Source organism: Microbacterium sp. MMO-113, from assembly GCF_037148555.1.
In the GTDB taxonomy this organism is placed as follows: Bacteria; Actinomycetota; Actinomycetes; order Actinomycetales; family Microbacteriaceae; genus Microbacterium.
In genome coordinates this window covers 168,938-224,963 of sequence record NZ_JBBCTD010000001.1, presented here as the reverse complement: position 1 = coordinate 224,963, position 56,026 = coordinate 168,938, and the positions used below count along the sequence as shown (strand labels likewise).

Here is a 56,026-nt window from a genome sequence, read left to right as displayed (position 1 = left end):
GCGGCTCGGCGGGCATATCGTGCAGGGCCACGTCGACGGCACCGGTGTCGTGCTGGAGGTGCGCCCGGGCGCGCAGTGGAGCGTGCTCCGCATCAGCCTCCCGGACGACCTCGCGCCGCTCGTCGTCGACAAGGGCTCCATCTCGGTCGACGGCACCTCGCTGACCGTGAGCGCGGTGAGCCCTGCGACCCCTTCGACAGGCTCAGGGACCCGGGAGGGCTCAGGGACCCCGGACGGCTCAGGGACCCGGGGCGGGCACTGGTTCGAGGTGTCGCTCATCCCGGAGACGCTGGCGGCGACCACCCTCGGCACCCGCGCGGTCGGCGACCGCGTGAACCTGGAGACCGACATCCTCGCGCGGCACGTCGAGCGGCTGCTCGCGTTCCGCGCCGCACCGGAAGGGGGCTCGCGATGAGCCTGGCAACCATCCCCGAGGCCCTGGAGGCGCTGCGCGCCGGCCGGCCCGTGCTCGTGGCCGACGACGAGAACCGCGAGAACGAGGGCGACGTCGTCCTCTCCGCCGAGCTCGCCACCCCCGAGTGGGTGGCGTGGACGGTGCGCTGGTCGTCCGGCTTCCTCTGCGCGCCGATGCCCACCGACCTCGCGGACAGCCTCAACCTCCCGCCCATGGTCGCGGCGAGTGAAGACGCCCGCTCCACCGCCTACACCGTGAGCGTCGACGCCGCGGACGGGGTGACGACCGGGATCAGCGCGAGCGACCGCGCGCACACCCTCAACGTCCTGGCCGATCCGTCCTCGACCCCTGCGAGCCTCATCCGCCCCGGCCATGTGCTGCCGCTGCGGGCCGTCGACGGCGGCGTGCGCGAGCGGAGCGGCCACACCGAGGCCGCGGTCGAGCTCATGAAGCTCGCCGGGCTCCGGCCCGTCGGCGCGATCGCGGAGGTCGTCGCCGAGGACGGCAGCATGATGCGACTTCCCGGGCTCCTCGAACTGGGCGCCCGCGACGGCGTGCCGGTCATCACGATCGAGCAGCTCATCGCGCATCTCAACGAGATCGACCCGGACGGAGCGACACCGGCCGCCCAGCGCGGACGCCGCGTGAGCCTCCGTGCCGACGCCACCGTGCCCACCGACCACGGCACGTTCCGCTTCCTCGCCTACAAGGACCGCGTCACCGGCACCGACCACATCGCGGTCGTGTCCGGCGAGCCGACCGAGACCGCGCTCGTCCGCGTGCACTCCGAGTGCCTGACCGGCGAGGCATTCGGCTCCCAGAAGTGCGAGTGCGGGCCGCAGCTCGACGCCGCGCTGGACGCGATCGACCGCGAGGGCGGCATCGTCATCTACATGCGCGGGCACGAGGGTCGGGGCATCGGGCTCATCAACAAACTGCGCGCCTACAGCCTGCAGGAGGACGGCCTGGACACCGTCGACGCGAACCTGGCGCTGGGCCTCCCGGCGGACGCCCGCGACTACGCGGCAGCGGCCGGGATCCTCACCGACCTCGGCGTCTCGAAGGTCCGGCTGCTCACCAACAACACCGACAAGGTGAACAAGCTGCGCGAGCTCGGCCTCGACGTCGTCGAGCAGGTGCCGCTGATCGTGGGCGTGGGCCCGAACAACCATCAGTATCTGGAGACCAAGCGCGACCGCATGGGCCACATCATCGGCGAGGCAGAGCTCGCCGAGGCTCTCGCGGCAGGAAAGGACGAGGAATGAGCGGCGCCGGAGCACCGAAGACGGGGAACATCGACGGGCGGGGGCTGGAGGTCGTCGTGATCGCCGGCACCTGGCACGAGGTGATCTCGAACGGCCTGATCGCCGGTGCGCAGCGGGTACTCGACGAGGCGGGGGCGACGCATCGGCTCGTGCGGGTGCCCGGTTCGTTCGAGCTCGCCGTGGCCGCACAGGCCGCCTTCGCCGGCGGTGCGGACGCGGTGGTCGCCCTCGGGGTCATCATCCGTGGCGGCACGCCGCACTTCGAGTACGTCTCGGCGGCGGCGACGGACGGCCTCACCCGGGTCTCCCTCGATGCCGGTAAGCCGGTCGGGTTCGGGCTGCTCACGCTCGACGACGAGAAGCAGGGACTGGACCGCGCGGGCCTGGAGGGCTCGAAGGAGGACAAGGGCGCGGAGGCCGCGGACGCGGCGCTGCGCACCGCCCTCGTGATCCGCGAGCTGCGCGGCTGACTCCCTCCACCTCGCGCCCGATCGCGGGCGCGAGGTCAGGCGTGCCTTGGTGGCGCGGAACGCCGCACTCTCGTACGGTGAGGGCATGGAGACCCTGCGCCACATCGTGCTCTTCGTCCACCTCATCGGCTTCGCCGTGCTCTTCGGAGCTTGGGCGGCGCAGGCGTTCGGCGGCAAGCGGGTGTTCACGCGTCTGATGACCATCGGCATGACGATCGCCGCGGTCGCCGGCCTCGCCCTCGCCGCCCCGTGGGGCCTCCCCGAAGGCGTCGAGATGAACTACGCCAAGATCGGCACGAAGCTCGTCATCCTCCTCGCCATCGGCGCCCTGCTCGGGATCGGGACGGCGCGCCAGAAGCGCGACCAGGTGGTGCCGCCGGCGATCTTCTGGCTCGTGGGCATCCTCACCGCGGTCAACGCGGCCATCGCCGCGATCTGGCGCTGAGGCGCGGATCAGCGGACGCCGCGCTCCCAGAGTGCGGCTGACTGCTCCGCGGCCCCGGCCGTCCGGATGCGCTGGCCGTTGCGTCCGCCGCGGGCGAACGTGGCCGTGACGCCCGGCGGGACGTCGGCGGTTGCCACCGGGCGCGAGGACCAGGTGCAGTCGCGCACGTGCACGAGGTCTGCCGCCACCGCCGCCGGATCGTCGTCGTAGCGCCACGGCCCCGTCAGCGTCCCGAGCCAGAAGTACCCGTCGACGTCCCGCGTCCAGACGAGGGTTCCCGTCGGAAGCGCCGCGAACCGCTCCAGCCGCCGCGCCGCTCGCTCGCCATGACGGGCATCGACGGCCGCGAGCGCCGCGGTCAGGGAGCGGGGCTCGCGGTCGAGCCGCCCGCCCATGCCGCACACCCCGCCGGCGAGCGCCCGCTCGACCGCGACCCCCGGGGCGACGGCGTCGTCGCGCGAGCGCATCGGCGCCCGGTAGGCGATCGGCCCGTCGGCTCCGTCGTCCGTCATCGGAGCGGCACCAGGGTCGCCTCGACATCGCGCCCGTCGACCACGACGTGCATCATCGTGTGCACCGGCTGCCGTCGCCGGTCGGTGGGAGAGCCCGGGTTGAGCAGGCGCAGCCCGTTCGGCGTCACGGTGTCCCGGGGGATGTGCGAGTGCCCGAAGACCAGCAGGCCGGCGTCGGGGAAGGCCAGGTCCATCCGCTTCTCGCGCCCGGTCGCGGCGCCCGTCTCATGGACGACGGCGACGGCGGTGTCCTCCACGGTGAACCGCGCGATCTCCGGCAGCACCCGGCGGATCTCGGGGCCGTCGTTGTTGCCGTGCACGCCGTGGAGCACGCGCGCGCGGGCCTGGAGCAGCTCGACGGTGGCGAGATCGACCCAGTCCCCCGCGTGCACGACGACATCGGCCTCGTCGATCGCCTGGAGCACCGCGTCCGGCAGCCGCTTCGCCCGCTTCGGGACGTGCGTGTCGGCGAGGAGCAGCATCCGCGTGGTCATGGTCCCCCTCCGGCCGGTCTTCCCCGACTCTACGCGGCGGCACCGACGCGCTCGGCACCATCGCGTCATGAACGTCCAGCCAACTCTCAGGAAGGCGTAGACTCGCCCGAGTCCGCTGGTATACCGGCGGAGGATCGGAGACCCCTTGAGCACCGCCACCACACCCGCGAACCCCCGCTCGCGCGTCATCACCGCGAGCCTCGTCGGCACCACCATCGAGTTCTACGACTTCTACGTCTACGCGACGGCAGCCGTGCTCGTCTTCCCCACACTCTTCTTCCCGAGCACGAACGACACCGCGTCGCTGCTGTCGTCGTTCGCCGTCTTCGGCGCGGCGATGGTCGCCCGCCCGATCGGTGCCGTGATCTTCGGGCACTTCGGCGACAAGTTCGGGCGCAAGGCGACCCTCGTCGCATCGCTCCTCACCATGGGCATCGCGACCTTCGTGATCGGCCTCCTGCCCACCTTCCAGCAGATCGGCTGGGTCGCCCCGCTGCTCCTGCTGATCCTCCGTCTCGCCCAGGGCTTCGCGCTGGGCGGCGAGTGGTCGGGCGCGGCGCTGGTGGCCACCGAGAACGCCCCGAAGGGCAAGCGCGCCTGGTACGGCTCGTTCCCGCAGCTGGGCGCGCCGCTCGGCTTCATCATCGCGAACGGCATCTTCCTCGCCATCAACTTCGCGCTCCCCCACCCGGAGGACCCGGCGCTGAAGTCGGAGGCCTTCCTCTCCTGGGGCTGGCGCGTGCCGTTCCTGTTCTCCGCCGTCATGGTCATCATCGGCCTGTGGGTGCGGCTCCGGCTCGTCGAGTCGGACACGTTCAAGAAGGCGGAGAAGACCAGGGCCATCCGCAAGCTCCCGCTCGCGACCGTGTTCCGGCACCACTGGAAGCAGCTCATCCTCGGCACGTTCATCATGCTGGCGACCTACGTGCTGTTCTACCTGATGACGAACTTCACGCTCACCTACGGCACGAAGGCCGCCGACCTCGAGACCGCCTCGGCCGCCGCCCGTGCTGCGGCGGAAGCGACCGGAAAAGACTTCGACCCGAGCGCGTTCGCGGCGCAGTTCTATCCGGGCCTCGGCTTCGGCTACACGGACTTCGTGCTCATGCAGATCATCGGCGTCGTGTTCTTCGGCATCTTCACGCTGCTGTCCGGGCCGATCGCCGACGCGATCGGACGCCGCAAGCTGCTGCTGTGGGTCACCGGACTCATCGTCGTCTTCGGCCTGTCGTTCAACATCTTCCTGCTCCCGCAGGCGGACCCGAAGTTCACCGGGGCCCTCACCCAGGCCTTCCTCGTGTTCGGCTTCATGCTCATGGGCACGACGTTCGGGCCGATGGGGGCCCTCCTGCCGGAGCTCTTCCCGACGAACGTGCGCTACTCCGGCTCCGCGATCGCGTACAACGTGTCGTCGATCCTCGGTGCGGCCGTGGCGCCGTTCATCGCGGTGGCCCTGTGGGCGGCTGTCGGCGGCGAGCCGTGGCTCGTGGGACTGTACCTGTCGTCGATGGCGGTGCTGACGTTCATCGCGCTCATCTTCACCCCGGAGACGAAGGACCACGACTACGAGGACGACCTCGGTCTGGCCTCCGCGGTCGAGCTCTAGGCCGACCGAACGACGAAACGGCGCCCGTGTCCTCGGACACGGGCGCCGTTCGCTGTCCGGCTGGGCTCAGGCCCGGAGGAACTGCTCGATGGCGGCTATGGTCTGCGCGGTGCTCCGGTGAAGGATCGCCGACATCCCGATCTCATGGGCGCCGCGGACGGCCTCCACGTGGTCATCGATGAAGAGGACGTCCTCCGGGGCCGCATCCATCTGTTGGAGCGCGCTGCGGTACGCCCGGCCGTCGGGTTTCGCCACTCCCAGCTCGTGGCTGTAGCAGATGGGATCGAACACCGCAGAGAACCCATAGCGCCGTTCCTCCTCCTCGCGCGCGCCGTCCGCCGAGTTCGAGAGGATCGCCACCCTCGCCCGTCCCCGCAACGTCGCGGCGTGCGCGATCAGCTCCGAGTCGGCATGACCGCAGTACGAATCCCAGAAGTCCGCACGCATCTGCGCCTGGCGGTCACTGTCGAGACGCAGCACCGCCCCGAGCCCCTCCCAGAATGCCTCAGCCACTCCCGCTTCGAGGTCGATCCGCGGGAGCGCCGCAGCCGCCAGGCGCTCGTCCGCCTCCTGGCGCGTGACATCAGCCTCACGGCACCAGCGGGCCCACCACTGGTCCTGCCAGGCGTCATCGTCGACGACTTCGAGTACGCCACCGACGTCGAACAGGATCCACTTCTCCGGCATCCGCTCACCCTAGCGGTGGAGCGGATGGCATGTTATCGGCTCGCAGAGGCTCACAGCACCACGACGTCGCAGTACCGCCCCGCCGTCTTCGCCAGCCGGCGATCGGCCGTGAGCAGCGGGACGTCGAGGGCCTCCGCGAGCGCGACATAACCGGCGTCGTACGCGGAGACGTCCTCGCGCAGCGACCAGATCCGCGGGATGAGCCGGCGCAGCGGATGGCGGGTGATCTGCAGCGCCCCGAATGCATCGAGGGCCTCGCGGGCAGCGTGTGCCGGCATCGAGGACAGCATCGTGAGTCGGCGCAGCACGGACAGGACTTCGATGTCGAGACCCGTGTGTGCATGGAACTCCTCGCCGTGCGTCCAGACCTCCTCGCCGAGCAGTGCCTCGATCGCGGCCGAGGCATCGAGCACGACCGCCTCCGACGTCCCGCTCACTCGCGCTCGTCCCGTTCGCGATCACGGGCGGTGAGGATGCTCTCACGCGTCAGGGAGACGCCGGCGGCGCGCGCCCGTGCCCGGGACGCCTCGAGAACCTGCGCATTGCTGCGGTACCGGACGAGGTCTTCCAGCTCGCGCGCGACATAGTCAACGTGCTCGTCAACACTTCTTGACAGGGGCCCGCCGCGTCAACGAATATTGACGCGAAGGAGGTCCCCATGTCTCAACCGACCACCATCGCCGCGGCCGAGGGCGGCGAACCCCTCGCCGAGCTCCACCGCCTGGCCGCGCTGCGCAAGGAGCTCGCCCGCGCCGAAGAGGCCCAGGTCCGTCGCGCCCGCACGAGCGGCTACTCGTGGCAGGCGATCGCGAGCGCCCTCGGCGTCACGAAGCAGGCGGCACATCGGCGCTTCGGCCGCACCTGAGCCCATACAGCCGCCCCATAGGAAACGACCGTCCCCCGAGTACGGTCGATGTACCATCTCCAGATCGAGGTCCCCCATGTCCCGCACGGCGACAGCACGCCGACGCGGACGGGGCGCACCGGCCGACGGGCCCCGCGCCACCTTCCGCCAGCTCCTGCCCTTCCTCTTCGAGCACAAGCGCACCCTCGTCGTCGTCGCCGTCCTCAGCGTGTTCGGTGCCGCGACCTCGCTCGTGCAACCCCTCCTCGTCGGACAGGTCATCGAAGCCGTGCAATCGGACGGCACGATCGGCGTGCTCGTGTGGCTGCTCGTCGGCTTCGTGATCGTGTCGTCGATCATCTCCGGCTTCCAGCACTACCTCCTGCAGCGCACCGGCACCGCGGTCGTGTACTCCAGCCGCCGCAAGCTCATCGCCCGCATCCTGCACCTGCCGACGTCGGAGTTCGACGCACGGCGCACCGGCGACCTCGTCTCCCGCGTCGGCACCGACACGACGCTGCTCTACGCCGTCCTCACGCAGGGGCTCGCCGACGCGGTCGGCAACGTCGTGCTCTTCGCGGGGGCGCTCATCGCGATGCTGCTCATCGACCCCGTGCTGCTGCTGCTCATCGTCGTGGTGATCGGCGTGTCGGTCGTGGTCGTCGTCGCCCTCAGCGGCCGGATCCGCACGGCGTCCACCGCCCAGCAGGAGAAGGTCGGCGAGCTGGCCTCGGGTGTCGAGCGGGCCGTCGGCTCCATCCGCACCATCCGGGCCTCCGGCGCGACCGAGCGGGAGACCGCGGCGGTGACGGAGCGGGCCTCCGAGGCGTACGGCATCGGCGTGCGGATCGCGAAGATCTCCTCGCTCGTGGTGCCGGTCGCCGGCATCGCCCTCCAGCTCTCCCTCCTCGTCGTGCTCGGCGTGGGCGGCTTCCGCGTCGCCGCCGGAGCAATCTCGATCGCGGCCCTCATCTCGTTCGTGATGTTCCTCTTCCTGCTGGTGATGCCGCTCGCCTCGACCTTCGGCGCGATCACCTCCGTCAACCAGGCCCTCGGCGCGCTCGGCCGCATCCAGGAGGTCCTCGACCTGCCCACCGAGACCCAGGACGACGCGGCCACCGCCGCCGCTCTGCCCCGTGACGAGGAGCCCGGTGCGGACGCCCCCGCCCTGGAGTTCCGCGACGTGCGCTTCCGCTACCCGGAGAACGTCGTCGCCGCCCGCCGCGCCGCCGCGCGAGAGGCGCAGACCCTGCTCGCCGACGCACACCTGGACCAGGCCGAGGCCGCCCCCGACCCGCAGGACCACGAGGTGCTCCGCGGGGTCTCGTTCGCGGTCCCTCGGGGGGCACGGGTGGCGCTGGTCGGTCCGAGCGGAGCGGGGAAGAGCACCATCCTCTCCCTCATCGAGCGCTTCTACGACCCGACGGGCGGCTCCATCCGTCTGAAGGGACACGACACCCGCACCTACGCGCGGGACGAGCTCCGCGCCCACTTCGGCTACGTCGAGCAGGACGCCCCGACTCTCGCCGGCACCCTCGCCGAGAACCTGCGGCTCGCCTCCCCCGACGCCACCGATGCGGACTGCGAGCGCGTGCTCCGCGCCGTGAACCTCGGCGACGTGCTGGAGCGGAACCCCCTCGGGGTCGACGCCCCGGTCGGCGAGGACGGCGTGATGCTCTCCGGCGGCGAACGGCAGCGGCTCGCGATCGCCCGGGCACTCCTCACGGATGCCCCGATCCTCCTGCTGGACGAGTCGACCTCGTCGCTCGACGGCGTGAACGAGCAGCGCATGCGCGAGGCCATCGACGCGGTGGCCACGGATCGCACGCTCGTCGTGATCGCGCACCGTCTGTCCACCGTCGTCGACAGCGACCTCATCGTGGTGCTGCAGGACGGCGTGGTGGTCGGACAGGGCACCCACGCCGAGCTCGTGGAGTCGACCCCGCTCTACCGCGACCTCGCCCGCCACCAGCTCCTCGCCTGACTCCCCCCTCCCCCCTCCCCTCCCTCTGTCCACCGCCGAGACCCCGCGTTTCCGCCGAGACCCCGCCTTCCGCGCGTATGCGGGGCGGGGTCTCGACGCGAAACCGGGGTCTCGACGGGAGTGAGTGCCACGAAGGCGGGGCGTCGGAGACCACTCAGCCATGGGTTCGTCTCTGATGCCCCGTCTTCGCGGGTCTATCTCGACCCGGAGGCCGAGGGTGCCGGCTCCCCCGAACCGGCACCGGTCTGGGGGCTAGGCCTTCGCGAGGCGGTAGCGCAGCGACGCGAGCTCGGTGCGCAGAGCTGCGGGCACCCGGTCGCCGAACGTGTCGTAGAACTCCTCCGTGAGGTCGGCCTCGGCCTTCCACGCCTCGGGGTCGACCGAGAAGAGCTCGTCGAGGTCTTCCGCGGGGATGTCGAGGCCGTCGAGGTTGAGGTCCTCCACGCGCGGCAGGCGTCCGATGGGGCTGTCCACCGCCGGCACGTCGCCGGCCACGCGGCGGATGATCCAGTCGACGACGCGGGAGTTGTCGCCGAAGCCGGGCCAGAGGAACCGGCCGTCCGCACCACGGCGGAACCAGTTCACCTGGAAGATGCGCGGCGCACGGTCGAACCGCAGGCCGCGACCGACCTTGAGCCAGTGACCGAAGTAATCGGCCATGTTGTAGCCGCAGAACGGCAGCATCGCGAAGGGGTCGCGGCGCAGCTCGCCGAGCGTGCCCTCGGCCGCCGCCGTGCGCTCGGAGGAGATGTTCGAGCCGAGGAACACGCCGTGGGTCCAGTCGGTGGCCTCGACCACGAGCGGCACGTTGCTCGCGCGGCGTCCGCCGAAGAGGATGACGTCGAGCGGCACGGCCTCCTCCCAGTCCTCGGAGATCTGCGGGCACTGGGCCGCCGACACCGTGAAACGCGAGTTGGGGTGCGCCGCGGGACGGCCGGAGTCGGGCGTCCAGTCGTTGCCCTCCCAGTCGACGAGGTTCGCAGGCGCCTCGTCGGTCAGGCCCTCCCACCACACGTCGCCGTCGGGGCGGAGCGCGACGTTGGTGAAGATCGTGTTGCCCCACAGCGTCTCGACCGCGGTGACGTTGGTCGACTCTCCGGTGCCGGGCGCGACGCCGAAGAAGCCGGCCTCCGGGTTGATCGCCCAGAGCCGTCCGTCCTCGCCGGGACGGATCCAGGCGATGTCGTCGCCGAGGGTCTCGACCTTCCAGCCCGGGATCGTCGGGCGGAGCATCGCGAGGTTCGTCTTGCCGCAGGCCGACGGGAACGCGGCGGCCACGTGGTACGCCTTGCCCTGCGGGTCGATCACGCGGATGAGGAGCATGTGCTCGGCGAGCCAGCCCTCGTCCCGGGCGATCACCGACGCGATGCGCAGCGCGAAGCACTTCTTCGCGAGGATCGCATTGCCGCCGTAGCCCGAGCCGTACGAGTAGACCTCGAGCGTCTCGGGGAAGTGCACGATGTACTTGTCGTCGTTGCAGGGCCACTCGACGTCCGGCTCGCCCGCCTCCAGCGGAGCGCCGACGGAGTGCACCGTCTTGACCCAGGGCGCGCCCTCGGCGATCTGGCGGGTGACCTCGTCCCCCACGCGGGTCATGATGCCGATCGACGCGACCGCGTAGGCGCTGTCGGTGATCTGCACGCCGATGTGCGACAGCGGCCCGCCGACGCGACCCATCGAGAACGGCACGACGTACATCGTGCGGCCGCGCATCGAGCCCTCGAAGATCTCGTCCATCTTCGCGTGCATCTCGGCGGGGTCGGCCCAGTTGTTGGTGGGGCCGGCGTCCTCCTCGCGCTCCGAGGCGATGAAGGTGCGCGCCTCGGTGCGGGCGACGTCGCTGGGGTGCGAGCGCGCCAGGTACGAGCCGGGACGCCACTCGGGGTTCAGCTTGATGAGCTTGCCCTCATCGACGAGTCCGCGCAGCAGCCAGTCGTTCTCGGCGCGCGAACCGTCCACCCAGTGCACGGCGTCCGGCTGCGTCAGCGCGCGGATCTCCTCGACCCAGGCGGCGAGCTCCGCCATCGCGGGGGTGTCGTAGGAGGGAGCGGTGCCGAACGTGCGCGTCGGGGCGACCGGGGACGTGCGAGGGGTGAGAACTTCGGCCATGGCCATGACTGCTCCTTCGAAGTGTGGGGCGTTGCTTCCATCTTCTTCGCCCTCGGCGCGGACTTTCGGCCAAATCGAGCGATAAGAATCACACTTCTTTCGCTAGACTCAAACTATGGCGTCCTCCGGCATCCACCTCACGACCCTCGGCCACCGCATCCGGCACCGCCGCCTGGAGAAGGGCTATACGCTCGACGAGCTGGGAGCCCTCGTCGGGGTCGCCGGCTCCCAGCTCAGCCTCATCGAGAACGGCAAGCGCGAGCCCAAGCTGTCGCTCCTCCAGGCGATCGCGCAGGCCACCGGCACAGAGGTGACCGATCTCATCTCCGGCGAGCCGCCGAACCGCCGCGCGGCCCTGGAGATCGAGCTGGAGCGGGCGCAGGAGAGTCCGGTGTTCCGTCAGCTCGGGGTCTCTCCCGTCCGCGTCACGAAGGGCATGAGCGACGAGACCATCGAGTCGATCCTCGGGCTGCACCGCGAGCTGCAGCGCCGCGAGCGCGAGGCCATCGCGACCCCGGAGGAGGCCCGTCGCGCCAACACGGAGCTGCGCCTGCGGATGCGCGCGCAGAACAACTACCTCCCGGACATCGAGAAGCTCGCGGAGAAGCAGCTCAAGGCGGCCGGCCATTCGCAGGGCGCCCTGACCCACCGCACGGTGAGCATCATGGCCGAGAAGCTCGGCTTCGAGCTCATCTACGTCAACGATCTGCCGCACTCGACGCGCTCGGTCACGGACCTCGAGAACGGCCGCATCTACCTGCCCCCGGCGTCCATCCCCGGCGGACACGGCCTGCGGTCCATGGCGCTGCAGGCGATGGCGCACCGTCTGCTCGGGCACACGCCGCCGACCGACTACGCCGACTTCCTGCAGCAGCGCCTGGAGATCAACTACTTCGCGGCGTGCTGCCTGATGCCGGAGACCGCCGCGGTGGCCTTCCTGCAGCAGGCGAAGAAGGATCGCAACCTCGCGGTGGAGGACTTCCGCGACGGCTTCGGCGTGACGCACGAGGCCGCCGGCATGCGCATGACCAACCTCCTCACGCAGCACCTCGGCATGTCGCTGCACTTCCTGCGCGTCGACTCGACCGGCGCCATCACGCGGGTCTACGAGAACGACGACCTGCCCCTGCCGATGGACGTGACGGGAGCGGTGGAGGGACAGCGGGTGTGCCGGAAGTTCCAGGCTCGCTCCGCCTTCACGGAGCAGAACCGCACCGTCGAGCACCACCAGTACACGGACACCCCGTCCGGCACATTCTGGTGCTCCACGCAGACCGGCTCGTCGAGCGAGGGCGAGTTCTCCGTCACGGTCGGCGTGCCGTTCGACGACGCCCGGTGGTGGCGGGGACGCGAGACGAACGACAGGGCCGTGTCGACCTGCCCCGACGAGGCGTGCTGCCGTCGTCCGTCGGCCGAGCTCACGGAGCGCTGGAAGGGCCGGGCGTGGCCGAGCGCCCGCGTGCACACCCACATGTTCTCGCCGCTCCCCCGCGGCATGTTCCCCGGCGTGGACGACAACGAGGTCTACAACTTCCTGGGCCGCCACGCGAGTGAGTGACGCGCCGATCCACCCCCTTACGTGCGCCCCGGCCCGTTACGCGCGGGCGTAGGGGGCCGGGAGGCGCGGAAAGGGGTGGGTCGACGACAGGTCAAGCGAGGAAGGCGGCGAAGCGGGCTAGGGCGGCGGGGACGGCGGCGGGATCTTCGGGGGGCTCGAAGAGCGTGGGAGGGGTGGTGTGGGCGGCGGCGGCGTGGGTCCAGCAGCCGATCACGCGGCCGTTCTCCACCACGGTCGCCCTCACCATCCCGTTCTTCCCCGGTCCGACGGCGGGGAGGTGCTCCGGAGCGCAGACGACGGTGCGGTCGGCGTAGGAGATGTAGTACTCGTCGAAGGCTCCGAGGGCGAACACGGACGGACGGCCCGCCGCGCGCCGGGGCGGGGTGCGGCCGACGAAGACCCCGTCCTCGACCTCGCTCACCCGGGTCGCCGCGCGCTCCGCCGCCTCCCGAGACCGCCCGAGCGTCAGCCCCGACCACCACGCGAAGTCTGCGACCCCCGCGGGCCCGTGACCCTCGACGTAGCGGACGAACAGCTCGGCCAGCGAGTCCTCCGGGCGGGCGTGATCGCGGATGTGGTCCGCCGCGAGCACGAACCGCTGCTCCCGCGTGATGCCCTCCCGCGGCACGACCGGCCCCTGCACGAGCACGCCGGAGACCGTCAGCGCGAACAGCAGGTGGATGCCGCGCTGCCCTGAGGGGTCGATGCCGATGCCCTCGAGCACCGGGAAGATCTCGCCCCTGGTGAGGCCGCCGTCGCGGAGCCGCGGCGTGAGCTCCCGGACGACCGCGTCGATCATGGCGTCGTCGATGCCGAGCTGCCGCTGTCGGGAGGCCGCCTGCTGCTGCTGTCGTGCGGCCGTGACTTCCAGCACCCAGCCGAGGTCGCGCGCGGGGATCGTGTGCAGCGTCCCCCGCATGGTCCAGGCCCGGACGAGATCCCCACGGTCGAATGCGGCGTCGACGTCGCGGAGGCGTGCGTCGCCCTTCGTCCGCACGGCCAGCGCCCACCGTCCGGCCGTGAAATCCTGGCTCTGCACCGCGAGCAGCCGCGCCGCCGCTCCCGCCACGTCCGCCTCCGGCGCGGTCAGCCCCTGCCACCGCAGCCGCTCCTCCCGCCACTGTGAGGTCTTCATGCCCCTCATCATGCCGCGACCCACCCCCTTTCGCGTGCCCCGGCCCGTTGCGTGCGCGCGCAGGGGGCCGGGTCGAGCGGAAGGGGGTGGGTCGGGAGTCAGAGGGTGACTTCGCGGCGGGTGGGGAGGACGACGGGGTGCGACCCCGCCATGGTCTCCAGCACCCGGATCACCTGGCAGGAGTAGCCGAACTCGTTGTCATACCAGACGTAGAGGATGAGGGTGTCCTCGTCGGCGATCGTGGCCAGGCCGTCGACGATGCCCGCGCGGTGCGAGCCGACGAAGTCCGTGGAGACCACCTCGGGGCTCTCCACGTAGTCGATCTGCTGCCGGAGCTTCGAGTGCAGCGACACCCGGCGCAGGTAGTCGTTGACCTGGTCCTTGGTGGCGGGGCGCTCCAGCGTGAGGTGCAGCACCGCGAGTGAGACGTCCGGCGTGGGGACGCGGATCGCGCTGCCCGTGAGCTTGCCCTCCAGCTGCGGCAGGGCCTTGGCCACGGCCTTCGCCGCCCCGGTCTCGGTGATGACCATGTTCAGCACGGCGGAGCGTCCGCGGCGGTCGCCCTTGTGGAAGTTGTCGATGAGGTTCTGGTCGTTCGTGAACGAGTGCACGGTCTCGACGTGGCCCTTCACCACACCGAACGCCTCGTCGATCGCGGCGAGCACCGGGGTGATGGCGTTGGTCGTGCACGACGCCGCCGAGACGATGCGGTCCTCGTCGGTGATCGTGTCGTCGTTGATGCCCTGCACGATGTTCTTCAGCGGGCCCTTGCCGGGCGCGGTCAGCAGCACGCGGGCGACGCCCTTCGCGCGGAGGTGCTGGGAGAGCCCCGCCTCGTCACGCCAGCGGCCGGTGTTGTCGACGACGATCGCGTCGTCGATGCCGTAGGCCGTGTAGTCGACGGCGGCCGGGTCGTCGGAGTAGATGACCTGGATGCGCGTGCCGTTGGCGATGATCTGCTCGGCGTCCTCGTCCACCGTGACCGAGCCCGCGAAGCGGCCGTGCACCGAGTCGCGCAGCAGCAGCGACGCGCGCTTGACGAGGTCGTTCTCGGAGCCGCGGCGCACGACGATGGCGCGGAGCCGGAGCCCGCTCCCGCCGCCGGTGTGCGCGATGAGGATGCGGGCCAGCAGGCGGCCGATGCGGCCGAAGCCGTAGAGCACGACGTCGGTCGGCGGTGCCGGGACCGCGCCGACGGCCGGGGCCAGGGTCTCGGCCAGGTACTCCTCGAGCGGGCGGCCGCTCTCCGCGTGCCCTTCCACGAGGCGGGCCACGTCGATCGACGAGGCTCCGGGGGCCAGGGCGTGGATGCCCTCGAGCACCGCCAGGCTGTCCTCGACCGCCAGGCGCTCGTGTCCGAGCTGGGCCACGCGCTCGTGCACCTCGACGAGGCCGGTGGCCGAGAGGCCGAGCAGGCGATGACCGTGCAACGAGGTGACCACGTCGCGCTCGCGCTTGAGAGCCCCGATGAGCGGGATCATCCGCTCCGCCAGCTCTTCGCTCGCCGTCCATTCGTCGCGGTGTGCCGCGGAATCGTTCATCTGCGTCCTTGCATGTGTGAGCGCGCGCCGAGGTCGCCGGCGCGCATGAGGTTGCCGGGGTGTTCGGGGGATGACTCCAGGGTACAAGCCGCGGAACAACGCGCCGAATCGGCCGGCGCAGGACCTCCCGTGCGCGCGAGTTTTACGTCTACACTGGTGGAATAATGAGCAGCGCACTCCTCGGCGACGACGCCGACCTCCTCGTCCGCGGCGGCCGCATCCACACCGTCGACGCCACCGATTCGGTCGCCACCGCGATCGCCGTCCGGGACGGGGTGATCGTCGCCACCGACGCCGCCGCCGAAGCCCTCCCGGCCCGCGAGGTGGTGCAGCTCGACGGTCGCACCGCGATCCCCGGCCTCAACGACGCCCATCTCCACGCCGCCTGGCTGGGCGCGCGCTGGCCGCACCTGTTCTTCTCCGACACCCCGCCCGAGGAGCAGCCGACCGGCCGCCTCGTGACCACGGCCGACGAGCGACGCGGGGCCCTGCGTCGGGCGTGGGCGCTGCTCGCGGAACTCGGCGTCACGAGCTACACGGAGCCGGGCATCGGCCCCGGCGAGGACGACGGCGAGACCGGCTGCTTCGGCACCGACATGCTCGACGCGTACGTGGAGCTGCACAGGGAGGGCGCGCAGACCTCGCGCGTCACGCTGCTGCGCCTCTTCGGGACGATCGACGGCGAGAGCTCCCTGGACGACTTCGCCGCCGGACTCCCGGTGCCGCCGCCGTCGACCGATCCCCGCTGGCTCGCGATCCCCGGCGTGAAGATCTTCGCCGACGGCATCCCGCCGATGGCCACCGCCTGGACGTCGGAGCCCTACCCCGACGGGACGTCCGGGCACCTGCTCACGCGTGGCGACGCCGATCCGCTCAGCGCCTTCCAGCAGATGATCGCGCTGGCTGCCGGTCGCGGTCTCCAGATCGCGGTGCACGCCACCGGCGACCGCTCGATCGAGGAGTTCCTGATCGCGCTGGAACGGCACGGCCAGACACCCCCGCCGCCAGGACCCCACCACATCGTGCACGGCGACCTCGCGACCCCCGCGCAGATCCGGCGCGCGGAACGCCTCGGCGTCGGCTTCGCCGTGCAGCCCCTCATCGCCGCGCACACGCACTCCTGGGCGGCGGTGCAGCTCGGCGAGGCCCGCGCCGCCGCCGCGTGGCCGCTGTCCGCGATGCTCTCCTCCGGGGCGCTGACCACCGTGACCAGCGACGCCCCGATCGCCACGCCGGACTGGCGCCCCAGCCTCGATGCGTCCCTCGCCCTCCTCGCCGCCGACGGCCGGACGGACGACGCCGCAACGCGGCGCCGGCTGCTGCGCACCATGACGGCCGACGCCGCGATCCAGGACGGCGCCGCGAGCTGGAAGGGCACCCTCGAGCCCGGCAAGGTCGCCGACATCACGGTGCTCGACGAGGATCCGTGCAGCCCGGGGCGCCCGTTCGCCGCCCTCCAGGTCGAGCGCACGATCGTCGACGGCCGCACGGTGTTCACGCGCGACTGACCGCACGAACACCGCGAAAACGGCGGGCGGCATGTTCACGCATGCCGCCCGCCTCTGATCCCCCTCGGACCAGTCTCGAACCGCGGTCGTCAGACCGCGGTGGCCAGAAGCACGCGCGGGCTCCCCGGCAGGGCGACGGTGTCGCGCACCGCCCATCCGGCGTCCGTCAGCCAGCCGCGCACCTGGGACTCCGGATACACGACGGTGCCGTCGATCACGAGATACTCCCCCGCGTGCAGGGCGTCCAGCGCACGCTGCTCGTCGTCGTCGTCGAGGAAGAAGTCGAGCACCGTCAGCGTCGCGCCGTCGACCGCTGCGGCACGGAGCCGACGGAAGATCTGCGCGTTCTCCTCCGCAGAGAAGCGGTGGATGACGTGGTTGGCGAACACCGCGTCATAGGCACCCTCGGGGGCCGCGGTCGCCGTGTCCCCCACCTCGACGGCAGCCCGGTCGGCGACGCCTGCGGCCGCGACCGCCGCGGCCACGCCGTCCTCGAACCCCGGGGCGTAGACGAACGTGGTGTGCAGCTCGGGGTTGCGCGCCATGACGGCGAGGGCGAACTCGGCGGACAGACCGCCGAAGTCGAGGGCCTTCGTCGCGCCGGCGAGGTCGACGAGCCGGCCGAACTCCTGCGCGTGCAGGCGGTTGTACGTCATGACGCCGGCCATGAACGTGCCCCACCGCGCGTCGTCCATCTGCAGGTCGCCGGGCTCGGTCGTGTCGACCGTGTGCGCGAACTGCAGCCAGTGCGGGTAGCTGATCTCGTCGAGGAACGTGAGGAACGGAGCGAGGTCGATCACCGCGTCCTCCCCCGTGAGGTAGGCCGAGGCGTCGGACGCCAGGGCGTAGCGCCCCTCCGCCCGGACGAGGAGACCCTTCGCGGCGAGGGCGTCGGCGAGCAGCCGGGCGATCCGCTCGCTCACCCCGCAGCGCTCGGCGATCGCCGTGGCGGTGTCCGCGCCCGCGGCGACGGCGGCGAACAGCCCGATGCGGCTGGCCTGGAAGAGCTGCTTCGCGGCCATGTAGCCGGTGGCGATGTCGAGGATGCGGGCGGCGTCTGGGGTGGGGGTGTCGGTCATGGCGAATGCCTTTCGGTATGTCTACGAACGTGGGAAATAAAGGACGGGAAGAGGCCGGGCGTCGGTCTCGGGGTTCAGTCCGCGAGGAACCCGCGCACGGCTTCGCGGAACGCTGCGGTGTGCAGGGCCACGAGGTGATCGCCGGGGACGCGCCGCACGCGGACGTCCGCCAGCCGCGCGGCGAGCTCGTCGATGCCCGCGGCCATCGGGTCGTCCTCGCCGCCCAGGAGCAGCACCGGCATCGCCGGCGCTCCGGCCTCGGGCGCGAACGGCTCGGCCGCGAGCCCTTCGATGAGGTCGAGCAGATCGTCCGGGCGGTTCCCGGGCAGGCTCACCATGTGCACGATCATCCCGGTCAGCGGGTCGACGGGCGCCGGTCCGCCGGCGAGCGCGGCCCGCGCGGCGGAGAGGTCGACGAGCGCGAAGGGCTCCCCCGCGCTGAGGCCGCCGAGCACGAGACGCCGCACCGCGACACCGGGGTGCCGTGCGAGATCCCACGCGAGCCGGGCACCGAGCGAGTAGCCGACGAGGTCGACCTCGTCCGGGCCGATCGCGTCGGCGAGCGCGTCGAGCACCGCGGAGGTCGGCACGACGCCGAGCCCGGGGGCGTCGCCGTGCGCCGGCAGATCGAGGACCCGGCGCGGCCGGTCGCCGAGCACCGCCGTCCACTCGCTGTCCGGCCAGTCCTGCGTGCCGCGCGAGGCGAGGCCGTGCAGGAACACCACGGGTCGTTCGGGGGGAAGGGTCATGACGGGCCGTCCTCTCGGGACCGGCCCCTCGCCCTCAGCGCAGCCGCGCGAGGAACCGGTCGATGTAGTTCTCGTAGTCGGCGATGCGGTCGCCGTCCGGGTACATGAGGTTGATGACCGTCGCCCCGACCGCCGCGGAGATGTACTCGTCCGCCAGCGGGCCGTAGTCCTGATCGCGGATCGACCCCTCGTCGCGGGCCGCCTCCATGCGCGCGATGAGCGAGGCTCGCCACGAGCCCAGGTGTCCGCGATAGAGCTCGGCCAGCGACTCGTTCGCCATCGCGTACTCCCAGAGCGCCAGGAGCACCCGGCCCGCGGCGATCTGCTCCGGGTCGCGCGGCACGGTGGCCTGCAGGAAGCCGCGCAGCGCGTCGTCCGCCGCCACCGGTTCCTGCCCCGCAGCCTCCACGCCCTCGGACATCTGCTGCAGGATGGTCTCGAACGTCGCCGCGACGATGCTCTCCTTCCCGGGGAAGTAGTGCTTCAGCGCACCGTTCGCGAAGCCCGCCTCCGCGGCGATGCTGCGCATGGTCGCCGCCTCGAACCCACCCTTCAGGATGATGCTCTTGGCCACCTCGACGATGTCCCGTCGCCGCTGGTCGTGGTCGATGATCTTCGGCATGGCGTCCTTCCGGCCGAGTCCGGGGTGTGGCGTGTTCCGGCCTGGAGCTACCGTACCGCCGCATCGGGCACCTCCCGCAGAGCGAGCCATTGCTCCCGGCGTACCCGTTGAGCCCCCGGGTCCGCGACGGGCGACGCCAGCCGCAGGCGTTCGGCGTAGGGGTGGCGAGGCGCGCGGGTGACCTGCTCCCCGTCTCCGATCTCGACGATCTCGCCCCGGTACATCACGGCGACCCGGTGACAGACCCGCCGGACGACGCCGAGGTCGTGCGAGACGAACAGGTAGGCCACGCCGGTGTCGCGCTGCAGCTCGATGAAGAGGTCGAGGATGGTGGCCTGCGTGGTGAGATCGAGCGCGCTGACCGGCTCGTCGCACACGATCAGCCGCGGACCGCGGACGAGGGCGCGGGCGATCGCGATGCGCTGCCGCTGCCCGCCGGAGAACTCGCTCGGGTATCGGTCCATGCTCGCGGAGGGCAGCCGCACCCGGTCGAGCATGTCGCGCACGCGCTTCTCGGCGGCCTTCGCCCCGATGCCCGTCGTCAGCAGCGGCTCGGCGAGGATGTCGCCGATGGTCAGTGCCGGGTTGAGGGAGCCGTACGGATCCTGGAACACGACCTGCACATCGTCGGCGAGCGCCCGCCGGGCCCGGCGGCCGAGGTCTCCGATATCGCGACCGTCGAAGCGGATGCGCCCCGCCGTCACCGGGGCGAGGCCGAGGATGGCCTTGCCGAGCGTCGACTTCCCGGATCCGGACTCGCCGACCAGGCCCAGACACTCACCGGGGGCGATGTCGAGGGAGACGCCGTGCAGCGCGCGGAAGGCGTGCCGACCCCGGCCGTACTCGACCACGAGGTCGTCCACCTGCAGCAGGGGGTTCACCGGAGCGGTGTTCATGCGGGGACCTCCGTCCGCCGGCCGTCGAGCGCGGCACGGCCCTCGGCTTCGTCGAGCGACGCGGCGATGAGCTCGCGCGTGTACTCCTGGGTGGGCGCGGCGAAGAGCTCGTCCACGGGCCCCGACTCCACGATGTCGCCGCCGCGCATGACGATCACGCGGTCGCAGATGTCGGCGACGACGCCGAAGTTGTGCGTCACGATGAGCAGCGCCATGCCGTACTCGGCTTGCAGCTCCCGCAGCAGTTCGAGGACCTCGGCCTGCACGGTGACGTCGAGGGCGGTGGTGGGCTCGTCGGCGACGAGGAGCGACGGCCGACCGGCGATCGCGCCGGCGATGAGCACGCGCTGCGCCATGCCGCCGGACACCTGATGCGGGTAGCTGCGCATCACACGGTCGGGGTCGGACAGCCCCACCCGCAGGAGCACCTCCCGCGCGCGCTGCCGGGCGGCGGCCTTCCCGAGCCCGTGCGTCCGGCGCAGCGGCTCGATGAGCTGATGCCCGATCGTGTACGAGGGGTCGAGGTTGCTCATCGGCTCCTGCGGCACATAGCCGATGGTGCGTCCGAGCAGTGCCTGGCGCTCCTTCGGCGTCGCGTGGGTGACCTCCGCGCCGCCGACCCAGATCGCGTCGGCGGTCGCCCGGCCGGTCGCGGGGAGCAGGTCGAGCACCGAGAACACGGTCTGCGACTTGCCCGACCCGGACTCGCCGACGATCCCGACGACTTCCCCGGGCGCGACGTCGAGCGTCACGCCGTGCACGACCTCGGTCTCCCCCGTCGGCGTCGCGTGGACGACGTGCAGGTTCTCGACGCGGAGGGCCGACGCCGGGGCCTCGTGGCGGACACTGCCCGTGGCGGGAGCCGCGGCGACCTCGTCCGTGGTCTCGAGCACTCCGCGCCGCCGCCGTCGGGCCGCGCGCGGCGTGCGCACCTGCACGAGCTCGGCGAGGGTGGAGCCCATGATCGCGAGGACGGCGATCGTGAGACCGAGCGCGGCGGAGGGCCACAGCAGCATGAGCGGATAGGTGAGCATGAGCCGGAAGCCCTCGAGCATCATCGCGCCCCAGCTCGGCACGTTCGAGTCGCCGATGCCGAGGAACTGGAGCCCCGCCTGCATGCCCATGGCGATACCCGCCGTGAGCGCGGTCTGGATGATGACCGGCGGGTAGACGGCCGTGATGACGTGGCGGAAGATGATGCGCGCGTCCGACAGGCCCGACACACGGGCGGCGTCGATGTACGCCTCGCCGCGGACGGCGAGCGTCTGCGACCGTGCGATGCGGAAGTACCCCGGGACCATGAAGACGCCGACGGTGACCATCAGCAGCTCGAAGTTGTTGCGGCTGCCGGCGGCGACCACGAGGAGGATGATCATCCCGGGGATCGACTGGAGGGCGTCGCTGATCCAGGTCGCGACCCGGTCGAAGACGCCGCCGAAGTACCCGGCTGCGACACCCGAAGGGACCCCGATGACGAGCGCCGTGACGATCGTGATGAGCGCACCCCACAGCGTCGTCCTCGTCCCGTAGATGAGGCGGCTGAGGATGTCGCGGCCGGTGGAGTCGCCGCCGAGAAGGTGCTCCGGCGAGGGCGGGGCCTTCGCGGCTGCGAGGTCGACGAGGTTCGGGTCCATCGGCGCCAGCAGCGGCGCGAACACCCCGACGAGCACGATGAGCACGAAGATCGCGAGCGGGATGTAGCCGCCGGGATGACGGAGGAAGCGTCGGAACAGGCTCGACCGGCGCTTCTGGGCTGCCCGGTCGAAGGCGACGCGGATGTCTGTCGTGGTCATGCGACGCGCACCTTCGGGTTGATCCAGCCGAGCACGAGGTCGAGCAGGAGGTTGATGAGGACGACGAAGACGATGGAGACCACCGTGATCCCGAGCAGCATGGGGATGTCGCCGTTCTGCGACGACTGGTTCGTGAGCTGCCCCAGACCGGGGAGGCTGAAGATCTGCTCCACCACGATGGCGCCGGAGAGCAGGCCCACGAACATCAAGGCGATCACCGTGAGCGCGGCGGGCGAGGCGTTGCGGAGGATGTGCAGGTTCACCCGGGCGGCGGACAGGCCACGGCTGCGGAGGGTGCGCACCCAGTCCTGGCGGCTCTGGGCGATCACGGCATTGCGCAGCTGCTCCGACACGGCGACGATGCCGCCCAGGGCGAGGGAGATCGCCGGGAGCGTGATCGAGCGCAGCCACCCTTCGACGGACTGGGTCGGCGGGACGTAGCCGACGGCGGGGAACCACTTGAGCTGCACGGCCAGCCACATCACCAGCACCAGGCTCACCCAGAACCCCGGGAGCGCGAAGAGGACGACGGAGATCCCCTTGATGATCCGGTCGAACCAGGTGCCGGGGCGGAGTCCGGTGATCATGCCGAACGCGACGCCGATGACCGCGGTGATGAGGGTCGCGAGGGTCACGACGGAGAGCGTGACGGGGACCTTGACCGCGAGCTGCGCGCCGACCGGCTGGAAGTTGCGCCACGAGACGCCGAAGTCGAGCAGCACGGCGTGGGAGAACCAGTCCCAGAACTGCACGATCAGGGGGCGGTCCAGACCGATCTTCGCCGCCAGCGCCTCCTGCTGCGCAGGACTCGCCGTGGTCCCGAGGAGCGAGGCGGTCGGATCGCTGATCGCGAGGTGGGCGAGGAAGAACGTGCCGATCGAGACCGCGACGAGCAGGAGGATGCCGGACAGCACCCGCTTCGCCGTGAAGAGGAGCATGGGGGCCTCTCGAGGGTGAGGAGGAGGGGAAGGGGTGCCGGGGCGGCCGCGTGGCGACCGCCCCGGCGGGCGTTCAGCCCTGCGTGATGTACCGCAGCGTCGGGAACATCATCCCCACGACGGGCTGCAGCTGGATGCCGGGCGCCGTGTAGTAGATGTTGTTCGCCTGGTACCAGACCGACCACCAGGCCTGGTCGACGAGGGCCTCGTTGAGCTCCTCGATGGCGGCGGTCTGCGCGTCGCCGCGCTCCGTCTGCACCTTCTCGACGAGCGGGGCGATGACCTCGTTCTTCGCGTAGTCGGGCTCCGGGTTGAACCACTGCACGCTCGTCAGCTGCCGGGAGACGGTGGCCACGTCGTTGCCGTCCATCGCGAGGAAGGAGATGAACATCGGGTAGTTGGGTGCGTTGAGCTGGTAGTCCGGCATCTGCATGTTGTCCCAGGTGACGGTGATGCCGAGCTCGTTGAGGGCTTGCTCGGCCGACGGCTTCCACATCTCGAAGATCGGGGACATCGGCATCGAGATGTCGAAGCCGTCCGGGTACCCCGCGTCGGCCAGGAGCTCTTTCGCCTTGTCCATGTCGAACGCGTAGGCGTCGTTGAGCTCGGGGTCGTTGATGTCGCCGCCGTCCGGGAAGACCTGGTTGGTGGCCACGCCCGCACCGCTGCCGACCGCCGCGAGGACGGCCGCACCATCGAACGCGTAGTTCAGCGCCTGGCGGACCTCGAGCTTGCCGAGGGGCTCGCTCTTCGCGCCGGTGTGGTCGGTGATGACCAATCCCGCCCACCCGGAGACGCGCTGGGCGGTGTTCCAGCCCTGCTGCTCGGCCTGGTCGAGGTTGGCCACGTCGCCGTACTGCACGTTGATCTGCCCGCTGAGCATCGCGTTGTGCCGGGCGGTCGCGTCGGTGATCGGGTAGATCGCGAGTTCGGCGAACGGGTACGTCTTCGCGTCCCAGTGGTCCTCGGTCTTGGTGAAGTGGTACTCGGCGCCCGCGACGCTGGTGTCGCTGTCGAGCACATAGGGGCCGGAGCCGACCGGGTCGCTGCCGAGCGTGCCCGCCTCGATGGAGGCCGGGGGCATGACGTAGCTGCGGCCGAGGCCCATCAGGTAGAGGATCGTGTCGTCGCGCTGCGTGAGGGCGATGCGGACGGTGTCGTCGTCGACCTTCTCGAAGCCCTTCGCGTTGACGTAGGCCTCACCGGACCGGGCGCCGGCCTTGAGGTACTCGAGGCTCGCGACGACGGCGTCGGCATCGACCGGCGTGCCGTCGCTGAACACGGCGTCGGTGCGGATGTCGAGGTCGATGCTGAGGTCGTCGTCGGCCACGGTCCACTTCGTCGCGAGCGACGGGATCGGGGTGCCGTCGGCGTCGAGGGCGATCAGGGCGTCGTACACCGCGGACAGGTAGGGGCCGTCGAACCCGATGTCGGCGAGGGACGGATCCCACGACGTGACATCGAGGAAGTTGCCGATGTTGAGGGCGTCGGGGCCTTCGGCGCCACCGCCGTCGGACGGCGAGGGCGTTCCGCCGCCGCTGCAGCCGGCGAGCGCGAGGGTCGCGGCGACGGCGGCGGCGACCGCGAGGGGCATTCGTTTCATGGTTCCTTCTCTCGGGTGCAGGGGGTGGTGAAGAAGGTTCGAAGAGCCGCTGACCGGAGACCGGGACCGACGCCACTTCGATGTGTCGTGCTGGTTAGTCTACATGCGTGGAAAAAGAGCGCAAGCGTGTTTCCGCCCCCGGGCGCGCGGACTGATGCCTCAGCGCGCACGCACCTTGCTCCCCCGCGCACACCCCCGCGGGTGCAGGCACGGGCACCGGGATCAATACCGCACCCCTGCCCTCCCCGCGCGGCCCATTTCTGATCCCGCCACCGCGCCCACCCCTCCAGCCGGATCAGAAACGCCCCTCGGTGATGCCTTTTCGGCACCCCTTTCATCCCGCACCGGGGTGAGCGACGGCGCGAACGGGCCACGCGGGCACCCCCGCGGGCCACCGTGCCCCTTCCCGGGATCAAGAACGCACCGCCCACCCGGGCCCCAGGAGCATTTCTGATCCGGCGCGTGCGCGGGGCACTTCCGATCCAGCACGGAGGCGAGGAGCCCTTCTGATCCGGGCTCCGGAGAGCGGTCCGGTCCCGCACGAGCGGCGGGCCCGGTGATGGACAAACAGTCACCACCAGAAGCGGGATCAGATTCGGCCGCTCGCCCTCCCTGCGCGGCGCGTTTTCGAATCGGCGCGGGGAACGTCACGCCGTGCGGGATCAGAAACGGGCCCTTGGGGTGCCTGCGAGGTGCGGAACTGATCCCGCACGCGGAGTGGGGCGCGGGGGCGAGCGAAGCGGGATCAGGAACGTGCCTGCGGGACGCGCGGGAGGTGCGGAAGTGATCCCGCACGGGGAGGGGAGATACGGGGGTCACCAGGTGCCGTCGGGGCGGACGGCGTGGTCGACGCGGCAGTCGGCGAGGGCGGCGCGGACCTCGGCTCCGTGGTCGCGGGCGAGGGCGAGGGCGGCGTGGTTCTCCTCGAGCTGCGCGACGCGGGAGGCACCGAAGAGCACGGTGGCCGTCGCGGGGTTCGCCAGACAGAAGGCGATGCCGAGGGCGGCCGGGGTCACCCCGAACTCCCCCGCGACCCGTGCGACCTCGGGGTACACGGCGAGGATCCGCTCGCGGATACCTCCGACGTCGGCACCGATCTTGCGCTGGGGCATCCGTCCGGTGGCGAGGATCCCGCCCTCGAACACGTCCGAGGCCTGCAGCGCGAGGGTTCCGTCGGCGAACAGCGGGCCGTACGCGTCACCCTCCGCCATGGCCCGTCGGGCGATGCCGTACTTGAGCTGCGCGAACGAGGGGCCGATCAGCCCCTGCGCATCCGCCTCGGCGAGAGCCGCCCTGGTGTCCGCGATCCGCCAGTTGTTGATTCCCCACGAGTCGATCAGGCCGTCCGCGAGGAGGGCGTTCACGTCGGCGACGAGCCGCGGCACGTCCGGGGCGTCGAGGTAGTCCCCCACCACGAGGGTGTCGAAGCGGTCGAGGCCGGCCCGCTCCAGTGACTCCTCGATCTGCCCACGGAAGCCCTGGTTCGGCCAGTCCCAGAGCCAGAGCTTGCCGCACAGCACGACGTCGGAACGGTCCACCCCGCTCGCCCGGAAGGCCTCTCCGAAGAGGATGTCGGTCCGGGAGTTCTCGGCGTGCGGTCCCATGTTGTAGTACGCGATGTCGAAGAATCCGGCGTCGAGCTCGACCGCCCGGTGGATGAGCTGCACGGCGTCGTCGAACTCCATGCGATCCCAGGTGTTCCACGATCCGAGGGCGAGCGGCGGCACCGTCGCGCCTCCCGGGGACAGCGGCTTGCGGGGATAGATCACATCGGACATGAGGGCTCCTTCGCCGTCTCCAGCACGGGGTTGTGTTTTTCTATGGTTGTAGAATATAACGGAGGAATCCCATCGCAACACCGTCAGTGAGGACGACCATGACCGCTTCCCCGCGCCGTATCCTCGTCACCGGAGGAGCCTCCGGGCTCGGCCGCGGCATCGCCACCGCCTTCCGCGCCGCCGGGGATGATGTCTTCCTCGGCGACGTGGATCTCGATGCCGCCCGGGCCGTCGCCACCGAGATCGGAGCCACCGCCCTCCCCCTCGACATCGGCGACGAAGCGTCGGTGCAGGCGGCGGCCGAACGGATCCACGCGGCCGGCGGACTCGACGTCCTCGTCAACAACGCCGGCGTCGTCGCCGGCGGCGGAACACTCCAGGAGGTCGCGGTCGACGCGGTCGATGCGGCTCTGCGCGTCAACGTCCGCGGCACGTTCCTCATGCTGCGGGTCTTCGGCGGGCTGCTCGCCACGGCCGGCCACGGGGCCATCGTCAACATCTCCTCGATCGGCGCCCGGCAGCCCACCCCCGGCCTCGGGCACTACGAGGCCACGAAGGCCGCGGTCGACGCGCTCACCCGGACCGCGGCCATCGAGCTCGCCGGCTCCGGGGTGCGGGTCAACGCTGTCGCCCCCGGCCCCGTGCTCACGCCCCTGACCGCCGACTTCGCCTCGAACCCGGATGCCCGCGCCGCGTGGGAGTCGCGCATCCCGCTCGGCACCATCGCCGAGGTCGACCAGGTCACCCCGCTCGTGCTGTTCCTCGCGAGCAGTGCTGCCAGCCACATCACCGGGGTCTCGGTCCCCGTCGATGGCGGCCAGCTCCTCGTCTGACCGCGTCCCCCTCCGTGCGGGATCGATTCCGCCCCTCCCGGGCACCGCGGAGGACCGTTTTCGATCCCGCTACCCGCCCCGCGACTGGAGAACCATGACCCTCCCCACCACCACCCGCGCCGCGGTGCTCACCGCGCACGGCGAGCCGCTCACCCTGCAGGACCTCCCGCTGCCCGCCGAGATCGAACCCGGCGCCGCCCTCGTCCGCATCGCCTGCACCACGCTGTGCGGCACGGACATCGAGATCTGGGAGGGGAGGATGTCGTTCCCCGGCATGCTGCCCCTGGTCCTCGGCCACGAGATGGTCGGCGAGATCGTGGCCACCGGACCCGACACCCGCGACGCGCTCGGCCGCCCGCTCTCCGCCGGCGACCGGATCGGCTGGTCGGAGTCCACCTGCGGCGAGTGCCACGGCTGCGTCGTGCTCCGGGAACCGGTCGCCTGCTCCCGCCGCGGCTACGGCTTCCTCCAGCGCGCGGACGTGCCGCCGTTCGCGACGGCCGGGCTCTCCGAGTACGCGTACGTCACCCCGGGTGCCGCCAAGCTCCTGCTCCCGGCCGCGGTCAAGGACACCTGGGCCTCGATGGCGGGCTGCGCCGCGAAGACCGTCCTCCGCGCGTTCGAGCGGGCCGGTCGTATCCGCCCCGGCTCCCGCGTGGTGGTGCAGGGCTCGGGCGCCCTCGGCATCTTCGCCACGGCAGTCGCGACCATCGCGGGTGCCGGGCAGGTCATCACCGTCGGCGCTCCCGCGGCCCGCCTGGAACTCGCCGCCCGCTTCGGCGCCGACGCCGTCGTCGACTTCCGCGACGGTCCCGTCGTCGACCAGGTCCTAGCGCTGACCGGAGGCCAGGGGGCGGACCACGTGTTCGACTTCGCGGGCGCCCCGAGCGTCGGACCGGACGCCGTCGGCATGGCCGCCCAGCGCGGCACCGTCGCGATCGTCGGCTCGACCGGCCCTGCTGGGGACGGCTTCGCCCTCAGCACGATCATGGGCAAGGAGCTCACGGTGGTCGGGTCGCTCAACGGCGACATCTCCGACTACGCCCGCGCGATCGACTTCTTCACGGCGTTCGCCGACCGCTTCCCCTGGGACGACCTGTTCAGCGCCCCGGTCGGGCTCGCCGACGCCTCCGCGAAGATCGCGCACATGCACCACCTCGATGAGGTCAAGGCCGTCATCGACCCGAGCCTCTGAGGATCATCATGACCACTTCCCTCCCCCTTCGCGAGATCGGCCGCAGCGGCCTGCATGCCTCCCTGTTCTCCCTGGGCTCGTGGCACACCTACGACCGCATGGACTTCGCCGACGCGGTCGCGCTCCTCCGCGAGGCCACCGACCGCGGGGTGAACCTCTTCGACGTGGGCGTGTACTCCGCACCCGGCGCCCCGCCCGTCTTCACCGACGTGATCTTCTCGGCGATGGTGCGCGCAGCGGGGCTGCGCCGAGAGGAGTGGCTGCTGTCGTCGAAGCTCTGGTTGGAGGCCCTCGGTGCCGACGGCTTCCGCCCGCAGCTCGAGAACGCCCTGATGCGGGTGGGCACCGAGCACGCCGACCTCGTGATCCTCGGCGACCTGCGCCGCGACGACCTCGACCTGCGCGACCTCGTGCTCGACCTCGCCGCCCTCACCGACGCCGGGCTCATCCGCGCGTGGGGCGTGAACAACTGGTCGGCGGGGAGCATCCAGACCCTGATCGACCTCGCCGCCGCGGAAGGCGTGCCCGGCCCGCAGATCGCGCAGCTCAAGTACAGCGTCTCGCGCCGGTCGATCCCGGACGGCGAGCCGTTCGCACGCCTCTGGGAGCAGGGCCTCACGCTGCAGGCCTCGGACTGCCTGGAGGGCGGGATCCTCGCCGGGACGGTGAACGGCGGCCGGCAGATCGGGCGCGACCCCGGCGACATCCGGGAGCGGATCATCGCCGACGTCCCCGCGTTCACCGCGGTCGCGGAGGACCTCGGCGTGACCCCCGCCCAGCTCGGTATCGCCTTCACCCTCACCCACCCCGCCCTGACGACGACCCTGTTCGGCGCCTCCCGCGTCGCGCAGCTGCGGGCGAACCTCGACGCGGCCGCCCTCGTCGACCGCATCGGCGCCGCCGAGCTGCGCCGTCTCGTCGAGCCCTTCTGGGCCGACCGCGGGGTCGTCGACCCCGAAGGCCCCTGACGCCGTCCCACCCGAGGAGAACCATGACCATCCCCGTCCCCTTCGATCCCGACGTACAGGCCGTGCTCGACGAGATCGCGAAGAACCCGCAGCCCGCGCTCACCCGCGAGACCCTGCCGCGCGACGGCGTCGACCGGATGTTCCCGGACAACGACACCGTGATCGCCGGCCGGGACATCACGTGGGAGGACCGCGTCATCCCCGGCCCGCCCGGAGCCCCGGACATCGAGGTCACGATCTTCCGACCGGCGGGTTCCGAGACCTCGACGCTCCCGGGCTTCGTGAACATCCACGGCGGCGGCATGATCGTCGGCCACCGCTCGTGGGAGACGGCGCGGGTCGTCGACATCGTCGCGGAGCACGGCGTCGTGGCCGTGAACGTCGAGTACCGCCTCGCACCGGAGGACCCGTACCCCGCGGGCGTGGAGGACTGCTACGCGGCCTTCGTGTGGACGCACGCCCACGCCGCGGAGCTCGGCATCGACCCCGCGCGCATCGTCGTGGGCGGAGGCAGCGCGGGCGGCGGTCTCACCGCGGCCGTCGCCCTGCTGGCGCGCGATCGGCGGGGCCCTGTCATGGCCGGGCAGCTGCTGCTGTGCCCCATGATCGACAACACCAACACCACGGTCGCCAGTCGGCAGTACGACGGCATCGGCACCTGGCAGCGCGACATGAACCTCCTCGCCTGGTCATGCGTCCTCGGCGAGGAGCTCGCGTTCAGCGCCGAGGCCCCGGCCTACGCCGCGCCGAGCCGCGCGACGGATGTCTCCGGCCTCCCGCCCGCGTACATCGAGGTCGGCGAGGCGGAGATGTTCCGCGACGAGGACACCGCGTACGCCCTCCGGATCTGGGAGACCGGCGGACAGGCCGAGCTGCACGTGTGGGGCGGCGGCGCCCACGGCTTCGACATGTACATGCCGGAGGCCGAGATCACCCGCGCCGCCCTCGCCGCCCGTGCCTCCTGGCTGCGACGGATCTGGCGGGCCGCCGCATGAGCACGCCGGAGCCGGTGCCCTACGACCCGGAGCTCGTCGCCGGACTCGACGCCTTCGTCGACCTCGTGGAGGTCATCCCGCTGCGCGCGGACACGATCCACACCAACCGCGACCACTTCGCCACGATCATCCCGCCGATGGCCGTGCAGGCCGAGGGCCGCGCCGTGACCTGGGAGGACCGGGTCATCCCCGGCCCCGTCGGGGCTCCGGACCTCGAGATCACCGTCGTGCGCCCGGCGCAGGCGCCGTCGGACCCGGCCCCGGCGGTGCTGTCGATCCACGGCGGCGGCATGGTGCTCGGCACGCGCTTCTTCGGCACCGCCGAGCTCATCGACCTCGCGGAGCGGCACGGCGTCGTCGGCGTCGCGGTCGAGTACCGCCTCGCCCCCGAGCACCCCGGACCGGCGCAGGCGGAGGACTGCTACGCGGCGCTGGAGTGGATGGTCGCCCACGCCGACGAGCTCGGCATCGACACCTCCCGCATCATCGCCTCCGGGCAGAGCGCCGGGGGCGGGCTCTCGGCGGCGGTCGCGCTGCTCTCCCGCGACCGCGGCGGGCCCCGGCTGGCCGGGCAGCTCCTCGGCTGCCCGATGCTCGACGACCGCAACGAGACCCCGTCGACCCGCCAGTACGACGGCTTCGGCGCCTGGGACCGGAACAACAACGACACCGCGTGGGACGCGATCGCCGGGGCCGACCGGTTCACCGATCGCGTGTCGCCGTACACGGCACCGGCCCGGGCCACGGATCTGGCAGGACTCGCTCCGGCGTTCATCGAGGTGGGCGCCGCGGAGACCTTCCGCGACGAGGCCGTCGCCTACGCGTCGCGGATCTGGGCCACGGGCGGGCAGGCCGAACTGCACGTCTGGGCGGGCGGCTACCACGGCTTCTCCGGTTTCTCCCCCGATGCCGAGGTCTCGCGGGCCGCGGTGGCCGCGCGGGAGAGCTGGCTGCGCCGCGTGCTTCGCCTGGGCGGATGAGTCTCCCGGCGCGCGGTGAGCCCGCACGGATGGGCACGCTGCGGGCGGTGCTCGTGCTCGGCATGCTGGAAGCCTTCGGTCCGCTGTCGATGGACCTCTACCTCCCGCAGCTTCCCCAGCTCGCGGCGTCGCTCGGCACGACCGAGGCCCTGGCGCAGGTGACGATGTCGGCGTGCATGATCGGCCTCGGTCTGGGGCAGCTCGTGGCCGGTCCTCTCAGCGACCGGCTGGGCAGGCGGCTGCCGCTGCTGATCGGCGTCGCGGCGTTCGCGGTGCTCTCCGCGGTGTGCGCGGTCGCCCCGAACATCGAGCTGCTGCTCGTCGCCCGCTTCCTGCAGGGGCTGGCGGGATCGGCGGGCATCGTGATCTGCCTGGCGATCGCCCGTGACCAGTTCGAGGGGGTCGAGCTCTCCCGCATGCTCTCGCTGCTGTTCCTCGTCTCGGGCACCGCGCCGATCATCGCCCCGGTGGTGGGCGGCCAGCTCGCCCGCATCATGGACTGGCGCGGGATCTTCGGCGTGCTGGCCGGGATCGGCGTCGTCCTGCTGCTCGTGGTCGTCTTCCTCCTGCCGGAGACGCTGCGACCGGAGGCGCGCCACGGCGGAGGCCTCCGCGTGCTGCGGGCGCACGCCGGCGCCGTGCTGGGCGACCGGCTGTTCGCCGCGGTCCTGTGCGCCTCCGCCGGTGCGGGCGTGGCGTTCTTCACCTATCTCTCGATGTCGTCGTTCGTCCTGCAGGACGAGTTCGGCCTCAGCCCGCAGAGCTTCAGCCTCGCCTTCGCCGCCGGCGCCCTCGCGAGCATCGTCGGCAGCCAGTCGAGCCGCCTGGTCGTGCGCCGGTTCGGCCCCCTCCGTGTCTACCTCGGCGGGGTCACGGCGACGCTCGTCGCGACCACGACCTTCCTCGTCCTGGCCCTCAGCGGGACGGGGGCGGCGGGCATGGTGGCGGCACTCGTCGGGTTCATGCTGTGCGCGGGCCTCGGCGGCCCGAACGGCCAGACGCTCGCCCTCGCGCATCACGGCGCCAGGGCGGGGACGGCGTCCGCCCTGCTCGGCATGTCGTCGTTCCTGTTCGGCCCGGTGCTCGCCCCGGTCGCCGCCGGGATCGGGGGCACGAACGCCGTCACGATGGCGGTCACCATGACCCTGGCCGCCGCCGTCGCGGCGATCGCCGCCTGGGCCTTCGTCCGCCCCGCCGCGCGGGAGTGAGGCCGGGGGTCGCACGGTCAGCCGGCGACGCCCATCGCGACGACCCCGACCGCCATCGCCCAGGACTCCACCGCGAGCAGCCGGGCAGTACGACCTCGATGTTCCGTCGGACGCAGGGCTGCGGCGAGCGTCCACCCGACGACGGCGAGGGTGCCGAGCACGATGAGCGCACCGAGCGCACCGCCGACGCTGTGCCCCGTGTGCCCCGCGGACGTCACGTCCTGACCGCCCGCTCCGGCGGCACCGTGGAAGGCGCAAATCGCCATCACGAGCGCCCCGAGAGCGCGGTGGCAGCAGCCGGCCGCCGATGCCGCCCCGCGGACGCCCATCGTGCCGATCATGCCGGACGCGAGCATCAGGGCACCGAGCAGCAGCGCGCCCAGCGCTCCCGCGCCGCCCGTCGCCATCAGCAGCATCCCCACCGCCATCACCACCGCGGCCTGGCGCCCCTGCCACGGCACAGCACGACGCGCGGCGAGGCACGCGCCGGCCGACACGAGCCCCGCCGCCGCCATCAGCCACGATGCTGCCGGGAGCAGGAAGTCCACAGCCGAAGTATATTGATCGATCGCTCAAAAAAGCGAGACCCCGTCGCGATGCGACACAATGAGCACGTGCCCCGCATCGTCGACCATGATGAGCGTCGCCGTCAGATCGCCGACGCGCTGCTCGTCGTCGCCGCCAGGGACGGGCACGAGAGCGTGTCCTCGCGGGCGGTCGCGAAGGAGCTCGGCGTCGCGACCGGCTCCCTGTGGCACTACTTCGACGGCTTCGACGACGTCGTCCGCGCCGCGGCGGCCGAGGTCACCCGCCGCACCGACGAGCGCATCGCCGCCGCGACGGACGGACTGCGCGGCCTCGCCCGCCTGCGGGCCCTGATGGGCGAGGTGCTCCCCGTCGACGAGCGCACCCGCACCGAGGCGCACGTGGTCGTCGGCTTCTGGGGGCGCCTGGCCACTCTCGCCCCGGCCCCCGACGCCGGAGCGCCGACTCTCGCGACGTGGCAGGACAGCATCCGGGAGGCCCTGGACGAGGCGGCGACCGACGGCGAGCTGCGCCCCGACACCCCCACCGGCGACCTCCTCGCCCTCCTGCGCTCGATCACCTACGGCCAGCAGGTCGTCGAGGTCACGGAGCCGCAGACGCCGGCGGCGCACTTCGCGGTCCTCGACAGCATCCTCGCCCCTTGGCGACGCTGACCTCGACATCGCCCACACGCCACGGTTGTGCACCCGTGCACGCCGTCGTATCATCGTGCCAACCCGTTTCTTGAGCGTTCGCTCGAAAATAGTGAGGTCAACGATGTCCCCGCACTCCCCGCAGCCCGTCTCCCTCGAGCCCATCGCCGCTCCGCATCCGCTCGATCCGCTCACCGGCGCCGAGATCGCCGCCGCCCGCGCGGTGCTCGACGCGGCCGGCCTGCTGACGGCGACCACCCGCGTGCCCATGCTGCTCCCCGACGAAGCCACGAAGGAGGAGCTCGCGGCCTGGCGCCCCGGCTCCCCCATCGACCGCCGGGTGGACGTGACGCTGCTCGACGCCGCCACCGGCGTCGCGACCGAGGTGATCGTCTCGATCACCCGCGGCGAGGTCGTGCGCCAGGAGCGGGTGCCCAACGACGCCCCGCCCTACGGCCAGCCGCAGTACCTGTTCGAGGAGTACGAGCGGGCCGAGGCCATCGCCAAGGCCTCGCCGGAATGGCAGGCGGCCATGCGCCGTCGCGGCCTGACGGACCACATGGCCCTCGCCTTCTGCTCCCCCCTGGCCCCGGGCTACACGGGCCGGGCCGACGAGGTGGGCCGCCGCGTGATCCGGTCCCTCACCTTCCTCCGATACGACGAGCAGGATTCCCCGTGGGCGCACCCCGTCGAGGGGCTGATCGTGCACATCGACCTCACCACGGACAGCGTGATCCGCGTCGAGGACGAGGGCGACGTGCCGGTCCCGGCCGGACACGGCAACTACTACCCGGAGGTGCAGGGCGCGGCGCGGACGACGCTGAAGCCCATCGAGATCACCCAGCCGGAGGGGCCGAGCTTCGCCGTCTCCGGATCGCTCGTCGAGTGGGAGGGCTGGTCGATGCGCGTGGGCTTCAACGCCCGCGAAGGCCTCGTGCTGCACGACGTGTCGTTCCAGGGGCGCTCCGTGCTGCACCGGGCGAGCGTGCCGGAGATGGTCGTGCCCTACGGCGACACCGCCCCCGGGCGCTACTGGATCAGCTACTTCGACGCGGGCGAGTATCTCCTCGGCAAGAACGCCAACCACCTGGAGCTCGGCTGCGACTGCCTCGGCGTGATCCGGTACCTCGACGGCTACGTCGCCGACGACCACGGCCACCCGGTCCGCATCCCCAACGTGATCTGCATGCACGAGGAGGACTACGGCATCCTCTGGAAGCACACCGACCTCTCCGGGCGCTCCGACGTGCGGCGCTCGCGGCGCTTCGTCGTCTCGTACTTCTCCACCATCGGCAACTACGACTACGGCTTCTACTGGAACTTCGGCCTGGACGGCTCGATCGAGGTCGTCGCCAAGGCCACGGGCATCGTGTTCGCCGCCGCCGGAGAGCCGGGTGTCCGCCAGAAGCACGCCACCGAACTCGCTCCCGGCGTCTTCGCCCCGGTCCACCAGCACCTGTTCTGCGCGCGCCTCGATGTGGCGATCGACGGCCAGGACAACCGTCTCGTGGAGGTGGACGCGCAGCGGGTGCCCCTGGGGCCGGACAACCCGTTCGGCAACGCCTTCACCTGGTCGGAGACGGTGCTGGAGACCGAGCACGCCGCCCGGCGCGAGGCCGACTCCTCGGTCGCCCGGGTGTGGGAGGTGCAGAGTGCCTCGCGGACGAACCACGTCGGCCGCCCGACCGCGTATCACCTCGTCCCGGAGCCGACCGCCCTGCTGATGGCCGACCCCGCGTCGTCGGTCGCTGCCCGTGCGGCCTTCGCCACGAAGCACCTCTGGGCGACGCGATACGAGCACGGCCAGATCTGGCCGGCCGGGCGCTATCCCAACGCGCACCAGGGCGGCGCCGGCCTCCCGGAGTACACGGCCGACGATCGCCGGATCGACGGCGAGGACATCGTGCTGTGGCACACCTTCGGGCTCACGCACTTCCCCCGCCCGGAGGACTGGCCGATCATGCCCGTGGACTACGCGGGATTCTGGTTCAAGCCCTACGGCTTCCTCGACCAGAACCCGGCCATGGACGTGCCGGAGTCCTCCCAGGCGCACGGCGGCGCGGCGGCGACGGCCTCCTGCTGCGGCGGCGACTCCTGCGCCTGCGGCCACTGAGCGCGCCCGGGCTCGCTCCGCCGCGCGATCAGTAGCGGGCGGAGAAGGCCCCGTCGGCCTGGAGGAGCTGCCCGGAGATCCAGCGCCCCTCGTCCGAGACGAGGAACGAGACGACGGCGGCGATGTCGCCCGGGGTGCCGAGGCGCCCGAGCGGCGTCATCCCGGCGAGGCCGGCGCGCGTCTCGTCGTCCATCCATCCGGTGTCGATGGGGCCGGGGTTCAGGACGTTGGCGGAGATGCCGCGCGGACCGAGCTCGCGCGCGGCGGAGATGACCAGCCGGTCGAGCGCACCCTTGGACGCTCCGTACGGCAGGTTCCCGGTGACGTGATCGCTCGTGAGAGCCACGATCGCGCCGCCGTCCTCGGCCTGCCGGGCGAAGGCCGCGATGAGGAGCAGGCTCGCTCGCGCATTCACGGCGACGTGCCGGTCGAAGCTCTCCGCCGTGGTGTCGAGCACGCCGGACTCGACGTCGTGCGCGTGGCTGAGGACGAGCGCGGAGAGCGGACCGTGTGCCTCCGCGACCTCGGCGATCAGGCGCTCCGGCCCGTCCGCGGTGGAGAGGTCGGCGGGGTGATCGGCGTCGTGGAGGTCGCTGGTGACGACGGTCCAGCCGTCGGCACGGAGCCGCGGGACGATGCCGGCGGCGATGCTGTTCGCGCGCGCGGCGCCGGTGACGAGAACGAGGGGCATGCCCTCACGCTAGCGGGCGGCCCGTCGCGGGTGCGAAAGGGTGCCCCGATGGCTCCCGTCCGGAGCTTTTCGCATCCCGCACCGCGGGGAGAGCGACGACCGGCTCAGGTGAGGGCGGCGATCGCGTCGCGGAGGATGCCGTCGGACGCCGCCAGTGCCGCCGCGGCGGTCTCGGCGGACGCTCCGGTCGCGAGCAGGAGCAGAGCGAGCTTGACGGAACCGTCCGCGGCCTCCAGCGCGGCGGACGCGGCGTCGACGTCGACGCCGGCGAGCTGCGACACCGTGCGGATCGAGCGGGCGTGCAGCTTCTCGTTCGTCGCCAGCAGGTCGACCATGACCCCGCGGTACGTCTTGCCGAGTTTGATCATCGAGAGCGTCGTCAGCATGTTCACGACGAGCTTCTGCGCCGTGCCGGACTTCAGCCGCGTGGAGCCCGAGATGAACTCCGGCCCCGTGACGACCTCGATCGCGATCTCGGCCTCCGCGCCGATCGCCGACCCGGCGTTCGAGGCGATCGCCACCGTGAGCGCGCCGAGGCCCCTGGCGTACCGCAGCCCGCCGATGACGTAGGGCGTGCGGCCGGATGCCGAGATCCCCACCACCGTGTCCAGGCCGGTGAGGTCCAGGTCGCGCAGAGCCACGGCCGCGGCCTCGTCGTCGTCCTCCGCGTTCTCCACCGCCGAGCGGATGGCCGTCTCCCCGCCCGCGATGAGCCCCACGACCATCGACGGGTCGGTGCCGAAGGTGGGCGGGCACTCGCTCGCATCGAGCACGCCGATGCGTCCGGCCGTGCCCGCGCCGATGTAGATGAGACGACCGCCGCGGCGGAACCGCTCCGTGATGCCGTCCACCGCCGCCGCGATCTCCGCCGTGCGTCCGGCCACGGCCTCGGGCACACGCCGGTCCTCGGCGTTCATGCGCTCGACGAGCTCAGTCGTGCTCAGCAGGTCGAGGTCGCCGCGCTCGGTGGTGGAGGCCTCGGTATCGAGGCCCGCGAGCTCGGCGAGGAGAGTGGTCAGACGGGAGTCATTCGGCACGGTGCACGAACCTTTCATGGGGGAGATCGAGGCGACGGGTCAGCAGCAGGGCCCCGTCCATGGCGCCGCCGCGCGCGGGGACGACGCGGTGGCCGCGCGCGTCCAGAGCGCGGGTCAGGGCGGCGCGGAAGCCGTCGTGGTCGGTGAGGCCACCGTGCAGCGCGACGTCCTCGGTCGCCCCGGCGGCCGCAGCAGTCGTCGCCGCGAGGAGCCGGGCAGCCTCGTCGACGATCCCGCGGGCGACGGCGTCGTCGTCTGCGGCGGCGGCGAGCACGAGGGGCGCGAGGGTCGCGAGACGGCGGGCGAGGGCTCCGTCGGCGGCGAGCCAGGCCTGCACGGCCGAGGGCGGGCCGACGGGGGCGGCGAGCGCCGCGGTGAGGGCGGTGGGCGCGGCCAGCCCGTCGTGGGCACGGAGCACGGCACGCAACGCCTCGCGGCCGAGCCAGGATCCGCTGCCGAAGTCGCCCAGCTCGGGGCCCCAGCCGTCGACCAGACGCGCACCGGAGGGGTCGACGCCCAGCGCCACGGCCCCGGTGCCGGCGATGAGCAGCACGCCGGCCGCGCCGTCGAGGGCGCCCGCATGGGCGGTGACCACGTCCGACGCCACGGCCACGCGCGCTCCGGTCCGTGCGGCGAGCGCGGCGGCGAGTTCCGCGGCCGCCTCCGGGGCGAACCAGGCGCCGGCCGCCCCCACGCCGAGCGTGTCGATGCGCTCGACATCGTCGAGCAGCGGGAGAATCGCGGTGAGCGCCGCCTCCACTCCGCCCGCCGCGGCGAGGCCCGGCGCTCCGATCCCGGAGCGCTCCCCGGCCGTCGCGCCGTGCACGACGAGGCGGCAGCGGGACTTGCCGAGGTCGACGGTGGCGGTCGTCTCGCTCATCGGCACTCCTCGGATCCGGCGGAAAGAAAGAAAAGCGACTACACAACACGTAGACTCGCTGAAAAGAATTTACCATCCCGTTCCGCCGTTCCGGAGGATACCGTGAGCATCCAGTCGACGATCGAAGCCGCCGCTGCGACCCTGCCCCCGTCCCTGGCCCGCGTCGCGGTCGCCGTGCGGGAGAACCCGAGCCTCGTGATCGACAAGACGATCAGCGAGCTCGCGACGGAGTGCCGCACCTCGGTCGCGTCCGTCGTCCGGTTCTGCCGGGCGATCGGCTTCACCGGCTACGCCCCGCTGCGCATGGCCCTGGCCACCGAGCTCGGCAAGGAGGCCGCCCAGTTCTCCGCCCGCGGCGCCTACGGCTCCGAGATCTCCGACGAGGATTCCCTGGAGGAGGCCGTCTCCAAGCTCGCCGCCCTGGAACTCCTCGCGATCGAGGAAACCGTCGGGCAGCTCGATTTCGCCGTGTTGACGGCGGCGGTCGCGGCCATCGACGGCGCCGACCGGATCCTCCTCTACGGCATCGGCGCCAGCCAGTTCGTCGCGGAGGACCTCGCGCACAAGCTGCTCCGCGTCGGCCGCAACGCCCACGTCCTCTCCGACCCCCACGAGGCGATCGCCGCCGCCGTCCTCCCCGTGGGCACGACCGTCGCGATCGGGTTCTCGCATGCGGGGTCGACCATCGAGACGGTGCGGTTCCTCGAGGCGGCCGCCGCGAACGGCGCGACGACGGTGGCCGTCACCTCCGTGAAGGACTCCCCCCTCGCCCAGGTCGCCGACCATGCGCTGTTCACCGAGGTGCGCGAGTCGACCTTCCGCGCCGGGGCGATGGTGAGCCGGATCGCCCAGCTCGCGCTCGTGGACTGCCTGTTCATCGGCGTCGCCAAGCGCCGGTACGCCGAGACCGTCGACGCCCTGCAGCGCACGCGTCAGGCGACGCGCCTCCTCCGCGACTGACGCCCCGCGGGCCGACGGTACTCAAACCGTCTCGACGTCCGCGGCGGCGAGTCCGTCCGCGTGCGTCGCCGGAGTCCCCATGGCCCCGGCGGTGCGCAGGAACACGATGATCCAGCTGAAGATCAGCACGGCCGCGATGAGCTCGACCGCCGTGAGGTTGTAGTAGCCGACCGCGAAGAACGCCCCCAGCAGCACGATGACCAGCACGTACGCCCAGCCGAGCCCCACGAACACCCGCGGGATGCTGCGCACGAACCAGGGCAGGCCGACGACGATCACCGCGAACACCACCGCCATGCCCGTCGCGACCGTGTTGTGCAGGCCGAAGAACTCGTCCACCGGGAAGATGCCCACGCACGCGAGGAAGATCCCCATGAGGATGAGGCCCCCGCGCACGATCGTCCGGCCACGGCGGTCGACCGGGTCGTCGACGGGCAGCCCCGCGGTCGCATAGCGGGAGATGGTCGTCACCATGACCCCCGCGATGATGAGGGTCACGTTGAAGGCCACCGAGGCGCTGTTGCTGCTCATGCCCAGCGCGGACAGGTTGTCGCGCCACCAGTGCACGTCGCTCGACGCCAGCATCGCCGCGAACGCGCCCACGACGAGGAACACCGCGAGCACCAGCGACAGCACGGTCGGCGTCAGCGCGACCGCGCTGAGGAAGGCGACGTAGCCGGTGAGCGCGAAGGCCACCGCGACGAGGATCGCCCCGGGGAACGCGAAGACCGGGGCGTCGACGAAGCTCTGCTCCAGCAGCTGCGCGATGCCGAGCCAGCCGAGGTAGGCGATGGCGGCGAGGTCGTACCAGCGGAGCCGGTCGCCGGGGACCGCGAATCCGTCCCTCGCGACCGACGGGTCGACCTCCGGAGCCCGCACGGCGAGGCGCCCCAGGGCGAAGGCGAGCGCGGCCGCGATCGCACCGCCGTACGCCGCGAACATGCCGATCGAGCCGGTGCCGCTGATCGAGAGCTGGTGCCCCCAGAACACCGGGAGGGCCACGAGGAACCCCACCAGCAGGAACGCCGCGCCGACGATCAGCGCCGTCGCCTCGAACACCGCGTCGGAGGTGGCGGGACCGCGCACCTGACGGAGCACGTGCCGGATCCGCTGCCCCACCGTCGACATCATCCCGTCCTTCACGGACCACATCCTAGACGGCACCCCCCGCGCGGTCGTCGCCGGTGGTAGCATCGCGGAACGGATCGTATACAACGTCGTCGTTCCCACCAGCCCGAGGTGATCAGTCATGAACGGTGCCCTCACCACCCCCGCCGAATCGGTGTCGACCCTCGTCGCGCGCAACATCAGCGAGTTCCGCGCCGCCGTCTCCGAGTCGTTCGTCCCGCTGCAGGTGTCCTCCGCGGGCGCCGACCAGTTCCGCGGCGTGATCCGCGGCGCCGCCGTCGACGAGGTCCACGTCAACGACATCCGCGCCACCTCGCACGTCGTCGAGCGCACCACCGAGCTCATCGCCCGCGGCGACCGGTCGTACTTCAAGGTGAGCCTGATGCTCGCCGGGACAGGGCTGCTCATCCAGGACGACCGCGAGGCCGTGCTGCAGCCAGGCGACCTCGCCGTCTACGACACCGATCGGCCGTACTCCCTCGTCTTCGATCAGGACTTCCGCACCATGGTGGTCATGTTCCCGAAGCACCTCATCAGCCTGCCCGCGGACATGATCGGGCAGCTCACGGCCGTCCGCATCTCCGGGCAGGAGGGGCTGGGCGGCATGGTCGTGCCGTACCTGACGCAGCTCGCCGGTAACCTCGACGAGCTGGCCGGCACGACGGGGGCTCGGCTCGCGCACAGCGCCCTCGACCTCGTGACCACCGTGTTCACGCGGGAGCTCGGTCTTGACCAGGCCTCCGCCGACCCGCACCGCGCCCTCATGCAGCGGATCCGTTCGCACATCGACCGCAACCTCGCCTCCACAGACCTCGGTCCGGCCTCGATCGCCGCGGCGCACTTCATCTCCACCCGCCATCTGCACGGGCTGTTCCAGGAGCAGGGGGTGACCGTGTCGACCTGGATCCGCACGCGCCGCCTGGAGCAGTGCCGCCGCGACCTCCTCGACCCGATGCTCGCCGACCGCCCCGTCGCCGCGATCGCCGCCCGCTGGGGCTTCGTCGACGCTGCGCATTTCAGCCGTGCATTCAAGGCCGCCTTCGGCGTCTCCCCCAGCGAGTACCGCGCCATCCACTGATTCCCGTCCTCCCCGTCCCGCCCGCACCCTCCCCCGCCCCGGACGCGGGATCAAGAACGCGCCCCATCCCCGTCCGGCAAGGCCACCTTCGATCCCGCACCACGGCGACGCCACACGCAACGCGTCGGGCATGAGATCCCCGGGCGGGATCACGAACGTGCCTCACCCGCGACCGACAGGGACGATTCTGATCCCGCACCGATGCGCTGCGCGCGACGGCACGCGCCGTCCGAGTGCGGGATCAAGAACGCACCGCACCCGCGACCGACAGGAGCCCTTTCGACCCCGCACCGTACGGGGCGGGACGCGGGACTCGTTACGGGATCAAGAACGCACCCGACGTGCGTCTGGCGAGGGCACTTTCGATCCCGCACCGACGAGAGGCACCCGTCTCGCACCGGGGCGGCGGCGGGTGGAACGGCGGTGCGGGATCAGGAACGGGCCCCCTGCACGTCCGGCAGGGGCGTTTCCCGTCCCGCACGGGGGCTGCGGGGGCTGCGGGGACGGACCGGGGGCGGAACCGGCGGGGGCGGGGGCTTGCCCGGGAGGGCACGCCGGTTGACTCTCGGCGCGGGATGGACGCCGCGCGCTTGAGGGCTCCCCCGGCCCGGCCGGAGCATGAGGCAAGCGCATCGCGACGACGCGGTGCCCGGGGCGACGAGGCCCCGCCGTGTGCGACGTCAGGACCCTCATGACCGACATCTCCACCGACCCCGCTCTGGACGAATGGCGCACGTACGACGAGTTCGCCGCGGGCATCGACACGTTCCGCCTGCCGAACACGACGCTCGCCGGAACCACGCTCACGCTCACCCTGGACGACGACGCCACCCTCACGCTCCGCTTCGACGAGGACTCCGTGACGTGGGAGGGAGGGGGCGCCTCCGGCCGCGACCCGTATGACGCGGTCCGCGTGCGCGACGACGTCGTCTTCGTGAACATCCCCTTCGAGACCCGCGAGCGCGAAGCCCTCACCGTCGTGTTCTCCACCACGACCCACCGCGCCACCGTCATCCGCTCCCGCATCGCGGCGGAGGCCGTCGAGGGCACCCCGCAGGTCGGACAGGACTTCTGGGCCGCGACCACCGACGCCGGCCCCGCGACCGGAGAGGTCCCCGGTCCGAGCCGCGACCTCATCGGCAAGCGGAACATCTACCGCTACAGCCCCCACCACCTGTACGAGCACGTCTACGTCTCCAGCCAGCGCTACGCGTGGCAGTGCCTCGAGGGCGTCCAGCGCGGTCACGGCGACATGGACCTCTCCACGGTGTGGAAGTTCGCGGACGGCCTCTACCTGTTCTGCTTCCGCGAGTTCCGGATCGCAGTGGCGAGCGTCTGGCTGCACGACCTCGGCTACCAGCTCATGACGACGGGCATCTTCCTCGGACTCAACGGCGACGGCGAGTCCGAGCACTCCCGCGCCGGCGGACACATCTACCCCCTGGGCGCCGTCGCCTACCCCGACGCCCAGCCCGTCTGACCCCTCGACCCTTCGACGGGCTCGGGGACCCGGAACGAAAGAGAGCACATGAGCAACGCAGACCTGATCCGCGACCACTACGCCGCGAACGACCGGGGCGACCTGGACGGCATGCTCGCGCCCTTCGCGGCCGACATCGAGTGGACGGAGGCCGCCGGGTTCCCCTACGCCGGAACGTACATCGGCCCGGACGCGGTCGCCGACAACGTCTTCGGCCGCATCCAGGAGGAGTGGGACGACTACACCGTCGCGATCGACGAGGTCGTCGACGGCGGCGACGTCGTGGTCGGCATCGGCACCTACTCCGGCACCTACAAGCGCACCGGGCGGTTCTTCGCCGCCCGGGTGGCCCACGTCTGGCGCGTGGCGGGCGGCGAGATCGTCGCCTTCGAGCAGTTCACCGACACGGAGCTCGTGAACCGCGCTCTGCGCGCGCCGTCGACGAGCACCGAGACCCAGCCTTCGAGCTGACAGCAGGACCCGAACAGGAGAGGCAGAAGCACATGAACAGACGAGCATCCGGCACCGCGGCGGTCATCGCCGTGGCCGCCCTCGCTCTCGCCGGCTGCGCCGGTGGCGACGGAGCCGGGGGCGACGGCGCCCCCATCGTCGTCGGCTCCGTGAACACGATCAGCGGCCCGGCGACGTTCCCGGAAGCGTCGCAGGCGGCCGCCGCCGTCTTCGACGCGTTCAACGAGGAAGGCGGCCTGGACGGCCGCACCATCGAGTACAAGATGCTCGACGACAAGGGCGACCCCGCCACGGCCACCGCCTCGGCGCGGGAGATCGTGGGCAGCGACGAAGCCGTCGCGCTCGTGGGCTCCGCGAGCCTCATCGAGTGCGAGATCAACGCGAAGTACTACGAGCAGGAGGGCATCCTCTCGGTGCCCGGCATCGGCGTCGACACGGGCTGCTTCGACAGCGAGAACATCTCGCCGGCGAACGTCGGCCCGTTCAACGACATGACCCTCACGCTGCAGTACGGCTCCGAGGTGCTCGGACTCGACGACATCTGCATCCTGCTGGAGATCGCCGGCTCCACCCGCCCGACCTACCAGGCCGCGATCGACAGGTGGACCGAGATCACGGGCAAGGAGCCGAAGTACGTCGACGACACCGTGCCGTACGGCGCCTCCGACTACACGCCCTACATCGTCAAGGCGCGGGACCAGGGCTGCAAGGCCCTCGCGATCAACCCCGTCGAGCCCGACGCGATCGGACAGGTCAAGGCCGCGAACGCGCAGGGCTGGGACGACGTGACCTGGCTCTACCTCACGAGCGTCTACAGCGAGAACTTCGCCGACGCGATCGACGACGCGGGCGCCGGCATCTACGTCCCCGCCGAGTTCTATCCCTTCACGGACGACAGCGACATCAACGCGGACTGGCGGGCGCTGATGGAGGAGAACGACATCCCCCTCACCTCGTTCAGCCAGGGCGGCTACCTCGCGGCGACGTACTTCATCGAGGTGCTGAAGAGCATCGACGGCGACATCACCCGGGAGAGCGTCTCCGAGGCGCTGAAGGGCATGGACCCGATCGAGAACCCGATGGTGGGGACGCCCTACGCCTTCGGCACGCAGAACACCGCGGGCTGGCCGATCGTCCTGAAGTCGGGCACGAACGCCTGGGAGAAGGTCGCCGACGACTGGCTCCGGATCGGCGAATAGTCCCCGCGCTTCGACAGGCTCAGCGACCCACCCTGGGTCCCTGAGCCTGTCGAAGGGCCCCTCACCAGAAAGGACGCCTGATGCTCCAAGGCGCCATCGCCGGTCTCGCCGCCGGCGGCCTCTACGCCGTCCTCGGCGTCTGCCTCACCCTCATGTCGCGCCTCGTGCGCGTGGTGAACTTCGCCCAGGCCGCGACCGGCATGTTCGGCGCGTTCACCGCCGTGTGGTTCGTCCGAGAGATCGGGCTGCCCATCTGGCTGGGCTCGATCCTCGGGGTCCTCGTCGCGGGCCTGCTCGCCGCGGCGATCGGGTTCATCGCCGCGACCTGGCTGTCGGAGGCCTCGACGACGAACCGCTCTGCCATGACGGTCGGCCCGCTCCTGCTGCTCATCTCGCTGTCGTTCATCCTGTTCGGCAACAAGCCGCAGCCGTTCACCCCGATCATCGCCGGCCCCGCGTTCTCCTTCGGCGGCGTGGTGATCAGCCAGGTCACCGTCGCGACGGTGGCGATGGCCGTCGTCACCGCCGTCGCCGTCCGCATCGTGCTGCGCCGCACCCGGGTCGGCACCCAGCTGCGCGCGCTGTCGGAGCGGCCGACCACGGCGGAGCTGCTCGGCATCCGCTCCCGGCCGCTGTCGATAGCCGTCTGGTTCGTTACCGGGATCATCAGCGCCATCGCGATCATCATCGTCGCGCCCTCGCAGTCGAACGACGCCACGAGCCTGTCCATGCTCATCGTCCCCGCCGCCGCGGCCGCGCTCCTTGGCGGCTTCCGCCGGCTCGACCTCGCCGTCGTCGGCGGGCTGCTCCTCGGCGTCCTCGGCGGACTCGTCGCGCAGATCGACGAAGTGGCGCTCGCGCGCAACTTCCTGCCGTTCCTGTTCATCGTCGTCCTGCTGCTGTGGACGCAACGCAAGGAGGTGTGGGATGCCGCTCGCTGACCGCCCCTGGTTCCGGATCACCTGGCCGTTCGCCGTCGCCCTCGTCGGCATCGGCGTGGGCGCGCTGCTCAGTGCCGCCCTTCCCGGCTACTTCGTCTTCCTCGCGATCAGCGCCGTCACGGCCGCGATCGCGATCCTCGGCCTCGGCATCGTGACCGGCTCGGCCGGGATGATCGCCCTGTGCCAGCTCACGTTCGCCGCGGTCGGGGCCTGGATCGTCTCGCTGCTGAACGTGATGCAGGCGCCGGGCGGGTTCCTGGTCTGGCTCGTGCTCGGCGGTGTCGCGGCCGGTCTCGTCGGCATCCTCGTCGGGCTCCCCGCCCTGCGGCTGCGCGGGGTGAACCTGGCGGTGGTGACGCTCGGCTTCGCCGCGGCGGCCGACGTCACGCTCGTGCAGATCCAGTTCCCCGGCTCCGCGGACGGCATCGCGATCGAGCGACCGGCGCTGTTCGGGAGCGACCGGGAGTTCTTCTTCCTCTCCATCGTCGTGCTCGCCGTCTGCGGCCTGGCGGTGTTCTTCCTGCAGCGCGGCCGGTGGGGCGCGAGCTGGAAGGCCGTTGCGTTCTCCGAGCGGGGCACGGCCGCGGCCGGGCAGAGCGTGCGCACCGCGAAGCTCACGGCGTTCGCGGTGTCGGCGGCCCTCGGCGGCATCTCCGGCGGGCTGCTCGCCGGACAGGTGCAGCTCCCCTTCGCCTCGAGCTTCACGCCGCTGCAGTCCCTCGCGCTGTACGTGCTGGCGATCATGTCCGGCGCGCACCTCATCGACATGGCCATCTTCGGCGGACTCCTCTGGGTGCTCGTGCCGGAGCTGCTCAAGCGCTGGGGCGTGCCGCAGGACTGGGGCTTCGTCGTGTTCGGCGTGCTGGGAGTGCAGGCCCTCACGAGCGGCACGAACCTCGGCCAGGGCATCCGCAACCTCCTGTACCGGCGGGCCGACCGGCGCACGGCCACCGCGGACCTCACGGCACTCCCGCCGGACGCGGGGACCGAGGCGACGGCGATCACCACGACCACGACCGCCACCGTCGACGAGGCCGCCCTCGACGGCGCTCCGGTGCTCACGGTCGACGGCCTGACCGTGCGGTTCGGGGCGCTCAAGGCCCTCGACGACGTCTCGTTCGCGGTGCCCGCCGCCTCGATCATGGGGCTCATCGGTCCGAACGGCGCCGGGAAGTCGACCTTCGTCGACGCCATCAGCGGCTTCCTCCCCCAGCACGAGGGCCGCGTGCTCCTCGGCGACCGCGACCTCGCCGGCCTCTCCCCCACGCGGCGTGCGCGGCTCGGACTGCGACGGACCTTCCAGCAGGACCGCGTCCCTCCGGCGCTGACGGTGGGCGGCTACGTGCGCTTCGTGGCCAGACGGCGGCTCGCCGCGGCGGACATCGACGAGGTCCTCGCGTTCTTCGGGTGCCCGCCTGCCCGGGCGCGCCTCTCGAGCGTCGACGTCGGCACCCGGCGGCTCGTGGAGGTCGCGGCGAACGTCGCCGCCCGCCCGCGCCTGCTCATCCTCGACGAACCCGCCGCGGGCCTCTCGCACGAGGAGCATCTGGCGCTCGCGGCTCGCCTCCGCGAGCTCCCGGGACGCTACGGCGTGGCCCTCATCATCATCGAGCACGACCTGGACCTCGTCCGCTCGGTGTGCCCGACCCTCACGGTCCTCGACTTCGGCCGCGTCCTGGCGAGCGGCCCGCAGGCGGAGGTCCTCGCGAACCCCGACGTCGTCACGGCGTACATGGGAGAGACGGAGCTGCTGAAATGAGCGCACTGGTGCTCGACGGCGTCACGGTGAGCCGCGGTGCCGGACCGGTCATCTCGGACGTCTCGCTGCGGGTCGCCGGCGGCGAGGTCCTGGCCCTGGTCGGCCCGAACGGGGCGGGCAAGACGAGCCTGATCGAGGCGGTGTCCGGCGTGACGCCGCACTCGTCCGGGTCGATCCTGCTGGACGGGGATCCGATCGACCGGCTCTCCCGCGTGGCGCGGGCCCGGCGCGGCATCGTGCACATCGAGCAGGGGCGGGCCGTGTTCCCGTCGCTGACCGTGCGCGAGAACCTCTCCCTCACGGCACGCACGGCCGGCGAGATCGAAGCCGTGCTCGCGCAGTTCCCGGAGCTGGAGAAGCGCATCGACTCCCCCACGGCGCTGCTGTCGGGTGGGGAGCAGCAGATGGTGGTCTTGGCGCGGGCGTTCGCGGCGAAGCCCCGGGTGCTGCTCATCGACGAGATGTCCCTGGGCCTCGCGCCGGTCGTGTTCCTGCGCCTGATGCCGATCGTCTCGTCGATCGCGGAGTCCGGGGTGGCGGTGCTGCTGGTGGAGCAGTTCACGCAGCTCGCACTCGGTCTCGCGCAGGAGGCGGTGGTCGTCGCCGGCGGCCGCGTGTCGTTCCAGGGCGCGCCGCAGGCCCTCCAAGACGACCCCGCCCTCCTCCACCGCGCCTACCTCGGGGGCTGACTCCCCGTCGACCCACCCCGTTGCGTTCCTCCCGGCCCCTTGCGTACGTGCGCAAGGGGCCGGGGCGCGCGAAAGGGGGTGGGTCGGCGGCGTGGGGGTTAGCCTGAGGGAGTGACCGAGATCCTCCACGCCCGCGCCGCCCTGCTCGACATGGACGGGACCCTCGTCGACTCGACCGCCGTCGTGGAGCGCCTCTGGCTCGCCTGGGCGGAGCCGCACGGGATCGATCCGGAGACCGTGCTCCGCACCGTCCACGGGCGCCAGGGACACCAGAGCATGGCGATCCTGCTCCCCGAGCGCGACCACGCGATCAACCTCCGCGAGAACGAGGTCATGCTCGCGACCGAGGCCTCCGACGTGGACGGTGTGATCGGCATCCCTGGTGCCGAGGACCTGCTCGCCGCGCTGCAGCCGTTCCCGCACGCGGTGGTCACCTCGGCCAACGTCGCCCTCATGACCGCGCGGATGGGCCAGGCCGGGCTCACGGTCCCCGAGCTCGCCGTCACGGCGGAGAACGTCTCGGCCTCGAAGCCCGATCCGGAGGGCTTCCTCCTCGCCGCCCGCACCCTCGGCATCGACCCCGCGGACTGCGTCGTGTTCGAGGACTCCGGCGCCGGCATCCAGGCCGCCCACGCCGCGGGCATGCGCGTGATCGGCATCGGCCCGCACGCCGGGGCCCACGCCCCGACCGTGCACGTCGACGACCTCACGCACGTCGCCGTGGTCCCGACCGACGACGGCTTCGAGCTCCGCATCGACGGACGCGCGGGCGGGAGCGGCCCCGCCGACTAGGCGGCGGAGCGGTCGGCTGCCGGACGCCGGCGGAGGACCGGCTCGAGCACCGCGGGCGGGTTGTACTGCTGATCGAGACGACCGACATCGGAGCCCGGCGGGACGATCTCGTCGATGCGGTCGAGCAGTTCGTCGCTCAGCGCCACGTCGACCCCCTCCAGCAGGTCGTCGAGCTGCTCCATCGACCGCGGTCCGATCAGCGCGCTGGTCACGCCGGGGTGCGCGATCGCGAAGGCCATCGCGAGGTGCGTCATCCGGATGCCGCTCTCCTCGGACAGGGCGACGACCTGCTCCACCGCGTCGATCCGGCGCTCGTCCTGGTTGTGCCGGAACATGCCCGCCCTGGCGAGATCGGTCTGCTGTCCCTTCCGGAACCGCCCGGTCAGCATGCCGCCGGCGAGCGGGCTCCAGACCAGCGTCCCCAGGCCATAGCGCTGCGCGACCGGCAGGACCTCGCGTTCGATGCCGCGGTTGAGGATCGAGTACGTCGGCTGCTCCGTCCGGAAGCGCTCGAGCCCGCGGCGCTCGGACGTCCACTGCGCCTCGACCTGCATCGACGCGGGGAAGTCGGAGCTGCCGATCGCGCGGACCTTGCCGCTGCGGACGAGATCGGTCAGGGCGGAGAGCGTCTCCTCGAGGTCGACGCCGTCGTCGGGACGGTGCGCCTGGTAGAGGTCGATGTGGTCGGTGCGGAGCCGGCGGAGCGAGTCCTCGACGGCACGCATGATCCAGCGGCGGGAGTTGCCCCGACGGTTGGGGTCGTCGCCCATCGGCCCGTTGAACTTCGTGGCGAGCACGACGTCGTCGCGGCGCCCGACGAGCGCTTTGCCGAGGAGCTCCTCGGACCCGCCCTGCGAGTACCGATCCGCGGTGTCGATGACGTTGATGCCCGCGTCGAGGGCCCGGTGGACGATCCGGATCGAGTCCTGTTCGTCGCCGTTGCCGATGCGGCCGTCCGTGCCGAGCATCATCGCGCCGAGCGCGAAGGGGCTGACCCGGATGCCGGTGCGGCCGAGGGTGCGGTAGTGCATGAGCGGTTCCTTTCGTGGCTGGCATCCCGCCGTCCGGTGTCCTATCGTTGACCGAAGCGGAACGCTCTTCCGGAAGCATACGGAACACTGTTCCGTTTACGCAACCCTCGGAGGATCCATGCGCGCCGACGCCCGCCGCAACACCGACGCCCTCATCGACGCCGCGCGCGAGGTCTTCGCGACCAACGGGGTCGACGCGCCCGCCAGGGCGATCGCGGATCGTGCCGGCGTCGGAGTGGGCACGTTGTACCGTCGATTCCCGCAGCGCTCGGATCTGGTGGTGGCCGTCTTCCGCACCGCCGTGGATGCCACGGAGCAGGCGGCCGCCGAGCTCGCCGCCGCGCACGAGCCCGACGAGGCGCTCGCCCTCTGGCTGCAGCGGTTCACGCAGTTCATCGCGACCAAGCGGGGACTCGCCGCCGCCCTGCACTCCGGCGACCCCGCCTTCGAGGCGCTGCCCGCGTACTTCACCGCCCATCTCGGGGGCGCCCTCGACGGCCTGCTGCGCGCCGCCGAAGCAGCCGGGACCATCCGCGCCGACGTCGACGCCACGCAGCTGCTCTACGCCGCGGCGAACCTCTGCCAGTCCGCAGGGTCGGAGGAGCAGAGCCTGACCCTGGTCGGACTGCTCGTGGACGGCCTCCGCTACCGCGCGACGGCCGCCGCTCAGCCCTGACCCGCCTGACCCGGCGCTACATCCCGGCGTGGTCGAAGGCGATGGTCGGCACGTCGACCACGTGCGACCCGCCGTCCGCCACGATCACGGCACCGGTGATGTACGACGATTCCCCCGACCCCAGGAACCGCACGACGGAGGCGATCTCGGCGGGCCGCGCCGGGCGGCGCAACGGCACGTCGGCGGTGACCGTCGCGTACCCCTCCTCGCGGGAGCCGAGACCGGCGTGCGCCGCGAACTCGTCCATCTCCTCGTCGGCCATCGGCGTCTGCACCCACCCGGGGCAGATCGCGTTGACGCGCACGCCGTGGCGTCCGTAGTCGCGCGCGAGCGTCCGGGTGAGGCCGATGAGGGCGTGCTTGCCGACCGTGTATCCGGCCACCGACGGCCCCGCGAAGAGCCCGGCCAGCGAGGAGACGACCACGATCTGCCCCTTGGCCTCGATCAGCGCCGGCAGCGCCTCCCGCGCCATCACGAACGCGGTGGTGAGGTTGGCGCGGATCGCGGCGTCCCAGCTCGCGTCGTCGGTCTCGGCGACCGGGGAGAACCCGTGTCCCCCGGCGTTCGCGACGAGAACGTCGATCCGGCCGAACCGCGCGAGGATCTCGGCGATCGCGGCCTGCGCCGACGCCGTGTCCGCCGCGTCCGCGACGACGGGGAAGGCCCCGACGGCCCGCTCGACCTCGTGCAGCGGCTCGGGGCGGCGGCCCACCACGACGACGTGCGCCCCTTCGGCCGCGAACCGCTCCGCGACCGCCGCGCCGATGCCCGTGCCGCCTCCGGTGATGACGACGACGCGTCCGGAGACGCTCGATCCGACCACGGTTGCCATGTGTGCTCCTGTGTGTTCTGCGCGCGTGCGCGGTGGGGCCGGACGCGGGCGCGTCAGGCGGGGAATCCCGACCGGGCGGTGTACCCGAAGTCGCTGAGGAGGGTGGTGCCGTTGACCGCCCGGCTCCGCGGGGAGAGCAGGTAGACGACGTGCGCGGCGACCTCGTCGGCGCTCTGCACCGGGAAGGCGGGCTCGTCGAACGCCGCGGCGCCGAGGTCGCCCCGGCTCATCGGGGTGTCGACGATGGACGGTGACACCGCGTTCACCCGCACCCCGGTGCCGGCGAGGTCGACCGAGAGCGCTCTCCCGAACTGGACGAGCGCGGCCTTCGACGCGGCGTAGGGCGCCATGCCCGGGGAGGCCACGACGGCCGAGTCGCTCGCGAGCAGCACGACAGATCCGGCGGCGGACTCCTGGAGCGCCGGGATCGCGTGCTTGAGCACGAGGAACGCGCCAGTGACGTTGACGGCGAGGACGCGGTTCCACGCCTCCAAGGCGATCTCCTCGATCGGCGTCCCCACCGGGCCGGAGATCCCCGCGCAGCAGACCACCGCGTCGAGACCACCCAGCGCGCGGACGCCCGCGTCGACGGCGGCGGCCACCTGCTGCTCGTCCGTGACGTCGGCGGCGAGCCGCACCGGATCGATGCCGGCCTCCCCCGTCGCGTCCCGGAGCGCGGCGGCGTCCCGGTCCAGCAGCGCGACCCGCACCCCCTCGGCCGCGAGCGCCCGGGCGACGGCGCGACCGATGCCGGAGGCAGCCCCCGTGACGAGGGCCGTCGTGCCATCGAGCTGCAGGTCCATCGCATCCTCCGACCGCGGCCCGGCGCCGCGCGGCGCCGACGAGACAGCGGTGTCGTCCCGGTCATCCTGCTCCGCGGGGCGGAGGGGGCGCACGCCCGCCGCCGGGGTGTGCGCGGTGGCACCATCGTCCTTCGCTCACGGTCAAGCGTCGGGACGGGGCGACGAGCAGACTCGCTCTATCGACGATTCCCCTCGTCGTCGATGCCGTGTCCGCACGGCCGTCACCCGAGCAAAGGAGCCGACGTGGCAGAGCAGACCTCCGCACCCACGACGCCGCACCACACCTCCCTCCGCCCCGGCGCCCTCGGCGTCGCGGGCATCGTCTTCCTCGTCCTCGCCGCCGTCGCGCCGCTGACCGGGATCGTCGTCGTCGCCTCCCTCGCCATCGCGCTGGGCAACGGCGGCGGCACCCCGATGTCGTTCTTCCTCGTCGCGGCCATCCTGCTGCTGTTCGCGATCGGCTACGCCCAGATGTCGAAGCAGCTCGTGAACGCCGGGGGCTTCTACGCCTTCGTCGTGAAGGGCCTCGGCCGCACCGGCGGACTCGTCGCGGGCCTCATCGCGACGCTCGGCTACAACTTCTTCGTGGTCGGCACGATCGGCACCAGCGGCTTCTTCATGCAGACGATCATCCGCGACCTCACCGGGCTCGACGTGCACTGGCTCGTCTGGGGCCTGCTGTCGATCGTCGTGTGCTTCGTCCTCGCCCGGATCGGCGTCGACTTCAGCTCGAAGGTGCTCGGGGTGTGCCTCGTGCTCGAGGTGCTCATGCTCGTCGTGTTCGACATCTCGGTGCTCGTGCAGACCGGCTACGACGTCGCCGCCTTCAGCCCGGAGGCCGTGTTCTCCGGCTCGCTGCCCATCGGCCTGCTGCTCGCGGCGACCGGCTTCCTCGGCTTCGAGGCCACCGCGCTCTTCAGCGAGGAGGCCAAGCAGCCGCTGCGCACCATCCCACGGGCGACCTACACCTCGATCATCGCGATCGGCGTGATCCTCGGCGTCACGACCTGGGCCGTGGTGAGCGCGACCGGCGTCGCGCAGGCGCAGGCCACGGCGCTCGAGCACCTGCCCACGGGCGACCTCATCTTCTCGCTCTCGCAGCAGTACCTCGGCGGCCCGCTCACGACCGTGATGATGGTGCTGCTCCTGGTGAGCCTGTTCGCGGCGATGCTCGCCTTCCACAACTCGGCCACCCGCTACCTGTACTCGCTGGGTCGCGCGAAGATCCTCCCCCAGGCTCTCGCCCGCACCCGCCCGAACGGCGCCCCGCAGCTCGCGGGCATCGTGCAGGCCGGCTTCGCGGCGATCGTGGCGATCCTGTTCGCCCTCGCCGGGGCCGATCCCATCGTCACGCTCGTGCCCGCGATGCTCGGCTTCGGCACCCTCAGCGTGCTGATCCTGCAGGGGCTCGCGGCGATCTCGATCGTCGTGTACTTCCGGCGCCGGAACGACCCGCGGTGGTGGAGCACGTTCATCGCGCCGGGCATCGGCTTCCTCGGCATCGCGGCCATTTCGATCCTGGCGATCGTGAACTTCAACATCGTGGCCGGCTCCGAGGAGCTCGCGATCCGCCTGATGCCGCTCCTGCTCGTGCTCGCACTGATCGGGGGCATCGTCTACGCCGCATACCTCCGCCGTGCCAAGCCCGCCGTCTACGACGGCCTCGCCACCGACCTGGAGCGGTTCAGCGACCGCTGACGCCCGCGCCGACCCCGTTCTCCGAAGGAAGGAATCCCCATGACGACCCTCAACCCCGCCGACACCTCCACCTGGCTGCCGCTGGAAGGCCTCGCCCCCGGCTTCGACGCCAACAAGGCCCCGCACAGCACCGCCCTCAGCGGTCGCGAGGTCGCCGTCGTCGACGCCCGCGGCACCCGCATCGTCCACCGCTTCGACGACTCGACCGTCGCCTGGGAGTACCAGCCCGGCGCCGAGGACCCCACGGAGGCCGCGTCCGACACCGACGACTACGAGGCGTTCGAGGTCGACGACGAGCTCTACTTCGTGCAGTTCCACCACCGCTACCTCCCGAACGAGGCCGTCTCGCTCGTGCTCGACCTGCGGTACGGTCGCTCCCTCGCGGTGATCTCCGAGATCCTTCCCGCGCCCGAGCAGGGCCGCACCCGGGTGCAGCACCACTTCGCCCCCGGCACCATCGAGGGCGCCGACGTCACCGGCACCGAGGCCGCCCCCACGACCACGCTCATCGGGCGCCGCGTGGAATGGGTCTACAGCGAGGAGCACGCCTACGAGCACGTGTACCTCTCCCCGCGCTGGTACTCGTGGCAGTGCCTGGCCGGTCCGGAGCGCGGGCTCGCCGACACCGACGAGAACAGCGTGTGGGAGGTGCGCCCCGGGATCTACGTCTTCGCGTGGCGCGAGAAGGTGATCCCGTGCGCCTCGGTCACGATCGCCGACCACCGCGACGTGAACGCGATCCGCTCCCACGGCGTGCTGTTCGGTCTGGACGAGACGGGCGAGGTGCCGACGCACTTCACGTTCGGCGCGCACGGCCGCCTGCTGTCGACCACGCACCACACGCCCGCGCTCGAGCCCGCGACCTTCGGAGACGCCTGACATGACCGACGTCGCCGACCTCCTCGTCACCGGCTCCGTGATCCGCACGTCCGACCGGGCTCGCCCGCGCGCCGAGGCCTTCGCCGTGCGCGACGGACGGATCCTCGCCGTCGGCGACCGCGCCGACGTGGAGGCGTTCCGGGGCCGCCGCACGCGGGTCGTCGAGGTCGGCGACGCCGCCGTCTACCCCGGCTTCGTGGACGTGCACAACCACCACGCGCTCGCCGGGCGGACCGAGCTCTTCGAACTGTCACTCGCCCCGTCCCTCACGCTCGACGATATCCTCGACCGGGTGCGGGAGAAGGCGCAGACTCTGCCCGAGGACGCCTGGATCGTCGGCGGCGCCGTGGCCACGACCCTGCTGCCGACCCTCGCGGACACCGCCACCCGGCGGCGGCTGGACGAGGCGGCGGGCGGACGGCCGGTGGCGCTCATGGAAGACTCCCGCCACAACCGCTGGGCCAGCACCCGGGCCCTGGAGCTCGCCGGCATCACGGCGGCCAGCATCCCGACCTCCGGGGTGACGGTGCTCGACCCGGACGACGGCACCCCCACCGGCGTGCTCCTGGAGGCCGCCGGCATCCCGGTGCAGGAGGCGTACGACCGCAGCGGCGGACTCACCGCGGACCAGCATGCCGCCGCATCCCGGCACGGCATCGAGCTGCTGAACTCCTTCGGGATCACGGCGTTCCAGGACGCGGGGGTCTCTGTCGACATCCTCGCCGCACTCGCCGGGCTCGACCGCGCCGACGAGCTGCACGCCTGGGTGGTCTCCTCGCTCCTCATCAACGACGAGATCTTCGGATTCGACCCCATCGGCGCTCCCCTCCTCGACCGGGGTGAGGATTTCCGCACGCCGCACCATCGCCCGGACTTCGTGAAGATCTTCCTCGACGGCGTGCCGCCCGCCCGCACCGCCTCCTTCCTCGACCCGTATCCGGCCGACCCGGTGCACGGCGCGCACTTCCACGGCGAGACGACCATGACCCTCGACGAGCTCACCGGCTGGCTGCGGGCCGTCGCGGCCCGCGGTCTCGGGGCCAAGGTGCACTGCACTGGCGACGGGTCGGCACGCCTCGTGCTCGACGCGACCGCGCGCGTGCGCGCGGAGGGCTTCACGACGCCGGTACAGATCGCGCACGGGCAGTTCCTCGCGGAGAGCGACATCCCCCGCCTGGCGGCCCTCGACGTCTCCGCCGACATCTCCCCGTTCATCTGGTACCCGGGCGTCATCCCTCAGGCGCTGGCGGACGTGCTGGGAGAGCGTGCCGAGCACTCCCAGCCCAACCGTGCCCTCCTCGATGCCGGAGCCCTCGTGGCCGGCGGCTCGGACTGGCCGGTGAGCGAGTCGCCGAACACGCTCGAAGGCCTGCAGGGGCTGGTGACACGGGCCGATCCACTCGGTCGGGCCGCGGGCACGCTGTGGCCGGAGCAGGCGATCTCCGCCGAGGAGGCGCTGGAGGTCTTCACGATCAACGCCGCGACGGCGATGGGGCTCGGC

53 protein-coding genes (2 of these 53 cut by a window edge) are annotated in these 56,026 nt (G+C 71.8%); 30 read left to right on the top strand and 23 right to left on the bottom strand.

The window, feature by feature from the left end; all coding sequences use genetic code 11:
• The 4 genes from WFJ36_RS01030 to WFJ36_RS01015 all read left to right on the top strand — a co-directional run.
• On the top strand, positions 1-415 hold the 3' portion of the coding sequence (locus WFJ36_RS01030; protein WP_336642466.1) for a riboflavin synthase. Its footprint begins 272 nt before the window's first position; 415 of the gene's 687 nt are visible here — the last part of the coding sequence; its start codon lies beyond the left edge, outside the window; the stop codon is at positions 413-415.
• Positions 412-1,680 carry a GTP cyclohydrolase II gene (ribA, locus tag WFJ36_RS01025; RefSeq protein ID WP_336642465.1) on the top strand — a complete coding sequence of 423 codons (1,269 nt, stop codon included), beginning with the start codon at positions 412-414 and terminating at the stop codon, positions 1,678-1,680. The genes WFJ36_RS01030 and ribA overlap by 4 nt, the downstream gene beginning before the upstream one ends.
• Positions 1,677-2,150 (top strand): 6,7-dimethyl-8-ribityllumazine synthase, encoded by a 474-nt coding sequence (gene ribH, locus WFJ36_RS01020; RefSeq protein WP_025103903.1) that lies wholly within the window; start codon positions 1,677-1,679, stop codon positions 2,148-2,150. Before ribA ends, ribH begins: the two co-directional genes overlap by 4 nt.
• Before the next feature lie 85 nt (positions 2,151-2,235).
• Positions 2,236-2,595 carry a Fe-S protein gene (locus WFJ36_RS01015; protein ID WP_071328707.1) on the top strand — a complete coding sequence of 120 codons (360 nt, stop codon included), beginning with the start codon at positions 2,236-2,238 and terminating at the stop codon, positions 2,593-2,595.
• Between the two features lie 8 nt (positions 2,596-2,603).
• Here the strand turns inward: WFJ36_RS01015 and WFJ36_RS01010 are convergent, their stop codons facing one another.
• Together WFJ36_RS01010 and WFJ36_RS01005 are read right to left on the bottom strand one after the other, a co-directional pair.
• A complete protein-coding gene (locus WFJ36_RS01010) occupies positions 2,604-3,107 on the bottom strand; it encodes a GAF domain-containing protein (protein ID WP_292788909.1) in 504 nt (167 codons plus the stop codon).
• Positions 3,104-3,601 carry a metallophosphoesterase family protein gene (locus WFJ36_RS01005; RefSeq protein WP_336642464.1) on the bottom strand — a complete coding sequence of 166 codons (498 nt, stop codon included), beginning with the start codon at positions 3,599-3,601 and terminating at the stop codon, positions 3,104-3,106. The genes WFJ36_RS01010 and WFJ36_RS01005 overlap by 4 nt, the downstream gene beginning before the upstream one ends.
• Positions 3,602-3,746: 145 nt before the next feature.
• Between WFJ36_RS01005 and WFJ36_RS01000 the strand changes: the two genes are divergently transcribed.
• Positions 3,747-5,207: an MFS transporter gene (locus tag WFJ36_RS01000; RefSeq protein WP_336642463.1), complete on the top strand. Its 1,461-nt coding sequence runs from the start codon at positions 3,747-3,749 to the stop codon at positions 5,205-5,207.
• A gap of 66 nt (positions 5,208-5,273) precedes the next feature.
• On the opposite strand, the gene WFJ36_RS00995 is transcribed toward WFJ36_RS01000, so the two are convergent.
• Together WFJ36_RS00995 and WFJ36_RS00990 are read right to left on the bottom strand one after the other, a co-directional pair.
• Positions 5,274-5,894 carry an HAD family hydrolase gene (locus WFJ36_RS00995; protein WP_336642462.1) on the bottom strand — a complete coding sequence of 207 codons (621 nt, stop codon included), beginning with the start codon at positions 5,892-5,894 and terminating at the stop codon, positions 5,274-5,276.
• Between the two features lie 50 nt (positions 5,895-5,944).
• Positions 5,945-6,331, bottom strand: a complete 387-nt coding sequence (locus tag WFJ36_RS00990; protein ID WP_292788903.1) for a type II toxin-antitoxin system VapC family toxin — start codon at positions 6,329-6,331, stop codon at positions 5,945-5,947.
• Positions 6,332-6,552: 221 nt separating this feature from the next.
• Between WFJ36_RS00990 and WFJ36_RS00985 the strand changes: the two genes are divergently transcribed.
• Together WFJ36_RS00985 and WFJ36_RS00980 are read left to right on the top strand one after the other, a co-directional pair.
• Positions 6,553-6,759 (top strand): hypothetical protein, encoded by a 207-nt coding sequence (locus tag WFJ36_RS00985; protein ID WP_060923460.1) that lies wholly within the window; start codon positions 6,553-6,555, stop codon positions 6,757-6,759.
• Positions 6,760-6,835: 76 nt separating this feature from the next.
• Positions 6,836-8,722 carry an ABC transporter ATP-binding protein gene (locus tag WFJ36_RS00980; protein ID WP_336642461.1) on the top strand — a complete coding sequence of 629 codons (1,887 nt, stop codon included), beginning with the start codon at positions 6,836-6,838 and terminating at the stop codon, positions 8,720-8,722.
• 252 nt (positions 8,723-8,974) lie between these two features.
• Here WFJ36_RS00980 and WFJ36_RS00975 read toward each other — a convergent pair whose 3' ends face one another.
• A complete protein-coding gene (locus WFJ36_RS00975) occupies positions 8,975-10,837 on the bottom strand; it encodes a phosphoenolpyruvate carboxykinase (GTP) (RefSeq protein WP_442927800.1) in 1,863 nt (620 codons plus the stop codon).
• A gap of 109 nt (positions 10,838-10,946) precedes the next feature.
• Between WFJ36_RS00975 and WFJ36_RS00970 the strand changes: the two genes are divergently transcribed.
• Positions 10,947-12,389, top strand: coding sequence for an XRE family transcriptional regulator (locus WFJ36_RS00970; protein ID WP_071328117.1), 1,443 nt, complete (start codon positions 10,947-10,949; stop codon positions 12,387-12,389).
• A gap of 91 nt (positions 12,390-12,480) precedes the next feature.
• Here the strand turns inward: WFJ36_RS00970 and WFJ36_RS00965 are convergent, their stop codons facing one another.
• A complete protein-coding gene (locus tag WFJ36_RS00965; protein WP_336642460.1) occupies positions 12,481-13,524 on the bottom strand; it encodes a winged helix DNA-binding domain-containing protein in 1,044 nt (347 codons plus the stop codon).
• Positions 13,525-13,622: 98 nt separating this feature from the next.
• Positions 13,623-15,065, bottom strand: a complete 1,443-nt coding sequence (locus tag WFJ36_RS00960) for a glyceraldehyde-3-phosphate dehydrogenase (protein ID WP_071328116.1) — start codon at positions 15,063-15,065, stop codon at positions 13,623-13,625.
• Positions 15,066-15,229: 164 nt separating this feature from the next.
• Between WFJ36_RS00960 and WFJ36_RS00955 the strand changes: the two genes are divergently transcribed.
• Entirely contained in the window at positions 15,230-16,573 is a 1,344-nt protein-coding gene (locus WFJ36_RS00955; RefSeq protein ID WP_336642459.1) for an amidohydrolase, read from the top strand.
• Positions 16,574-16,662: 89 nt separating this feature from the next.
• Here WFJ36_RS00955 and WFJ36_RS00950 read toward each other — a convergent pair whose 3' ends face one another.
• The 8 genes from WFJ36_RS00950 to WFJ36_RS00915 all read right to left on the bottom strand — a co-directional run bounded on the left by WFJ36_RS00950 (position 16,663) and on the right by WFJ36_RS00915 (position 26,031).
• Complete coding sequence (locus WFJ36_RS00950) at positions 16,663-17,652, bottom strand: methyltransferase family protein (RefSeq protein ID WP_292788885.1); 990 nt, start codon at positions 17,650-17,652, stop codon at positions 16,663-16,665.
• Positions 17,653-17,726: 74 nt separating this feature from the next.
• Positions 17,727-18,401 (bottom strand): alpha/beta fold hydrolase, encoded by a 675-nt coding sequence (locus tag WFJ36_RS00945; RefSeq protein WP_336642458.1) that lies wholly within the window; start codon positions 18,399-18,401, stop codon positions 17,727-17,729.
• A gap of 34 nt (positions 18,402-18,435) precedes the next feature.
• Positions 18,436-19,023: a TetR/AcrR family transcriptional regulator gene (locus WFJ36_RS00940; protein WP_025103887.1), complete on the bottom strand. Its 588-nt coding sequence runs from the start codon at positions 19,021-19,023 to the stop codon at positions 18,436-18,438.
• Positions 19,024-19,070: 47 nt separating this feature from the next.
• Entirely contained in the window at positions 19,071-19,919 is an 849-nt protein-coding gene (locus tag WFJ36_RS00935) for an ATP-binding cassette domain-containing protein (protein ID WP_336642457.1), read from the bottom strand.
• The gene (locus WFJ36_RS00930) at positions 19,916-21,712 is read right to left on the bottom strand and encodes a dipeptide/oligopeptide/nickel ABC transporter permease/ATP-binding protein (RefSeq protein ID WP_336642456.1); all 1,797 of its coding nucleotides are present in this window, start codon (positions 21,710-21,712) and stop codon (positions 19,916-19,918) included. Before WFJ36_RS00930 ends, WFJ36_RS00935 begins: the two co-directional genes overlap by 4 nt.
• The gene (locus WFJ36_RS00925; protein ID WP_247642057.1) at positions 21,709-22,650 is read right to left on the bottom strand and encodes an ABC transporter permease; all 942 of its coding nucleotides are present in this window, start codon (positions 22,648-22,650) and stop codon (positions 21,709-21,711) included. The genes WFJ36_RS00930 and WFJ36_RS00925 overlap by 4 nt, the downstream gene beginning before the upstream one ends.
• Before the next feature lie 73 nt (positions 22,651-22,723).
• On the bottom strand, positions 22,724-24,253 hold the full coding sequence (locus WFJ36_RS00920; protein WP_336642455.1) for an ABC transporter substrate-binding protein: 1,530 nt from the start codon (positions 24,251-24,253) through the stop codon (positions 22,724-22,726).
• Between the two features lie 815 nt (positions 24,254-25,068).
• Positions 25,069-26,031 carry an aldo/keto reductase gene (locus WFJ36_RS00915; protein WP_071328108.1) on the bottom strand — a complete coding sequence of 321 codons (963 nt, stop codon included), beginning with the start codon at positions 26,029-26,031 and terminating at the stop codon, positions 25,069-25,071.
• A gap of 98 nt (positions 26,032-26,129) precedes the next feature.
• Here WFJ36_RS00915 and WFJ36_RS00910 point away from each other — a divergent pair, with 98 nt between their 5' ends.
• The 6 genes from WFJ36_RS00910 (at position 26,130) to WFJ36_RS00885 (ending at position 32,210) form a co-directional block, all read left to right on the top strand.
• Positions 26,130-26,864 carry an SDR family NAD(P)-dependent oxidoreductase gene (locus WFJ36_RS00910; protein WP_071328107.1) on the top strand — a complete coding sequence of 245 codons (735 nt, stop codon included), beginning with the start codon at positions 26,130-26,132 and terminating at the stop codon, positions 26,862-26,864.
• Positions 26,865-26,958: 94 nt separating this feature from the next.
• Positions 26,959-28,059: a zinc-binding dehydrogenase gene (locus WFJ36_RS00905; RefSeq protein WP_292788862.1), complete on the top strand. Its 1,101-nt coding sequence runs from the start codon at positions 26,959-26,961 to the stop codon at positions 28,057-28,059.
• 8 nt (positions 28,060-28,067) lie between these two features.
• Positions 28,068-29,027, top strand: coding sequence for an aldo/keto reductase (locus WFJ36_RS00900; protein WP_336642454.1), 960 nt, complete (start codon positions 28,068-28,070; stop codon positions 29,025-29,027).
• A gap of 23 nt (positions 29,028-29,050) precedes the next feature.
• Entirely contained in the window at positions 29,051-30,022 is a 972-nt protein-coding gene (locus tag WFJ36_RS00895) for an alpha/beta hydrolase (protein WP_292788856.1), read from the top strand.
• Positions 30,019-31,002, top strand: coding sequence for an alpha/beta hydrolase (locus tag WFJ36_RS00890; RefSeq protein WP_071328103.1), 984 nt, complete (start codon positions 30,019-30,021; stop codon positions 31,000-31,002). The genes WFJ36_RS00895 and WFJ36_RS00890 overlap by 4 nt, the downstream gene beginning before the upstream one ends.
• Positions 30,999-32,210 carry a multidrug effflux MFS transporter gene (locus WFJ36_RS00885; RefSeq protein WP_336642453.1) on the top strand — a complete coding sequence of 404 codons (1,212 nt, stop codon included), beginning with the start codon at positions 30,999-31,001 and terminating at the stop codon, positions 32,208-32,210. Before WFJ36_RS00890 ends, WFJ36_RS00885 begins: the two co-directional genes overlap by 4 nt.
• Positions 32,211-32,227: 17 nt before the next feature.
• Here WFJ36_RS00885 and WFJ36_RS00880 read toward each other — a convergent pair whose 3' ends face one another.
• Positions 32,228-32,758, bottom strand: coding sequence for a hypothetical protein (locus WFJ36_RS00880; protein WP_336642452.1), 531 nt, complete (start codon positions 32,756-32,758; stop codon positions 32,228-32,230).
• 66 nt (positions 32,759-32,824) lie between these two features.
• On the opposite strand from WFJ36_RS00880, the gene WFJ36_RS00875 reads away from it, so the two are divergent.
• Positions 32,825-33,409 (top strand): TetR/AcrR family transcriptional regulator, encoded by a 585-nt coding sequence (locus WFJ36_RS00875; RefSeq protein ID WP_336642451.1) that lies wholly within the window; start codon positions 32,825-32,827, stop codon positions 33,407-33,409.
• 103 nt (positions 33,410-33,512) lie between these two features.
• Complete coding sequence (locus WFJ36_RS00870) at positions 33,513-35,501, top strand: primary-amine oxidase (protein ID WP_336642450.1); 1,989 nt, start codon at positions 33,513-33,515, stop codon at positions 35,499-35,501.
• 28 nt (positions 35,502-35,529) lie between these two features.
• Here the strand turns inward: WFJ36_RS00870 and WFJ36_RS00865 are convergent, their stop codons facing one another.
• The 3 genes from WFJ36_RS00865 to WFJ36_RS00855 all read right to left on the bottom strand — a co-directional run bounded on the left by WFJ36_RS00865 (position 35,530) and on the right by WFJ36_RS00855 (position 38,109).
• Entirely contained in the window at positions 35,530-36,192 is a 663-nt protein-coding gene (locus tag WFJ36_RS00865) for an SDR family oxidoreductase (protein ID WP_336642449.1), read from the bottom strand.
• A 104-nt stretch (positions 36,193-36,296) separates the two neighbouring features.
• Complete coding sequence (gene murQ / locus WFJ36_RS00860; RefSeq protein WP_071328097.1) at positions 36,297-37,229, bottom strand: N-acetylmuramic acid 6-phosphate etherase; 933 nt, start codon at positions 37,227-37,229, stop codon at positions 36,297-36,299.
• Complete coding sequence (locus tag WFJ36_RS00855; protein WP_336642448.1) at positions 37,219-38,109, bottom strand: BadF/BadG/BcrA/BcrD ATPase family protein; 891 nt, start codon at positions 38,107-38,109, stop codon at positions 37,219-37,221. Before WFJ36_RS00855 ends, murQ begins: the two co-directional genes overlap by 11 nt.
• Before the next feature lie 102 nt (positions 38,110-38,211).
• Between WFJ36_RS00855 and WFJ36_RS00850 the strand changes: the two genes are divergently transcribed.
• Complete coding sequence (locus tag WFJ36_RS00850) at positions 38,212-39,069, top strand: MurR/RpiR family transcriptional regulator (protein ID WP_071327377.1); 858 nt, start codon at positions 38,212-38,214, stop codon at positions 39,067-39,069.
• A 21-nt stretch (positions 39,070-39,090) separates the two neighbouring features.
• Here the strand turns inward: WFJ36_RS00850 and WFJ36_RS00845 are convergent, their stop codons facing one another.
• Positions 39,091-40,212: a DUF998 domain-containing protein gene (locus tag WFJ36_RS00845; RefSeq protein ID WP_336642447.1), complete on the bottom strand. Its 1,122-nt coding sequence runs from the start codon at positions 40,210-40,212 to the stop codon at positions 39,091-39,093.
• A 106-nt stretch (positions 40,213-40,318) separates the two neighbouring features.
• Between WFJ36_RS00845 and WFJ36_RS00840 the strand changes: the two genes are divergently transcribed.
• The 8 genes from WFJ36_RS00840 to WFJ36_RS00805 all read left to right on the top strand — a co-directional run bounded on the left by WFJ36_RS00840 (position 40,319) and on the right by WFJ36_RS00805 (position 48,606).
• Positions 40,319-41,275 (top strand): helix-turn-helix domain-containing protein, encoded by a 957-nt coding sequence (locus WFJ36_RS00840; protein WP_292788830.1) that lies wholly within the window; start codon positions 40,319-40,321, stop codon positions 41,273-41,275.
• A 691-nt stretch (positions 41,276-41,966) separates the two neighbouring features.
• Complete coding sequence (locus WFJ36_RS00835; RefSeq protein WP_336642446.1) at positions 41,967-42,755, top strand: MoaF C-terminal domain-containing protein; 789 nt, start codon at positions 41,967-41,969, stop codon at positions 42,753-42,755.
• A 48-nt stretch (positions 42,756-42,803) separates the two neighbouring features.
• Complete coding sequence (locus WFJ36_RS00830) at positions 42,804-43,226, top strand: nuclear transport factor 2 family protein (RefSeq protein ID WP_292786842.1); 423 nt, start codon at positions 42,804-42,806, stop codon at positions 43,224-43,226.
• A gap of 32 nt (positions 43,227-43,258) precedes the next feature.
• Positions 43,259-44,425 (top strand): ABC transporter substrate-binding protein, encoded by a 1,167-nt coding sequence (locus WFJ36_RS00825; RefSeq protein ID WP_071327381.1) that lies wholly within the window; start codon positions 43,259-43,261, stop codon positions 44,423-44,425.
• 80 nt (positions 44,426-44,505) lie between these two features.
• Positions 44,506-45,366 (top strand): ABC transporter permease subunit, encoded by an 861-nt coding sequence (locus WFJ36_RS00820; RefSeq protein WP_336642445.1) that lies wholly within the window; start codon positions 44,506-44,508, stop codon positions 45,364-45,366.
• Entirely contained in the window at positions 45,353-47,125 is a 1,773-nt protein-coding gene (locus WFJ36_RS00815; protein ID WP_071327383.1) for a branched-chain amino acid ABC transporter ATP-binding protein/permease, read from the top strand. The genes WFJ36_RS00820 and WFJ36_RS00815 overlap by 14 nt, the downstream gene beginning before the upstream one ends.
• Positions 47,122-47,814: an ABC transporter ATP-binding protein gene (locus WFJ36_RS00810; RefSeq protein ID WP_071327384.1), complete on the top strand. Its 693-nt coding sequence runs from the start codon at positions 47,122-47,124 to the stop codon at positions 47,812-47,814. The genes WFJ36_RS00815 and WFJ36_RS00810 overlap by 4 nt, the downstream gene beginning before the upstream one ends.
• A 111-nt stretch (positions 47,815-47,925) precedes the next feature.
• A complete protein-coding gene (locus tag WFJ36_RS00805; RefSeq protein WP_336642444.1) occupies positions 47,926-48,606 on the top strand; it encodes an HAD-IA family hydrolase in 681 nt (226 codons plus the stop codon).
• Here WFJ36_RS00805 and WFJ36_RS00800 read toward each other — a convergent pair.
• A complete protein-coding gene (locus WFJ36_RS00800) occupies positions 48,603-49,637 on the bottom strand; it encodes an aldo/keto reductase (RefSeq protein WP_292786862.1) in 1,035 nt (344 codons plus the stop codon). The two genes, WFJ36_RS00805 and WFJ36_RS00800, sit on opposite strands and share 4 nt — an antisense overlap.
• A gap of 118 nt (positions 49,638-49,755) precedes the next feature.
• Here WFJ36_RS00800 and WFJ36_RS00795 point away from each other — a divergent pair, with 118 nt between their 5' ends.
• Positions 49,756-50,313 carry a TetR/AcrR family transcriptional regulator gene (locus WFJ36_RS00795; RefSeq protein ID WP_292786865.1) on the top strand — a complete coding sequence of 186 codons (558 nt, stop codon included), beginning with the start codon at positions 49,756-49,758 and terminating at the stop codon, positions 50,311-50,313.
• Positions 50,314-50,329: 16 nt separating this feature from the next.
• Here the strand turns inward: WFJ36_RS00795 and WFJ36_RS00790 are convergent, their stop codons facing one another.
• Entirely contained in the window at positions 50,330-51,145 is an 816-nt protein-coding gene (locus tag WFJ36_RS00790) for an SDR family NAD(P)-dependent oxidoreductase (RefSeq protein ID WP_071327385.1), read from the bottom strand.
• 53 nt (positions 51,146-51,198) lie between these two features.
• Positions 51,199-51,948: an SDR family NAD(P)-dependent oxidoreductase gene (locus WFJ36_RS00785; RefSeq protein WP_336642443.1), complete on the bottom strand. Its 750-nt coding sequence runs from the start codon at positions 51,946-51,948 to the stop codon at positions 51,199-51,201.
• A gap of 243 nt (positions 51,949-52,191) precedes the next feature.
• On the opposite strand from WFJ36_RS00785, the gene WFJ36_RS00780 reads away from it, so the two are divergent.
• The 3 genes in view from WFJ36_RS00780 to WFJ36_RS00770 are tightly spaced (at most 39 nt apart) and all read left to right on the top strand, a layout consistent with a single transcriptional unit that may run on beyond the window.
• A complete protein-coding gene (locus tag WFJ36_RS00780) occupies positions 52,192-53,646 on the top strand; it encodes an APC family permease (RefSeq protein ID WP_071327387.1) in 1,455 nt (484 codons plus the stop codon).
• 39 nt (positions 53,647-53,685) lie between these two features.
• Positions 53,686-54,525, top strand: a complete 840-nt coding sequence (locus tag WFJ36_RS00775) for a molybdenum cofactor biosynthesis F family protein (protein ID WP_336642442.1) — start codon at positions 53,686-53,688, stop codon at positions 54,523-54,525.
• A gap of 1 nt (position 54,526) precedes the next feature.
• A protein-coding gene (locus WFJ36_RS00770; RefSeq protein WP_336642441.1) for an amidohydrolase crosses the window boundary here: on the top strand, positions 54,527-56,026 show its 5' portion. 144 nt of this gene lie beyond the right edge of the window; 1,500 of the gene's 1,644 nt are visible here — the first part of the coding sequence; its start codon is at positions 54,527-54,529; the stop codon falls past the right edge of the window.

Bases quoted from the DNA above. Each gene is read 5' to 3' on its own strand.
- ribA (WP_336642465.1), top strand. From the start codon at position 412: ATGAGCCTGGCAACCATCCCCGAGGCCCTGGAGGCGCTGCGCGCCGGC.
- ribH (WP_025103903.1), top strand. From the start codon at position 1,677: ATGAGCGGCGCCGGAGCACCGAAGACGGGGAACATCGACGGGCGGGGG.
- WFJ36_RS01015 (WP_071328707.1), top strand. From the start codon at position 2,236: ATGGAGACCCTGCGCCACATCGTGCTCTTCGTCCACCTCATCGGCTTC.
- WFJ36_RS01010 (WP_292788909.1), bottom strand. From the start codon at position 3,107: ATGACGGACGACGGAGCCGACGGGCCGATCGCCTACCGGGCGCCGATG.
- WFJ36_RS01005 (WP_336642464.1), bottom strand. From the start codon at position 3,601: ATGACCACGCGGATGCTGCTCCTCGCCGACACGCACGTCCCGAAGCGG.
- WFJ36_RS00995 (WP_336642462.1), bottom strand. From the start codon at position 5,894: ATGCCGGAGAAGTGGATCCTGTTCGACGTCGGTGGCGTACTCGAAGTC.
- WFJ36_RS00985 (WP_060923460.1), top strand. From the start codon at position 6,553: ATGTCTCAACCGACCACCATCGCCGCGGCCGAGGGCGGCGAACCCCTC.
- WFJ36_RS00980 (WP_336642461.1), top strand. From the start codon at position 6,836: ATGTCCCGCACGGCGACAGCACGCCGACGCGGACGGGGCGCACCGGCC.
- WFJ36_RS00975 (WP_442927800.1), bottom strand. From the start codon at position 10,837: ATGGCCATGGCCGAAGTTCTCACCCCTCGCACGTCCCCGGTCGCCCCG.
- WFJ36_RS00970 (WP_071328117.1), top strand. From the start codon at position 10,947: ATGGCGTCCTCCGGCATCCACCTCACGACCCTCGGCCACCGCATCCGG.
- WFJ36_RS00965 (WP_336642460.1), bottom strand. From the start codon at position 13,524: ATGAAGACCTCACAGTGGCGGGAGGAGCGGCTGCGGTGGCAGGGGCTG.
- WFJ36_RS00960 (WP_071328116.1), bottom strand. From the start codon at position 15,065: ATGAACGATTCCGCGGCACACCGCGACGAATGGACGGCGAGCGAAGAG.
- WFJ36_RS00955 (WP_336642459.1), top strand. From the start codon at position 15,230: ATGAGCAGCGCACTCCTCGGCGACGACGCCGACCTCCTCGTCCGCGGC.
- WFJ36_RS00950 (WP_292788885.1), bottom strand. From the start codon at position 17,652: ATGACCGACACCCCCACCCCAGACGCCGCCCGCATCCTCGACATCGCC.
- WFJ36_RS00945 (WP_336642458.1), bottom strand. From the start codon at position 18,401: ATGACCCTTCCCCCCGAACGACCCGTGGTGTTCCTGCACGGCCTCGCC.
- WFJ36_RS00940 (WP_025103887.1), bottom strand. From the start codon at position 19,023: ATGCCGAAGATCATCGACCACGACCAGCGGCGACGGGACATCGTCGAG.
- WFJ36_RS00935 (WP_336642457.1), bottom strand. From the start codon at position 19,919: ATGAACACCGCTCCGGTGAACCCCCTGCTGCAGGTGGACGACCTCGTG.
- WFJ36_RS00930 (WP_336642456.1), bottom strand. From the start codon at position 21,712: ATGACCACGACAGACATCCGCGTCGCCTTCGACCGGGCAGCCCAGAAG.
- WFJ36_RS00925 (WP_247642057.1), bottom strand. From the start codon at position 22,650: ATGCTCCTCTTCACGGCGAAGCGGGTGCTGTCCGGCATCCTCCTGCTC.
- WFJ36_RS00920 (WP_336642455.1), bottom strand. From the start codon at position 24,253: ATGAAACGAATGCCCCTCGCGGTCGCCGCCGCCGTCGCCGCGACCCTC.
- WFJ36_RS00915 (WP_071328108.1), bottom strand. From the start codon at position 26,031: ATGTCCGATGTGATCTATCCCCGCAAGCCGCTGTCCCCGGGAGGCGCG.
- WFJ36_RS00910 (WP_071328107.1), top strand. From the start codon at position 26,130: ATGACCGCTTCCCCGCGCCGTATCCTCGTCACCGGAGGAGCCTCCGGG.
- WFJ36_RS00905 (WP_292788862.1), top strand. From the start codon at position 26,959: ATGACCCTCCCCACCACCACCCGCGCCGCGGTGCTCACCGCGCACGGC.
- WFJ36_RS00900 (WP_336642454.1), top strand. From the start codon at position 28,068: ATGACCACTTCCCTCCCCCTTCGCGAGATCGGCCGCAGCGGCCTGCAT.
- WFJ36_RS00895 (WP_292788856.1), top strand. From the start codon at position 29,051: ATGACCATCCCCGTCCCCTTCGATCCCGACGTACAGGCCGTGCTCGAC.
- WFJ36_RS00890 (WP_071328103.1), top strand. From the start codon at position 30,019: ATGAGCACGCCGGAGCCGGTGCCCTACGACCCGGAGCTCGTCGCCGGA.
- WFJ36_RS00885 (WP_336642453.1), top strand. From the start codon at position 30,999: ATGAGTCTCCCGGCGCGCGGTGAGCCCGCACGGATGGGCACGCTGCGG.
- WFJ36_RS00870 (WP_336642450.1), top strand. From the start codon at position 33,513: ATGTCCCCGCACTCCCCGCAGCCCGTCTCCCTCGAGCCCATCGCCGCT.
- WFJ36_RS00865 (WP_336642449.1), bottom strand. From the start codon at position 36,192: ATGCCCCTCGTTCTCGTCACCGGCGCCGCGCGCGCGAACAGCATCGCC.
- WFJ36_RS00855 (WP_336642448.1), bottom strand. From the start codon at position 38,109: ATGAGCGAGACGACCGCCACCGTCGACCTCGGCAAGTCCCGCTGCCGC.
- WFJ36_RS00840 (WP_292788830.1), top strand. From the start codon at position 40,319: ATGAACGGTGCCCTCACCACCCCCGCCGAATCGGTGTCGACCCTCGTC.
- WFJ36_RS00835 (WP_336642446.1), top strand. From the start codon at position 41,967: ATGACCGACATCTCCACCGACCCCGCTCTGGACGAATGGCGCACGTAC.
- WFJ36_RS00830 (WP_292786842.1), top strand. From the start codon at position 42,804: ATGAGCAACGCAGACCTGATCCGCGACCACTACGCCGCGAACGACCGG.
- WFJ36_RS00825 (WP_071327381.1), top strand. From the start codon at position 43,259: ATGAACAGACGAGCATCCGGCACCGCGGCGGTCATCGCCGTGGCCGCC.
- WFJ36_RS00820 (WP_336642445.1), top strand. From the start codon at position 44,506: ATGCTCCAAGGCGCCATCGCCGGTCTCGCCGCCGGCGGCCTCTACGCC.
- WFJ36_RS00815 (WP_071327383.1), top strand. From the start codon at position 45,353: ATGCCGCTCGCTGACCGCCCCTGGTTCCGGATCACCTGGCCGTTCGCC.
- WFJ36_RS00810 (WP_071327384.1), top strand. From the start codon at position 47,122: ATGAGCGCACTGGTGCTCGACGGCGTCACGGTGAGCCGCGGTGCCGGA.
- WFJ36_RS00800 (WP_292786862.1), bottom strand. From the start codon at position 49,637: ATGCACTACCGCACCCTCGGCCGCACCGGCATCCGGGTCAGCCCCTTC.
- WFJ36_RS00795 (WP_292786865.1), top strand. From the start codon at position 49,756: ATGCGCGCCGACGCCCGCCGCAACACCGACGCCCTCATCGACGCCGCG.
- WFJ36_RS00790 (WP_071327385.1), bottom strand. From the start codon at position 51,145: ATGGCAACCGTGGTCGGATCGAGCGTCTCCGGACGCGTCGTCGTCATC.
- WFJ36_RS00785 (WP_336642443.1), bottom strand. From the start codon at position 51,948: ATGGACCTGCAGCTCGATGGCACGACGGCCCTCGTCACGGGGGCTGCC.
- WFJ36_RS00775 (WP_336642442.1), top strand. From the start codon at position 53,686: ATGACGACCCTCAACCCCGCCGACACCTCCACCTGGCTGCCGCTGGAA.